The organism is Bradyrhizobium sp. ARR65, from assembly GCF_000472385.1.
In the GTDB taxonomy this organism is placed as follows: Bacteria; Pseudomonadota; Alphaproteobacteria; order Rhizobiales; family Xanthobacteraceae; genus Bradyrhizobium.
On the sequence record NZ_AWZU01000037.1, the window covers coordinates 1 to 57,038 of the forward strand.

The 57,038-nt window shown below is 63.1% G+C and carries 51 protein-coding genes and 1 pseudogene (1 of these 52 running past the window's edge); 15 read left to right on the forward strand and 37 right to left on the reverse strand.

Annotated features, from left to right (window positions below; genetic code table 11):
* From F758_RS0130540 to F758_RS0130555, 4 genes are all read right to left on the reverse strand, one after another.
* On the reverse strand, positions 1-275 hold a 275-nt coding region (locus F758_RS0130540; RefSeq protein WP_024511466.1), incomplete at its 3' end, for a TRAP transporter small permease.
* A gap of 126 nt (positions 276-401) precedes the next feature.
* The gene (locus tag F758_RS0130545; protein WP_157450212.1) at positions 402-1,403 is read right to left on the reverse strand and encodes a TRAP transporter substrate-binding protein; all 1,002 of its coding nucleotides are present in this window, start codon (positions 1,401-1,403) and stop codon (positions 402-404) included.
* Positions 1,404-1,502: 99 nt separating this feature from the next.
* On the reverse strand, positions 1,503-3,206 hold the full coding sequence (locus F758_RS0130550; protein WP_024511468.1) for an IlvD/Edd family dehydratase: 1,704 nt from the start codon (positions 3,204-3,206) through the stop codon (positions 1,503-1,505).
* A 150-nt stretch (positions 3,207-3,356) separates the two neighbouring features.
* Positions 3,357-4,169, reverse strand: coding sequence for an NAD-dependent epimerase/dehydratase family protein (locus F758_RS0130555; RefSeq protein ID WP_024511469.1), 813 nt, complete (start codon positions 4,167-4,169; stop codon positions 3,357-3,359).
* A 106-nt stretch (positions 4,170-4,275) separates the two neighbouring features.
* On the opposite strand from F758_RS0130555, the gene F758_RS0130560 reads away from it, so the two are divergent.
* Positions 4,276-5,262, forward strand: a complete 987-nt coding sequence (locus F758_RS0130560) for an SMP-30/gluconolactonase/LRE family protein (RefSeq protein WP_024511470.1) — start codon at positions 4,276-4,278, stop codon at positions 5,260-5,262.
* Between the two features lie 57 nt (positions 5,263-5,319).
* Here F758_RS0130560 and F758_RS0130565 read toward each other — a convergent pair whose 3' ends face one another.
* Entirely contained in the window at positions 5,320-6,750 is a 1,431-nt protein-coding gene (locus tag F758_RS0130565) for an aldehyde dehydrogenase family protein (RefSeq protein WP_024511471.1), read from the reverse strand.
* 323 nt (positions 6,751-7,073) lie between these two features.
* Positions 7,074-9,440 carry a thiamine pyrophosphate-binding protein gene (locus F758_RS0130570; RefSeq protein WP_024511472.1) on the reverse strand — a complete coding sequence of 789 codons (2,367 nt, stop codon included), beginning with the start codon at positions 9,438-9,440 and terminating at the stop codon, positions 7,074-7,076.
* A 137-nt stretch (positions 9,441-9,577) separates the two neighbouring features.
* On the opposite strand from F758_RS0130570, the gene F758_RS0130575 reads away from it, so the two are divergent.
* Positions 9,578-10,039: an Lrp/AsnC family transcriptional regulator gene (locus F758_RS0130575; protein ID WP_024511473.1), complete on the forward strand. Its 462-nt coding sequence runs from the start codon at positions 9,578-9,580 to the stop codon at positions 10,037-10,039.
* A 743-nt stretch (positions 10,040-10,782) separates the two neighbouring features.
* Here F758_RS0130575 and F758_RS0130580 read toward each other — a convergent pair.
* Both F758_RS0130580 and F758_RS0130585 read right to left on the reverse strand, forming a co-directional pair.
* Positions 10,783-11,955 (reverse strand): fumarylacetoacetate hydrolase family protein, encoded by a 1,173-nt coding sequence (locus F758_RS0130580; protein ID WP_024511474.1) that lies wholly within the window; start codon positions 11,953-11,955, stop codon positions 10,783-10,785.
* Between the two features lie 117 nt (positions 11,956-12,072).
* A complete protein-coding gene (locus F758_RS0130585) occupies positions 12,073-13,029 on the reverse strand; it encodes a DMT family transporter (protein ID WP_024511475.1) in 957 nt (318 codons plus the stop codon).
* 4 nt (positions 13,030-13,033) lie between these two features.
* Between F758_RS0130585 and F758_RS0130590 the strand changes: the two genes are divergently transcribed.
* Positions 13,034-13,306 (forward strand): hypothetical protein, encoded by a 273-nt coding sequence (locus tag F758_RS0130590; RefSeq protein WP_024511476.1) that lies wholly within the window; start codon positions 13,034-13,036, stop codon positions 13,304-13,306.
* A 55-nt stretch (positions 13,307-13,361) separates the two neighbouring features.
* Here the strand turns inward: F758_RS0130590 and F758_RS0130595 are convergent, their stop codons facing one another.
* From F758_RS0130595 to F758_RS0130620, 6 genes and pseudogenes are all read right to left on the reverse strand, one after another.
* Positions 13,362-14,201, reverse strand: a complete 840-nt coding sequence (locus F758_RS0130595; RefSeq protein ID WP_024511477.1) for an aldo/keto reductase — start codon at positions 14,199-14,201, stop codon at positions 13,362-13,364.
* 203 nt (positions 14,202-14,404) lie between these two features.
* Positions 14,405-15,303: pseudogene (locus F758_RS44760) on the reverse strand (SMP-30/gluconolactonase/LRE family protein).
* Between the two features lie 186 nt (positions 15,304-15,489).
* Entirely contained in the window at positions 15,490-18,195 is a 2,706-nt protein-coding gene (locus F758_RS0130605; protein ID WP_024511478.1) for a nitrate reductase, read from the reverse strand.
* Positions 18,196-18,208: 13 nt separating this feature from the next.
* A complete protein-coding gene (locus F758_RS0130610) occupies positions 18,209-19,426 on the reverse strand; it encodes an NAD(P)/FAD-dependent oxidoreductase (RefSeq protein ID WP_024511479.1) in 1,218 nt (405 codons plus the stop codon).
* A gap of 9 nt (positions 19,427-19,435) precedes the next feature.
* Complete coding sequence (locus F758_RS0130615; RefSeq protein ID WP_024511480.1) at positions 19,436-19,861, reverse strand: globin family protein; 426 nt, start codon at positions 19,859-19,861, stop codon at positions 19,436-19,438.
* 73 nt (positions 19,862-19,934) lie between these two features.
* A complete protein-coding gene (locus F758_RS0130620) occupies positions 19,935-21,317 on the reverse strand; it encodes an MFS transporter (RefSeq protein WP_024511481.1) in 1,383 nt (460 codons plus the stop codon).
* A gap of 189 nt (positions 21,318-21,506) precedes the next feature.
* On the opposite strand from F758_RS0130620, the gene F758_RS52110 reads away from it, so the two are divergent.
* Entirely contained in the window at positions 21,507-21,806 is a 300-nt protein-coding gene (locus F758_RS52110) for a type II toxin-antitoxin system VapC family toxin (protein ID WP_245286626.1), read from the forward strand.
* A gap of 105 nt (positions 21,807-21,911) precedes the next feature.
* Here F758_RS52110 and F758_RS0130630 read toward each other — a convergent pair whose 3' ends face one another.
* Positions 21,912-22,826: an intradiol ring-cleavage dioxygenase gene (locus tag F758_RS0130630; protein ID WP_024511482.1), complete on the reverse strand. Its 915-nt coding sequence runs from the start codon at positions 22,824-22,826 to the stop codon at positions 21,912-21,914.
* Positions 22,827-22,967: 141 nt separating this feature from the next.
* Between F758_RS0130630 and F758_RS0130635 the strand changes: the two genes are divergently transcribed.
* Positions 22,968-24,242, forward strand: a complete 1,275-nt coding sequence (locus tag F758_RS0130635; RefSeq protein ID WP_024511483.1) for a serine hydrolase domain-containing protein — start codon at positions 22,968-22,970, stop codon at positions 24,240-24,242.
* A gap of 140 nt (positions 24,243-24,382) precedes the next feature.
* Positions 24,383-25,891 (forward strand): sensor histidine kinase, encoded by a 1,509-nt coding sequence (locus F758_RS0130640; protein WP_024511484.1) that lies wholly within the window; start codon positions 24,383-24,385, stop codon positions 25,889-25,891.
* A 55-nt stretch (positions 25,892-25,946) separates the two neighbouring features.
* On the opposite strand, the gene F758_RS0130645 is transcribed toward F758_RS0130640, so the two are convergent.
* Both F758_RS0130645 and F758_RS0130650 read right to left on the reverse strand, forming a co-directional pair.
* Entirely contained in the window at positions 25,947-26,681 is a 735-nt protein-coding gene (locus F758_RS0130645; protein WP_024511485.1) for a cytochrome c biogenesis CcdA family protein, read from the reverse strand.
* 246 nt (positions 26,682-26,927) lie between these two features.
* Positions 26,928-27,206 (reverse strand): hypothetical protein, encoded by a 279-nt coding sequence (locus F758_RS0130650; protein WP_051387074.1) that lies wholly within the window; start codon positions 27,204-27,206, stop codon positions 26,928-26,930.
* Positions 27,207-27,860: 654 nt separating this feature from the next.
* On the opposite strand from F758_RS0130650, the gene F758_RS0130655 reads away from it, so the two are divergent.
* The 4 genes from F758_RS0130655 to F758_RS0130675 all read left to right on the forward strand — a co-directional run bounded on the left by F758_RS0130655 (position 27,861) and on the right by F758_RS0130675 (position 30,524).
* Positions 27,861-28,256 (forward strand): helix-turn-helix domain-containing protein, encoded by a 396-nt coding sequence (locus F758_RS0130655; RefSeq protein ID WP_024511487.1) that lies wholly within the window; start codon positions 27,861-27,863, stop codon positions 28,254-28,256.
* Positions 28,257-28,780: 524 nt separating this feature from the next.
* Complete coding sequence (locus F758_RS0130665) at positions 28,781-29,599, forward strand: enoyl-CoA hydratase (protein WP_024511488.1); 819 nt, start codon at positions 28,781-28,783, stop codon at positions 29,597-29,599.
* Positions 29,600-29,737: 138 nt separating this feature from the next.
* The gene (locus F758_RS48260; RefSeq protein ID WP_024511489.1) at positions 29,738-30,001 is read left to right on the forward strand and encodes a hypothetical protein; all 264 of its coding nucleotides are present in this window, start codon (positions 29,738-29,740) and stop codon (positions 29,999-30,001) included.
* Positions 30,002-30,137: 136 nt separating this feature from the next.
* Complete coding sequence (locus F758_RS0130675; protein ID WP_024511490.1) at positions 30,138-30,524, forward strand: hypothetical protein; 387 nt, start codon at positions 30,138-30,140, stop codon at positions 30,522-30,524.
* Between the two features lie 39 nt (positions 30,525-30,563).
* On the opposite strand, the gene F758_RS0130680 is transcribed toward F758_RS0130675, so the two are convergent.
* The 3 genes from F758_RS0130680 to F758_RS0130690 form a co-directional block, all read right to left on the reverse strand.
* The gene (locus F758_RS0130680) at positions 30,564-31,643 is read right to left on the reverse strand and encodes an isocitrate/isopropylmalate dehydrogenase family protein (RefSeq protein ID WP_024511491.1); all 1,080 of its coding nucleotides are present in this window, start codon (positions 31,641-31,643) and stop codon (positions 30,564-30,566) included.
* Positions 31,644-31,768: 125 nt separating this feature from the next.
* Positions 31,769-32,836 carry an alcohol dehydrogenase gene (locus F758_RS0130685; protein ID WP_024511492.1) on the reverse strand — a complete coding sequence of 356 codons (1,068 nt, stop codon included), beginning with the start codon at positions 32,834-32,836 and terminating at the stop codon, positions 31,769-31,771.
* A gap of 135 nt (positions 32,837-32,971) precedes the next feature.
* Positions 32,972-34,171 (reverse strand): CaiB/BaiF CoA transferase family protein, encoded by a 1,200-nt coding sequence (locus F758_RS0130690; protein ID WP_024511493.1) that lies wholly within the window; start codon positions 34,169-34,171, stop codon positions 32,972-32,974.
* Between the two features lie 206 nt (positions 34,172-34,377).
* Between F758_RS0130690 and glgA the strand changes: the two genes are divergently transcribed.
* Positions 34,378-35,793 carry a glycogen synthase GlgA gene (gene glgA, locus F758_RS0130695; protein WP_024511494.1) on the forward strand — a complete coding sequence of 472 codons (1,416 nt, stop codon included), beginning with the start codon at positions 34,378-34,380 and terminating at the stop codon, positions 35,791-35,793.
* 29 nt (positions 35,794-35,822) lie between these two features.
* Here the strand turns inward: glgA and F758_RS0130700 are convergent, their stop codons facing one another.
* The 13 genes from F758_RS0130700 to F758_RS0130760 form a co-directional block, all read right to left on the reverse strand.
* Positions 35,823-36,341 carry a DoxX family protein gene (locus F758_RS0130700; protein ID WP_024511495.1) on the reverse strand — a complete coding sequence of 173 codons (519 nt, stop codon included), beginning with the start codon at positions 36,339-36,341 and terminating at the stop codon, positions 35,823-35,825.
* Complete coding sequence (locus tag F758_RS0130705) at positions 36,331-37,128, reverse strand: HvfC/BufC N-terminal domain-containing protein (protein WP_024511496.1); 798 nt, start codon at positions 37,126-37,128, stop codon at positions 36,331-36,333. Before F758_RS0130705 ends, F758_RS0130700 begins: the two co-directional genes overlap by 11 nt.
* Positions 37,115-38,035: an MNIO family bufferin maturase gene (bufB, locus tag F758_RS0130710; RefSeq protein ID WP_024511497.1), complete on the reverse strand. Its 921-nt coding sequence runs from the start codon at positions 38,033-38,035 to the stop codon at positions 37,115-37,117. Before bufB ends, F758_RS0130705 begins: the two co-directional genes overlap by 14 nt.
* A 49-nt stretch (positions 38,036-38,084) precedes the next feature.
* Complete coding sequence (locus F758_RS0130715; protein ID WP_024511498.1) at positions 38,085-38,390, reverse strand: BufA1 family periplasmic bufferin-type metallophore; 306 nt, start codon at positions 38,388-38,390, stop codon at positions 38,085-38,087.
* Between the two features lie 404 nt (positions 38,391-38,794).
* Entirely contained in the window at positions 38,795-38,977 is a 183-nt protein-coding gene (ccoS, locus tag F758_RS0130720; protein ID WP_024511499.1) for a cbb3-type cytochrome oxidase assembly protein CcoS, read from the reverse strand.
* Entirely contained in the window at positions 38,977-41,226 is a 2,250-nt protein-coding gene (locus F758_RS0130725; protein WP_024511500.1) for a heavy metal translocating P-type ATPase, read from the reverse strand. Before F758_RS0130725 ends, ccoS begins: the two co-directional genes overlap by 1 nt.
* 14 nt (positions 41,227-41,240) lie before the next feature.
* A complete protein-coding gene (locus F758_RS0130730; RefSeq protein WP_084305749.1) occupies positions 41,241-41,738 on the reverse strand; it encodes a FixH family protein in 498 nt (165 codons plus the stop codon).
* A gap of 19 nt (positions 41,739-41,757) precedes the next feature.
* A complete protein-coding gene (gene ccoG / locus F758_RS0130735; RefSeq protein WP_024511502.1) occupies positions 41,758-43,221 on the reverse strand; it encodes a cytochrome c oxidase accessory protein CcoG in 1,464 nt (487 codons plus the stop codon).
* Positions 43,222-43,323: 102 nt separating this feature from the next.
* Positions 43,324-44,196, reverse strand: a complete 873-nt coding sequence (gene ccoP, locus F758_RS0130740) for a cytochrome-c oxidase, cbb3-type subunit III (protein ID WP_024511503.1) — start codon at positions 44,194-44,196, stop codon at positions 43,324-43,326.
* A gap of 4 nt (positions 44,197-44,200) precedes the next feature.
* Positions 44,201-44,365, reverse strand: coding sequence for a CcoQ/FixQ family Cbb3-type cytochrome c oxidase assembly chaperone (locus tag F758_RS0130745; protein WP_024511504.1), 165 nt, complete (start codon positions 44,363-44,365; stop codon positions 44,201-44,203).
* A gap of 13 nt (positions 44,366-44,378) precedes the next feature.
* A complete protein-coding gene (ccoO, locus tag F758_RS0130750) occupies positions 44,379-45,113 on the reverse strand; it encodes a cytochrome-c oxidase, cbb3-type subunit II (protein ID WP_024511505.1) in 735 nt (244 codons plus the stop codon).
* Between the two features lie 11 nt (positions 45,114-45,124).
* Entirely contained in the window at positions 45,125-46,774 is a 1,650-nt protein-coding gene (gene ccoN / locus F758_RS0130755) for a cytochrome-c oxidase, cbb3-type subunit I (RefSeq protein ID WP_024511506.1), read from the reverse strand.
* 146 nt (positions 46,775-46,920) lie between these two features.
* Positions 46,921-47,349, reverse strand: coding sequence for a CBS domain-containing protein (locus F758_RS0130760; protein ID WP_024511507.1), 429 nt, complete (start codon positions 47,347-47,349; stop codon positions 46,921-46,923).
* Positions 47,350-47,418: 69 nt separating this feature from the next.
* On the opposite strand from F758_RS0130760, the gene fixL reads away from it, so the two are divergent.
* The 4 genes from fixL (at position 47,419) to F758_RS0130780 (ending at position 51,194) form a co-directional block, all read left to right on the forward strand.
* Positions 47,419-49,257, forward strand: coding sequence for a sensor protein FixL (gene fixL / locus F758_RS0130765; RefSeq protein WP_502689192.1), 1,839 nt, complete (start codon positions 47,419-47,421; stop codon positions 49,255-49,257).
* A gap of 10 nt (positions 49,258-49,267) precedes the next feature.
* A complete protein-coding gene (fixJ, locus tag F758_RS0130770; RefSeq protein WP_024511509.1) occupies positions 49,268-49,885 on the forward strand; it encodes a response regulator FixJ in 618 nt (205 codons plus the stop codon).
* A 43-nt stretch (positions 49,886-49,928) separates the two neighbouring features.
* The gene (locus tag F758_RS0130775; RefSeq protein WP_024511510.1) at positions 49,929-50,354 is read left to right on the forward strand and encodes a response regulator transcription factor; all 426 of its coding nucleotides are present in this window, start codon (positions 49,929-49,931) and stop codon (positions 50,352-50,354) included.
* A gap of 141 nt (positions 50,355-50,495) precedes the next feature.
* On the forward strand, positions 50,496-51,194 hold the full coding sequence (locus tag F758_RS0130780; RefSeq protein WP_024511511.1) for a helix-turn-helix domain-containing protein: 699 nt from the start codon (positions 50,496-50,498) through the stop codon (positions 51,192-51,194).
* Positions 51,195-51,220: 26 nt separating this feature from the next.
* Here the strand turns inward: F758_RS0130780 and F758_RS0130785 are convergent, their stop codons facing one another.
* The 4 genes from F758_RS0130785 to F758_RS0130800 form a co-directional block, all read right to left on the reverse strand.
* Positions 51,221-52,435: an MFS transporter gene (locus tag F758_RS0130785; protein ID WP_245286629.1), complete on the reverse strand. Its 1,215-nt coding sequence runs from the start codon at positions 52,433-52,435 to the stop codon at positions 51,221-51,223.
* A 119-nt stretch (positions 52,436-52,554) separates the two neighbouring features.
* Positions 52,555-53,025: a PRC-barrel domain-containing protein gene (locus F758_RS0130790; RefSeq protein ID WP_024511513.1), complete on the reverse strand. Its 471-nt coding sequence runs from the start codon at positions 53,023-53,025 to the stop codon at positions 52,555-52,557.
* 30 nt (positions 53,026-53,055) lie between these two features.
* Positions 53,056-55,263, reverse strand: a complete 2,208-nt coding sequence (locus F758_RS0130795; protein WP_024511514.1) for an amylo-alpha-1,6-glucosidase — start codon at positions 55,261-55,263, stop codon at positions 53,056-53,058.
* A gap of 69 nt (positions 55,264-55,332) precedes the next feature.
* Positions 55,333-57,038, reverse strand: partial view of an ABC transporter ATP-binding protein gene (locus F758_RS0130800; protein ID WP_024511515.1) — the 3' portion only. The gene runs 58 nt beyond the window's last position; the window shows 1,706 of its 1,764 coding nt (coding positions 59-1,764); the start codon falls outside the window, past its right edge; the stop codon is at positions 55,333-55,335.

Genomic DNA, 57,038 nt, shown 5'->3' on the forward strand with positions numbered 1-57,038 from the left:
GCCTCGGAAATCGCGGTGAGGTAGAGATGATCGTTGCGTCGCGTGGCCACCGCGGCGCCGATGAAGATCGCGTAAATGAAAAGCGTCGAGGTGACTTCCTGCAGCCACAGCCAGGGATGGCCGCTCGTTCGCGTGATGATGTCGGCGGTGACCGACAGCGAAAAGCCGAAGCAGAGCACGCCGCACAGGATCATCAGCACCAGTTCGAGCCGGTCCAGCGCCCGCCATTTCAAATGACGCTGCCGCTGCAACACCAGTTTGTCGGCGATGGACATTCGCTAAGCGCTCCCCCACCGCATCCGCTTGCGTCATGGCCGGGCTTGTCCCGGCCNTCCACGCATTCGTGCTCGGGTGAAGTTACGTGGATGCCCGGGACAAGCCCGGGCATGATGACCTCCGTGTCAATTGATCGACCGGATCAGGTCCTTGATCTTCTCCGCATGCGGCCCGAGATCGTGCGCGAGCTTGTCGAGATAGGGATCGGCGATCTTCCGGAAGCCGCCCTTGTCGACGTCCTTGACGATCTTGACGCCCATCTTCTCGAGCTTGGCCCCTGCCGCATGTTCCAGCTCGAAGCCGCGCTTGGGCTCTTGCGTGCTGACATCGCGCGCCGCCGTCATCACCCATTGCTTCTGCTCGGCCGACAAGCTCTGCCAGAGTTTGTCGCTGATCCAGAGGATCGCATTATTGGCTTCGTGCTCGGTGAGCGACAGCACTGGCGCGACTTCATAATGTCGATTGATGAGATAGACATTCTCGCCGTTCTCGGCGAAATCCACGACGCCGGTCTGCAGCGAGGTGTAGACGCTGCCGAAAGGCATGTGCACCGTCTGCGCGCCATAGGCCGGGAACATAGTGTCCTCGGTGGCCGTCGCTTGCACGCGGACCTTGTAGCCCTTGAGATCCTGCACCTTGTGCACCTCCCTCCTGCCGTAGACGTAACGGAAGCCCTGGGTGCCTAGCCCGATCGCGTGAATGCCCTGCACGGTCTGGTCAATCATATCGCGGATCGCGGCAAACACTTTTTCGTCCCCGAGTGCCTTGACGATGTGGTCCTCGTCGCGAAACAGGAAGTGCAGCGACATCACGCCGGCCTGGGGCGAGATGGTTGAGGTGTTGGCGGAGGAGACGATTGCGAAATCAATGTCGCCGGACTTGACAAGCTGCAGGATCTGCGGCTCCTGCCCGAGCTGCGCGCCGGGATACTGGTCGACCAGCATGGCGCCCTTGCTCAACTCCTTGAGCTTTGCGGAGAAGATGTCGTAGGCGATGCTGTAGCCGGAATTGAGCTGCTGATCGTGGGCGAAGCGGTAATGCTTCACATCCTGCGCATTTGCACACGCAGCAAAGCACACCGCCGCGAGCGCGATCAGCCCACGGACGAATTTGGCCGCAATAGCCATCGTTCCCTCCCCGGTTTTGATTTTTCGGGATCATCCCATCGCGTTTGCCGGATTGTCAATTGACCATCCGGAATCCCCCGGAGAGGGAAGCGCCGCCAGCTATTTTCCGCTGCGCCGCATGAAATCGAAGTCACAGCCCTCGTCAGCCTGCAGGATCGTTTCATTGAACAGGTGCGCATAGCCGCGCCTGGCCCAGTCCGGCGTCGCCGGCGGCTTGAGCGCCGCTCGGCGCCGTTCCAACTCCGCAGGCTCGACCAACAGATCGATGCTGCGCCCCGCGACATCGAGCCGGATCATGTCGCCGGTCCTCACGAGCGCCAGCGGGCCGCCGACAGCAGCTTCCGGTGTAATATGCAGCACAATGGTGCCGAAGGCGGTGCCGCTCATGCGTGCATCCGAAATGCGCACCATATCCTTCACCCCACCGCGCGCGAGCTTTTTCGGGATCGGCAGATAGCCTGCTTCCGGCATGCCCGGCGCTCCCTTCGGCCCGGCATTGCGCAGCACCAGTATGTCATCGGCGCTCACGTCGAGATCGGGGTCGTCGACACGCAGCGTCATGTCCTCGACGGATTCAAACACCACCGCGCGCCCGGTATGCTGCAGCAGTTTCGGCGTCGCGGCGGCATGCTTGATCACCGCCCCGCGCGGCGCAAGATTGCCGTGCAGGACGGCGAGCCCGCCTTCCAGCTTGATCGGATCGTCACGTCCGCGAATCGCATCCTGCCCGGGGACCTCTTCCGCTGCGGCGACCACGTCGCGCAGCGTCCCGCCCGCGATCGTCTTCGCATCGAGGTCGATCAGGCTGCCGAGCTGCTTCATCAGCTTCGGCACGCCGCCGGCATGGTGGAAATGCTCCATGTAATGCTCGCCGGACGGCTTGAGATCGACCAGCACCGGCACCTCGCGGCCGATCCTGTCGAAGGCGTCGAGATCGATGCGATGCGGCGTGCGGTTGGCGATCGCGGTCAGATGGATGAGCCCGTTGGTCGAGCCGCCGATCGCCTGCAGCACGACTTGCGCATTGCGGAACGAGGCTTCGGTGAGGATTTCGCTCGGCCGCGGCCCTTTGGCCGCCGCCATCGCGGCTGCGACCTTGCCGCTGGCCTCGGCCAGACGAAAACGCTCGGCATGGGGTGCGGGGATGGTCGCGCTCATCGGCAGCGACAGGCCGAGCGCCTCGGTAATGCAGGCCATGGTGGAGGCCGTGCCCATCACCATGCAGGTACCGACGGACGGCGCGAGGCGCCCGTTCACCGCCTCGATCTCCTGGCCGTCGATCTCGCCGGCGCGGTATTTCGCCCACAACCTGCGGCAATCGGTGCAAGCGCCCAACACCTCGCCCTTGTGATGCCCGACCACCATGGGACCGACCGGGATCACCACGCTCGGCAGATCGGCAGAGACCGCGGCCATGATCTGCGCCGGCAGCGTCTTGTCGCAGCCGCCGATCACGATCACGGCATCCATCGGCTGCGCCCGGATCATCTCTTCGGTATCCATCGCCATCAGGTTGCGCAGATACATCGAGGTCGGATGCGCAAAGCTTTCCGCGATCGAGATGGTCGGGAACACGAAGGGCATGGCGCCCGAGAGCATCACCCCGCGCTTGGCGGCTTCGATGATGTCAGGCACATTGCCGTGACAGGGATTATAGTCGCTATATGTGTTGGTGATGCCGACGATCGGGCGATCCAGCGCGTCGTCGGAATAGCCCATGGCCTTGATGAAGGCCTTGCGCAGGAACAGCGAGAATCCGGCATCGCCATAGCTGGTCAGTCCCTTGCGCAATCCGTCGGTCATATTCGTCTTTCCTTGTTCACCGTCATTCCGGGGCGTTGGCGAATGCGAGCGAAACCCGGAATCTCGAGATTCCGGGTTCGCGCCTGTTGGCGCGCCCCGGAATGACAACCTGGGTTAGCGGTCCTGCAGCGACGTAAACAACTGATCATTTCAATCGAAGATCCGGCTCATGTCGCCGGAAAACTCCATGCCGCAGAACGCCCCGCCCTGATAAAAGTCGCCGACCGGGTCGGGCGGCAGTTTTGCCTGTTCGGCAAACGCGTGCGCGGCGAAATCCTCCGCGCGCCCCGTGGGTCGATAGCCGAGATCGTAGGCGCGGTGATTGTCCCACCAGGAGCGCTCGTTGTGCGAGGCGCCGTACAGGATCTCGAAGTGGATGTCGGCATGTTCGAGCCCAATCCGGCAGAGCTGCACCAGATCCTCGGGCTTGAGCCAGATCGACAGGCGCCGGTGGTCGATCGGCTTGTGGCCGAAATTGCCGATGCGGATGCAGGTCACCTTGATCCCGTGCTTGTCGGCATAGAGGGCGCCGACCGCCTCGCCGAAGGCCTTGCTTACCCCATAACGACTATCGGGCCGCGTGGTCACGTCAGTGCCGATGCGGTGATAACGCGGATAGAAGCCGACCGCGTGATTGGATGAGGCGAACACCACGCGCTTGACGCCCTTTTTGCGGGCGGCTTCGAAGAGGTTGTAGCAGCCGATGATGTTGGACTGCAGGATGGTGTCCCAGGGCCCCTCCACGGAATAGCCGCCGAAGTGCAGGATGCCGTCGATGCCTTCGCAGATCGCCTCGACTTGCGCGGGATCGGATAGCTCCGCCGCCTTGAATGTCTCGTTGGGAGAGAGATCCGCGGGCTTCTTGATGTCACTGAGCACAAGGTCTGGATAGATCGGCGGCAACAGCTTGCGCAGTGACGTGCCGATTCCCCCCGCCGCGCCGGTCATCAAAATACGTGGCATTTCTTCCCTCGCCTTCCCTCATTGTTGACGGCGACCGATTTGCGGTCGCCCGCCGACGATGATAGCAAACTCAACGATCGAGGAAACGCAACAATGAGAATTGCAAATGTCCGATGCAACGTCCCATGCCGAAGCTTCTCCTCATGGACAAGGCTGGCGGCCGGCAAGCTATTATCCCGACCCCGCCATCCATGCGCTCGACCCCCGGTTCGAAAAATACTGGCTGAAATTGTCGGCCGTCGAACGGCTGGCCACCGGCTTGCGCTGGGCCGAGGGCCCGGTCTGGTTCGGCGACGGCCGCTATCTGTTGTGCAGCGACATTCCCAACCAGCGCATCATCAAATGGGAGGAGGAGACCGGCGCCGTCAGCATTTTCCGCAAACCCTCCAACTTCGCCAACGGCAATACCCGAGACCGCCAGGGGCGGCTGATCACCTGCGAGCATGGCGGCCGCCGCGTCGTGCGTACCGAATATGACGGTTCCATCACCGTGCTGATGGACTCTTTTGATGGCAAGCGGCTGAACTCGCCGAATGACGTCGTGGTGAAGTCCGACGGCTCGATCTGGTTCACCGACCCCATCTTCGGCCTGCTCGGCAACTACGAGGGCTACAAGGCGGAGCAGGAGATCGATGCCAACGTCTACCGCATCGACGGGGAGACCGGCAAAGCCTCGATCGTCGCGGAAGGCGTGCTCGGACCCAACGGGCTCTGCTTCTCGCCTGATGAAAGAATCCTCTACGTCGTGGAATCCCGCGGCGTGCCGAACCGCAAGATTCTCTCTTACGACGTCTCGCCTTCCGGCGACAGGCTCAGCAACAAGCGCGTGCTGATCGATGCCGGCCCGGGCACGCCCGACGGCATGCGCTGCGATGTCGACGGCAATCTCTGGTGCGGCTGGGGCATGGGCACGGCGGAGCTCGACGGCGTCATGGTGTTCGCGCCCGACGGCGCGCCGATCGGCCGCATCGCACTCCCCGAACGCTGCGCCAATGTCTGTTTCGGCGGCTTGAAGCGCAACCGCCTGTTCATGGCCGCGAGCCAATCGATCTACGCGCTCTATGTGAACACGCAAGGCGCGCTTGGGGGATGATTTCGTCTTTCCGGGGCGCTCGCGTTAGCGAGCGAACCCGGAATGACTTCACTCCGCTTACACCGCGTTGTAACCCGCAACCGCCTTCACCTCGAGATATTCCTCGAGGCCGTACTTGCCCCATTCGCGGCCGTTGCCGGACTGCTTGTAGCCGCCGAAGGGCGCGGTGCGGTCGTTGGGTGAGCCCTGCAGGTTGACGTTGCCGGCGCGGATCTGCCGAGCGACCTTGCGAGCATGCTCGACCGTGCCGGCCGAGACGTAGCCGGCAAGGCCGTACGGCGTGTCGTTGGCGATGCGCACCGCGTCGGCTTCGTCCTTGGCGCCGATGATCGTGAGCACCGGCCCAAAGATCTCCTCACGCGCAATCGTCATCTCGTTGGTGACGTCGGCGAAGATGGTCGGCCGCACATAGAAGCCCTTGTTCACGCCCTCCGGCAGACCCGGACCGCCCGCGACCAGGGTTGCGCCCTCGTCGATGCCCTTCTTGATCAAGGCCTGGATCTTGTCCCACTGCGTGCGGTTCACCACCGGACCGATGGTGGTGCCTTCGCCGCGGGGATCGCCGGCCTTGGTCTTGTCCGCCACCGCCTTGGCGATCGCGGCCACTTCCTTCATCTTCGACAGCGGCACGATCATGCGCGACGGCGCGTTGCAGGACTGCCCGGAATTGTTGAACATGTGCGCGACGCCGCCGGTCACCGCCTTGGTGAAGTCGGCATCCTCCAGGATGATGTTCGGCGACTTCCCGCCGAGCTCCTGGCTGACGCGCTTCACGGTCGGCGCGGCGCGCTTGGCCACATCGATGCCGGCGCGGGTCGAGCCGGTGAACGAAATCATATCGATGTCAGGGTGTTCGCTCATGGCGGCGCCGACCTCGGGGCCGAGGCCGTTGACCAGGTTGAAGACGCCCTTCGGCACGCCGGCTTCATGCAGGATCTCGGCGAAGATCAACGCGCAGGTCGGCGTGAACTCGGAGGGCTTTAAGATCATGGTGCAGCCCGCGGCGAGCGCAGGGGCGACCTTGCAGGCGATCTGGTTCATCGGCCAGTTCCAGGGCGTGATCATGCCGACCACGCCGACCGGCTCGCGCAGCACCACGGCGGTGCCGACCGGCTCCTCGAAGTGATAGTTCTTCAGTACCTCGAGAGTGGAGACGAAATGGCCGAGCCCAGCGCCGGCCTGCAGCCGCTCCGCCATCGGCAATGGGGCGCCCATCTCGTCCGAAATGGCGGCGCCGATCTCTTTCGCGCGCCCCTTGTAGATTTCGATGATCTTGGAGAGCAGCGCGACGCGCTCTTCCTTGCTTGTCTGCGAATAGGTCTCGAACGCGCGTTTTGCCGCGGCCACCGCCTTGTCGACATCGGCCTTCGAGCCCAGCGCAACCTCATACATCGCCTCTTCGGTGGCCGGGCTGACGACGGGCGTGGACTTCTTGACGACCGGATCGACCCAGGCGCCATCGATATAGAATTGCAGACGGTTGACCATCGAAAACCTCGTGATTTCAGTGCGAACGGATGGGAAGCTAAAGCGTTCGGCAACTATCCTTGCACGAAAGCCAGACCAGTTGAACCCGCCATATGCGGACGCCTGCGATGCGGCAGGTGCTGGATATAAGAGCGGGAGCATGATGGTGGCAAGATCACCGTCGTCCCGGACAAGTGAGCGAAGCGCGAGCCGGGACCCATACCGCGAAATTTCTCCATATCATTCGGTATCATTCGCGGCCGATGCCGCATTCCAACAACTTCTCCCTGCGGTTATGGCCCCCGGCGTTCGCGGCGGCGACATTGATGTTCTTTCCACTCCCATCACACCGCCATTTTGCGGTGCATCACGGGCGCGCCGGCGGTGAGGCTTTCCGCCGCATCGATGATAGCGTTGGCATCGATGCCGTAGGCCCGGTAAAGCTCATCGATCGAGCCGGTCTGGCCGAAATGCTCCACGCCGAGCGCCTCGACACGGTGGCCGCGGACGCTGCCGAGCCAGCCGAGCGCGGCCGGATGGCCGTCGATCACGGTGACGATGCCGCAATCGCGCGGCAGCGGCGCGAGCAGCTTTTCGATATGGCTCAAATGCTGCACGCCGCGGCGGTCACGTCGCAAATTCCGCGCGGCGGCCCACCCCGAATGCAGACGGTCGACCGAGGTGATCGCGAGCAGCCCGACGTCGCGGCGGCTCTCGCCGATGAAGCCGGTCGCCTCGATCGCCTCAGGCGCGACCGCGCCGGTATAGGCGACCACGACCTCGGCGTTGGGACCGGGCTTGCGCAACCAATAAGCGCCCTCGGTGATGGCCTCCCGCAGTTCGGGAGCCAAGAGCCGCTGCGGCTGTTCGATCGTGCGCGTCGACAGCCGCAAGTAGACCGAGCCGCCCTCGCCGCCTTCGCGCTGCATATATTTGAACCCCCAGGCCATGATCGCGGCGAGCTCATCGACAAAGGCCGGCTCGAACGAGGCAAGCCCGTCCTGCGCCATGCCGATCAAGGGCGTTGCGATCGACTGATGCGCACCGCCTTCCGGCGCGAGCGTGATGCCCGACGGCGTCGCCGCCAGCAGGAAGCGCGCATCCTGGTAACAGGCATAGTTCAGCGCATCGAGGCCGCGCTCGATAAACGGATCATAGAGCGTGCCGACCGGCAGCAGCCGCTCGCCATTGATCTGGTGCGACAGCCCAAGCGCCGACAACAGGATGAACAGGTTCATCTCGGCAATGCCGAGCTCGATGTGCTGACCCTTTGGCGAGGCGTCCCAATTATAGGTCGACGGAATCTTTTCGCTGCGGAAGGTGTCGGCCTTCTCCGCGCGCGCGAACAGGCCACGACGGTTGACCCAGGCACCGAGATTGGTCGACACGGTCACGTCGGGTGAGGCCGTGACGATGCGCGCGGCGAGCGCACTGTCATCGCGCGCGATCTCGTTGAGCACGAGGCCGAAGCCCTGTTGGGTCGACATCTGCGCGGCAGGCTTGAACGCAAGCTCGCGCGGCACCTCGATCGCGGGCGCGCTGAGGCGACGCTGGCTGTCGCGGTTGAACGGCACATCTTGCAGGAATGCCTCCAGCACGGACGGATCCTGCGCCAGGCCCTCGAACCTGTCCCACTCATGGCCGGGCCGGATGTTCTGGCTGCTGCGCCATTTCTCCATCTGCGCTACCGTCATCAGGCCTGCGTGATTATCCTTGTGGCCCTGGAACGGCAGGCCGATGCCCTTGATGGTGTAGGCGATGAAGCAGACCGGGCGATCGTGATCGATCGCCTCGAATGCCTCGATCATGCTCGCCATGTCGTGGCCGCCGAGATTGGACATCAGCGCGAGCAGCTCATCATCGCTGCGGCGATCGATCAGCGCTGACACGACGCCCTGATCACCGATCTCATCTTGAAGATGCTTGCGGAAGGCGGCGCCGCCCTGGAAGCAGAGCGCGGAATAGAGCGCGTTCGGGCAATTGTCGATCCAGCGCTTGAGCGCCTCGCCGCCGGGCTCGGCAAAGGCCCTCCGCATAAGGTTGCCGTATTTGACGATCACCACGTCCCAACCGAAATTGCGGAACATGGTCTCGAACTTTTCCCACAAGCCCTCGCGCACCACGGCGTCTAAGCTCTGGCGGTTGTAGTCGACCACCCACCAGGTGTTGCGCAGGCCGTGCTTCCACCCCTCGAGCAGCGCCTCGAAGATGTTGCCTTCGTCCATCTCGGCATCACCGACCAGCGCGATCATGCGCCCTTCGCGGCGATCCTTCATCCAGCCATGCGCCTTGACGTAATCCTGCACCAGCGAAGCGAACAGCGTCTGCGCGACGCCGAGCCCCACCGAGCCGGTGGAGAAATCGACATCGTCGGTGTCCTTGGTGCGCGACGGATAGGACTGCGCGCCCTTGAAGCCGCGAAAATTCTCCAGCTTGTCGCGGGTCTGGCGTCCGAACAGATATTGAATGGCGTGAAAGATCGGACTCGCATGCGGCTTCACTGCGACACGGTCCTCAGGTCGCAGCACCGAGAAATAGAGCGCCGACATGATGGTGGCGAGCGAGGCGGACGAGGCCTGATGCCCGCCGACCTTTAAGCCATCCTTGTTGGGGCGGATGTGATTGGCGTGATGAATGGTCCAGGACGACAGCCACAGCACCTTGCGGGCCAGCGCCGACAATGTTTCCAGACGTGCGGGTTCGATGGCCATGGCGTCGCCTCCGGGACTCGAGTGATAGCGCCATGTTAGTCCTGGGACGGGCAGGAAAATTCTCAATTTTTCGCGCATGGGCCGGTCTAATTAGTATAACTTCCCAACCAGGCCCACATTTGATCGAGTTTATCCCAATGCCTGCCCTCGACGCCATCGACCGAAAAATCCTCTCGCTTCTGCAAACCGACGGCCGCATGACCATGCAGGAGCTGGCCGACAAGGTCGGGCTTTCCGTCTCGCCCTGTCACCGTCGAGTGAAGCTCTTGGAAGAGCGCGGCGTGATCACCCGCTACATCGCAACCGTCGACCAGAAATCGGTCGGCCTCCATGTCTCTGTCTTCATCTCCATCAAGCTTGCGCGCCAGAAGGAGGAGGATCTCTTGCGCTTCGAACGCGCGATCTCGAAATGGGATGAGATCCTCGAATGTTACCTGATGACCGGCAACCGCGACTATCTGTTGCGCGTGGTCGCCGCCGACCTGTCCTCCTACGAAGCGTTCCTGAAGAACAAGCTGACGCGTCTCGACGGCATCGCCTCGATCGAGTCGAGCTTTGCATTGAGCCAGGTGAAGTATTCCATCGCGCTGCCGGTGTGATGCTCACCGTCGTCCCCAGTTCGATTTTAGCCAGCTCCGCCGTCATCCGGGGCGCCTCGAGGAGGCGAACCCGGAATCTCGAGATTCTCAGGGTGCGCAATTGCGCACCATAGTTCGATGCTGCGCATCGCCCCGGAATGACGGTGCAAGACATGTCTCGCATTCTCGCGGCGCTGTTCGCACCCGAGCTTTGCATCTCTTTGACCCTCCGGGAGTACAGAGGGCGCAGGAAAGGCCGGGTGGCCGCTTGCACCCGGGGCCTCCGCGCAAAAGAATTTGCGCGAAGCGCGTTGACCACAGGTAAGGCGGAATCACACCGGCCTTCCCTGCGCGATGGTTTACGGCTTACTTCGTACTCTCCCCGGTGAACCAGCTTGTTGCCACCGTCGCCGGCGCGAGCATTAAGCATCGTCGCCAACTTGGCGCCTGCATGGGCGCGCCAGGACCACACGACTTCGCCGTCCGCNANAAGTGCTGCTCGTCCATCAACACCANCACGTCCACCGCACCCTGCCCCACGTTTCGTGACGATCGGCCGTAACGCCCCTCTTGCCGGGACACGATGCGCGAGACGATGGCGGTGATTTGCCCGACGGTGCAAGCCGACGGCCTGCGGCAGATTAACGCGACGGGCAAAATCACTCTGTTTGGTCGGGACGCCGGGTGCCCTCCAGATAAAGACCCGTCATGCGCGGGCTCGACCCGCCGTTCGCAGCCCCGCAGAACTCTGCCTGAGCCGGCTGTCAAAGAAGCTTTCGCTCCGCCAAATTCTTCATCAACGCCCCGACGCCAAACGTCCACGGCTCGCATTCGTCGCTGGGGCGCATGCGGTTGACGAGCTTGCCGAGCTGCGGCGCGGCGATGGTAACGATGTCGTCGCGCTTGTGGGTAAAGCCCTGCCCCGGTGCATCGCGGTCCTTCACAGGCGCGAACATCGTGCCGAGGAATAGCGCAAAGCCGTCGGGATATTGATGCACCGGCCCCACGGTCTGGGTCACGAGGTCGATGGGATCGCGGCTGATCTTGGCTATTGAGGAATGACCGTCGAGCACAAAGCCGTCCTGCCCGGTCACGGTCAGCCCCACGTCCATCCTGCGCACGTCGTCGAGCGAGAACGTCGCATCGAACAGACGCAAGAGAGGGCCGACGGCGCAGGAGGCGTTGTTGTCCTTGGCCTTGGACAGGAGCAGCGCAGAGCGGCCCTCGAAGTCGCGCAAATTGACGTCATTGCCGAGCGTCGCGCCGACGATCTGGCCGCGGCTCGAGACCGCGAGCACGACCTCCGGCTCCGGATTGTTCCAAGTCGATTTGGGATGCAGTCCGGCATCCATGCCGGTGCCGACGGAGGATAGCACGGGGGCCTTGGTGAAGACCTCCGCATCGGGACCGATGCCGACCTCCAGATACTGGCTCCAGGCGTTGTGCTCGATCAGCGCTTCCTTCAGCCGCATCGCTTCCGCAGATCCCGGCTTGAGCTTTGAAAGATCGTCGCCGACCAGCCGCACGACTTCCTTGCGGATAGCCTCGGCGGAGGCTGGGTTGCCGCGCGCCCGCTCCTCGATAACCCGTTCCAGCATCGAGATGGCAAAGGTCACGCCGGCGGCCTTCAAGACCTGCAGATCGACCGGCGCGAGCAGCCAGGGTTTTTGCCGGTCGCGGCGGTCGGGCGGCGTATTGGCCAGCAGCTCATGGAACTGCCCGATGCGCTCGCCCTTAACGCCGCGCAGCGCCTGCGCCGGATCTTCTTCATCGCACAGCGCGCTCACGGTCGGAAATCGCGCAGTGACGTCGAACACGCCCTCGTCGCGAACCGCCACCACGGCTGGACCGCCGACCCGCGGCAACCAAATGCGCCCGACGAGTGTACCGCGGGTGCCGTCCTCAGGCAGGACGTCTTTTTGTGTGAGTGTTATCATGGACCGATTTCCTCCAATGCTCTTGTTATAGCGGGAAGGATGGGTTGAACCAACCGGTCGCGAACGCGCGCCGATGACGGGCTCCGCGAAACCCATCGCGTGGGACATCGCTCTGGTTTACGCGTTCGGCGCCGGCTCGACCGCGGTCACCAGGACCTGCGAGCGCCGCACGCGCTCGCGATGGGCGGTGTAAAGGCCGCTGGCGACGATGCAGGCCGCGCCGGTGACGGTCCAGACATCGGGCACCTCGCCGAAGACGAGGAAGCCGAGAAAGCTCACCCACACCAACTGGGTGTAGGAAAACGGCGCCAGCACTGATGCATTGGCATAGCGAAAGGCCAGCACGACAATCCATTGGCCGGCTGTCGAGGCGACGCCAACGATGATGCCGAACAGAATGTCGTGCCAGCTCGGCGTAACCCAGACGAAGGGAACCAGCGCGGTGAGGATGACGAGGCCCGAAAGCGCCGAATAGGTCATGGTAGTGATGGCGTGCTCGCGGCCGCTCATCATGCGCGTCATGACCAGCGTGAGCGCCCAGCACAGCGCGGAGACGATCGGAAAAAACGCCGCCAGGTTGAAGGCGCTTGTTCCCGGCCGCAGAACGATCAGCACGCCGATCAGGCCGAATGCGGTCGCGAGCCAGCGGCGCAGCCCGACACGCTCGGACAGGAAAATGATCGACAGCGCCGTGACAAAGAGCGGCGACACGAAGCTGGTGGCGGAGGCGACCGCTATCGGCAGGTAGCGCAGGCCCGAGATGAAGAGCAACGACGAGCCGAGCAGAGCTGCGCCTCGCAGCAATTGCAGGTCAAGCCGCTCGGTCTTGAGCGCATAAAGCGGGGTACCCGGCAGCATCGACGGTGCCATGATCAGCACGAAGATGACAAAGCGGATCCAGGTGATCTCGACCGAGGGCAAAGTGGCCGACAGATATTTTGACGTGACATCGGAGGTGCCGAGAAAAATCGTCGACAGCAGGATCAGCGCGATGCCCTTGAAGGGATGATCCGTACGCGCCGGCGCGCGAGCCCGCGCGGCGGTTCCCCGTTTCGGCAAGGTCTTTTCCGGCAAGGCAATGGATGCACTGTCGCGCCTTGCGGCAGCGGCGGGCGGCGGCGTCACGGCGAAACTCGGCGAGGAAACAAACGAATCGAGAAGGCCCAAGAAACGCCAATCGGCGCGCGTCGGCAACACCCGAAAACAGGACGCCGATATGCGCCAGCCGTTGAAAGGTTTCGTTAAGAAACGTGTGTTGCGCCGCTACCGGATGCTTCGTTTCGTCATCGCCCGGCAGAAGCGCGTGTTCACATCAAGATGCCAGGCCGTCCAGTATTCCAGAGGCTCGTGAAGGAGAAGCGGCGGCATACTGGATTCCCCGCATTCGCGGGGAATGACCGAGCCCCTCACAACATCGGCAGGCTGCGCGGTTTCGGGCCGCGCGGAAAGGCCCGATCCAGCGCCGCAATCTCGCTTTCGCTCAAGGCGAGATCGACGGCAGCGGCATTTTCCGCCGCATGTTCCGCGCTCGAGGCCTTCGGAATCGCAAACACCGTAGGTTTACGGGTGAGGAACGCGAGCGCGACCTGGCGCGGCGTTGCACCGTGCGCCTGCGCAATCTGTCGCAGCACCTCGCCGCCCTTGCTCCCTGGCGTCGGAAAGTCATCGTGGCCGAACGGGGAATAGGCGACGACCGCCACCTGATGCTTTTCGCACCAGGGCACCACTGCATGCTCGATCGCACGTTCTTTCAAATGATAGAGCACCTGGTTGCAGGCGATCTTCCCCTCACCCGCGACGTCAAGCATCTCGTCGAGATCGCCTTCATCGAAATTGCTGACGCCCCAGCTTCGGATCTTTCCGGCACGCACGAGTTCCTCGAACGCCGCGACCGTCTCGGCAAGCGGGTAAGAGCCGCGCCAGTGCAGGAGATAGCAATCGAGATAATCTGTTCTCAGGCGCTTGAGTGAGCGCTCGCAGGCGGTGATGGTGCCCTTGCGCGAGGCGTTGCTTGGCAGCACTTTCGAGACCAGAAACAATCCGTCACGCTGGCCGGCAATGGCTTCCGCAATCACCAGTTCCGCATCGCCATACATTTCGGCGGTGTCGATATGGGTCATGCCAAGCTCGACGCCGCGGCGAAGCGCGGCCACCGCCGCCTTGCGGTCGCCGCTATCGATGTACCAGGTGCCTTGTCCGATTACGGACGCGCTTGCGCCAGTGCTGCCGAAGGGATGCGATCTCATGGTGACGTCGAGCTCCGTTCACCTCTCCCATCGGGAGAGATCGGATCGCATCCGCATGATACGATCCGGGTGAGGGGTAAAGTCTATCGTGCAGATGCGGTCCCTCACCCGGCGCTGCGCGCCGACCTCTCCCCGTCGGGGAGAGGTGGACTGAACCTGCGGTCGACCAGTTTCAGCACAAGCCATGCGGTAACGCGCCTCTCTCAATTCAGTTCATTGAGGTCCGCGACCAGCACCGTACCGCTCGCGGATTCCGTGATGAAGAGACGGTCACGGTTCGGCCCGCCGATCGCGACGTTGGTGCAGCTATGGCCGGCGCAGGATTTGATGCGCGCGACCAGCTCGCCATTCGCTGCGAACACGAAGACATGGCCGAGCGAGGCATGCGCGACGAACAGGCGGCCCGCCCTGTCCATGGTCATGCCGTCGGGGCCACTGGTGCCGAACAGCGAGCAGAAGCGGCCGACCTTGGAGACGCTGCCATCCTTCATGAGGGCAGCCGCCACACCGCGTTGTCCCGCGTCATCGCCACGAACAGCACCGTTTCGCTTGCGTCTAGCACCAGCCCGTTCGGGCTGATGCCGGTGTTGAGCAGGCAATCGAGCCGGCCGCTGGCTGCGAGGCGATAGACCCGCCCGCTCGGATCGTGCAAGCCGGTCTGGCCCTGATCGGTGAAATAGATGTCGCCATTGGAAGCGATGTGCAGATCATTGCAGCCGCGAAATGATTCCGAATTACGCGAGCGCAACAACGGCAGCATGCGCCCGGCTTTCGCATCGAGCTGCATCAGCCCGTGCCGGTAGTCGGCAACGAGAATGCGGCCGCCCGCGTCGATCTTCAGCCCGTTCGGCCAGCCGTCATACTCGACCACCAGCGTCCATGCGCCGCCGGGCGAGATTCTGAAAACACGGCCGAAGGGAATGTCGACGATGTAAAGGTTGCCTGCCGCATCGAAGGACGGGCCTTCGATGAAGCAGTCCGTCGCAAGGCCGGGACGATTGGCATCGGCCCATTCGGTCCCTTCTTTGCGGCGAAATTCCTGCGGCATCGCCGAGAACACGCGTGTCTCGATCAGCCGCGGCGGCGTTTCCAGATAGAGCATTTTTGTCGAGTACCTGCATTTCAAGCAGGCGTACCATAGAGGAGTTCGCTCAGCGCGTCGATTAGCGAGCTCTGCGCATCCCATCATTCCGGGGCGGCTCGAAGAGGCGATCCCGGAATCTGGAGGTTGGGGCGCGACATTCCGGGTTCAGTCGCTTCGGGACTGCCTCGGAATGACGGAGGCAAATCAGCCAGCCGCGCCCGCGACACGGGCCTTTTCCGAAACCGCCCCCGCCTGCGCAATCAGGCGTTTCAATTCGGGCACGCAGGAGCCGCAATTGGTGCCGGCTTTCAGCTTTGCGCCGATCTCTGCCGCAGTGGCCGCACCGCCTGCGATCGCATCGCAGATGGTGGCGCGGCCAACGCCGAAGCACGCACAGACGATCGGGCCCGTGCTGGCAAGCCCCTCGCTGGAATGGCCCGAGAGCAGCATGGCGCGCGCCGCATCATCGAGCGCAGCTTGCGCGAACATGGTCTTGACCACATCCCAATCGCCGGCGTCATGTGCAGGACCGGCGAACAGGCAGGTATCGATCCGCTCGCCGGCAAAGCATGCCGCGCGGTAGACGCCGCCTCCGAAGTCCCTGTACTCGGCAAGGTCATCGCCGGCGATGTTGCGCAGCCAGGCCGGCCAGCGGGCCAGATCGCCATTGTCGGCGAACAGATAGCCATAGCCGCCGGTCACCGCGACGCGCGCCCACCAGACATTGTCCGGCAGCGTGATCTCGTTGCACGACAGCACAAAGCCGCGAAAGACATATTCGTAGGGCGCAATCGAAACAGGTGTCGATTTCGATTCCGGCTGACCCGAATAAGGATCGGTGAAGGGCGCGACCAGCGCGCCGACCCGCGCCCCCGAGCTCGTCGCCGCGCTCCAATGGATCGGCGCAAACAGCATGCCGCGCTGCTGCCGCTCGCTGACGACAACTTTCAGAATGCACTGGCCATAGTCGGTGGTAACACGCGCAAAACTGTCATCGATGATGCCGAACCTGCTGGCGTCATCAGGATGAATCTCGACAAACGGCTCCGCTAGATGCGAACCCAAGCGCGGGCTCAGCCCGCTGCGGGTCATGGTGTGCCACTGGTCGCGAATGCGCCCGGTGTTGAGCCGCAATGGCCGCCCGGCATTGGTTTCGGTGCGCAGCGCCGGCACCTCCGGCGCGACGAATCGCGCCTTGTGGTCGGTCGCATAAAACCTGCCGTCGGCAAAAAACCGGCGCTGCGGCTCGAGCTCGCCCCGACGCAGCGGCCACTGCATGGGCGACATCGCATCGAACGCCTCGTCCGACAGCTCCTTCAGGCCGCCGATATCGAAATCGCGGCTGCCGTTGTTCTCGAAGGCGGAGAGCGCCGCATGCTCGCGGAAAATCTCGGCGGCGGATTTGAAGTCGAAAGCCGAGCCGAAACCGAGGCGCTTGGCGACTTCACACATGATCCACCAGTCAGGCCTCGCCTCGCCGGGCGCGGGCAGGAAGGCGCGCTGGCGCGAGATGCGCCGCTCGGAATTGGTGACCGTGCCAGATTTCTCGCCCCAGGCGAGCGCCGGCAGCAGTACCTGCACCCCGGCAGTGACAGTGTCATTCTCTCGAACATTTTCCGAGACGATGAAGAGCTCGAGCTTCTTTAAGGCTTCGCGCACGACATCGGCGTCGGGCAGCGAGACGGCGGGGTTGGTGCCCATCACCCACAGCGCCTTGATCTCGCCGCGCGCGATCGCCTCGAACATCTGCACCGCCTTCAGTCCCTCATGAGTGGCGATGCGCGGCGCCTTCCAGAACCGCCGCACGCGGTCGATGTCCGGCGGCGTGAAACCCATATGGGCGGCGAGCTGATTGGCGAGACCGCCGACCTCGCGCCCGCCCATCGCATTGGGCTGGCCGGTCAGCGAGAACGGCGAGGCGCCGACCTTGCCGATCCGCCCCGTCGCGAGATGGCAGTTGAGGATGGCGTTGACCTTGTCCGTGCCCTGTGCCGACTGGTTCACTCCTTGCGAATAGAGCGTGACCACGCGCTCGGTCCTCGCGAACATCTGGAAAAATGCCGCGACATCACCTTCCGGCAAGCCCGTCGCGAGCGCGGTCGCGGCGAGGCTGCCGGCGATGGCGCGCGCACGCACCAAGGTCTCGTCAAGGCCCACTGTGTGAGATTCGATGTAGCTCTTGTCGAGCGCGCCGTTGTCGGCAAGATGCACGAGCAGCCCGCAAAACAGCGCGGCGTCGGTGCCGGGCCTCAACCCTAAGAACAGGTCGGCCTCGCTTGCGCTGTCGGTGCGGCGCGGATCGATCACCACCACGCGCGCGCCGCGCTTCTGCTTGTTCGCGAGCATGCGCTGATAGAGGATCGGATGGCACCAGGCGGCGTTGGAGCCGACCAGCACCAAAAGATCAGCTTCGTCGAGGTCCTCGTAGCAGCCGGGCACGGTGTCGGCGCCGAAGGCACGGCGGTGGCCGGCTACGGACGATGCCATGCAGAGACGCGAATTGGTGTCGACATTGGCCGAGCCGATGAATCCCTTCATCAGCTTGTTGGCGACGTAATAGTCCTCCGTCAGGAGCTGGCCTGAGAGATAGAAGGCGACAGAATCGGCGCCATCGCGGGCGATGATGTGCTTGAGCCGATGGGCGACGTGATCGAGCGCATCGGGCCAGGCGACGCGCTCGAGCGAGCCCTTGCAGCGGATCATCGGATGGAGCAAGCGGCTGTCCAGCCCGATCGTCTCGCCGAGCGCCGAGCCTTTGGAGCAGAGCCGGCCGAAATTCGCGGGATGCTCGCCATCACCGGCGATGGTCGCGCCGCCCTTGCCGTCGGGCGTCGCCAGGACGCCGCAGCCGACGCCGCAATAGGGACAGGTGGTGCGCGTGGCGGATAACGCTGGATCGGTCGATGTCATCGCGGTCAGGACTTCATGCGGCTTTGGCGGCCAGCGCCAGCGCGCGGCCGAACATCATGGCTTTGCGGATCTGCGCGATCGGCTCGCGCGAGCGGATCAGTTCGAGATACCAGAGCGCATCGGTGACATCGCCGATCAGCACCGCGCCGGTCAGCCTGCCACCCGCGATGACGAGCTTCTTGTAGGTGCCGCGGCTTGCGTCGCTCAGGACAATGCTTTCGCTGCCCTCGGCCCCCAGAAAATCGCCCGCGGAGAACACGCTGACCCCTGATACTTTCAGGTTCGTCGCGACCACGCTGCCCTCATAGGCCGCCTTGCGGCCGGCAAGATGCCGCGCCAGCATGCGCGCCTGCTCGTAGGCCGGCTCGACCAGGCCGTAGCAGATGCCGCGATGCTCGGCGCATTCGCCGAGCGCGAAAATTCCGTCCGCGCTGGTCTGCAGACAATCATCGACCACGATACCGCGATTGACCGAGATGCCCGCCTCCTTCGCAAGCGTCACATTCGGCCTGATGCCGGCGGCGAAAATCACCGCATCCGCCTCGATCTGGCGGCCATCGGCCAGTTCGACGCCTTCGACGCAGGCTTCTCCGAGAATCCGCGCAGTGTTGGCGTTGAGTAGAATGTCGATGCCCTTGCGCTCGACCAGCGATTTCAAGAGGTGAGCTGCCGGCGCATCGAGCTGGCGCTCCATCAGGCGGTCCATCAGATGCACCAGCGTCACCGGCGCGCCCGCCTTGACGAGACCATAGGCCGCTTCCAGCCCCAGCAGGCCGCCCCCGATCACAACCACGCGCTTCTTGTTCGCGGCGAGCGTCAGCAGGAGATCGACATCGCGGCTGTCGCGGAAGGTGTTGACGCCGGGCAAATCGGCGCCGGGCACGTTGAGGCGGATGGCGGTCGAGCCGGTCGCCAGCACCAGTTTCGAGAACTCGACGCTCTCGTCGTTCTCGATCTTGAGCTCGCGCCGCCCGATATCGATCTCGGTGACGCGCGAGCCATATTTCAAGGTGACACCGCGCTCGCGCCACCAGGACGCCGGCTTGAGCTCGATGTCGTGGGAGGCGGTCTCGCCGGCGAGCACCGACGACAGCAGCACGCGGTTATAGGCAAGCCGCGGCTCCTCGCCGATGACGGCGATGGCGTAGCGGCCAAGCGCGGATTTGACGAGCTCGTCGACCAGACGCGCGGCCGCCATTCCGTTGCCGACGATGACCAGCGGTTCGCTCACGAGAGGCTCCTATTCGGCAGCTTCGCGCCGGCCATAGGCCTGTTCGATCATGAAGTCGGAGAGCGTGCCATAGGCCGCGCTCCAGGCCTCGGCGATATCGCTCGTCCAGGCTTCGCCGAGCCCCTTCTCCAGCGTCCACAGCAGCGCGGAGCCGACCACCGGATAATGCTCGGGCTTGGCACCATAGGCGACATGGCGCTTGGCCAAGGCACCGGCCGCCGGGAGGACCGTTTCCAGGTTTGACAGGCCGTTCACGACCACGGCCAATGTCGCCATCAGCTTCTTGCGCTGCTCCGTCATGTCGTCGGGAAACATCGCCCTCACCTGCGGCGCGACCTCGAAGAGCCGTTCATAAAAGACCACCGCGGCCTGATCGGCGATCGGAGCCACCTTGGAAAAGCTCTGCTGCACCAGTGTGACCTGCTCCGGTGTCATCTTGTTCTCCTGCTTGGCTGGTCTCCCTCGCCCGACCAGCCGGGCGAGGGCCGCGATCGGAAGATGACGCGCTTTACACGCGCGCCTCGGCAAGGCTGGTTGCGCCGGCGGCCGCAGGCGAGCGGCGCAGGTAGTACCACCAGGTCAGCGCGAGGCAGGCCGCGTAGAAGGCGAGATAGATGACGAGCGCGAGCTGCGGGCCGCCGGTCAGCGCGATCGACTTGCCGAAGCCGCTCGGGATCAGATAGCCGCCGCAGGCGCCGATCGCGCCGATGAAGCCGAGCGCGGCGCCGCTTTCGATGCCTGCTGTCTTCAGCGCAACCGCGCGCGCCGCATCGCCCTGTCCCTTCACCTTCTGCAGGTTCTGCTCGCGGAAGATCGAGGGGATCATGCGGTAGGTCGAGCCGTTGCCGATGCCTGTCGTCACGAACAGGATGAGGAACATCACGAGAAAGCCCGCAAACTCCTTGTTGCCGACGAAGTAGAGGACGCCGATCGTCGCCGCCGCCATCGCAATGAAATTCCAGAAGGTGATGATCGCGCCGCCGACCTTGTCGGCGAGCAAGCCGCCGAGCGGCCGCGCCAGTGAACCCACCAGTGGCCCAAGAAACGCGATGCCGATGGTAACAGCCGGGAATTGCGTCTTGAGCAGCAGCGGAAATGCGGCGGAGTAGCCGATGAAGGAGCCGAACGTGCCGACATAGATGAAGGACATGATCCAGGTGTGCTTGCGCTTGACGATCGCAAGCTGGTTCTTGATCGAGGCCTTCGCCGTGGTCAGATTGTTCATGAAGAAGATGGCGCCGAACACCGCGATCGCGATCGGCAGCACCCACATCAGGCCGGCATTCTGCAGGTACACGCCGCCGACCGGTGTGGCCTGATAGAGATTGATGATGCCGAGCCCCATCAGGATGGGCGTCAAGAGCTGCACGCTGGAGACGCCGATATTGCCGCCGGCAGCATTCAAGCCGAGCGCCCAGCCCTTCATCCTGTCCGGATAGAAGAAGGAGATATTGGTCATGCTGGAGGCGAAATTGCCGCCGCCGAGCCCGGCGGTGGAGGCGACCACCAGCATCAGCCAGAACGGCGTTTCCGGATGGCTCACGAAGTAAGCGAGCGCGAGCGTCGGAATGAAGAGAACGGACGCGCTGAAGATCGTCCAGTTGCGGCCGCCGAACGTGGTGACCGCAAAGGTATAGGGAAAGCGCATCAAGGAGCCGATGAGGCCCGGCAGCGCCACCAATTGAAACAGCTCGTCGGTGGAATAATGGAAGCCGGCCTGCGGCAGCTTGGTCGCGACGATGCTCCAGATCAGCCACACCGAAAACCCGATATGCTCGGCAACGATCGACCAGATGAGATTGCGGCGGGCGACGAACTTGCCCTTCGAGTTCCAGAACGTTTCGTCTTCGGGATTCCAGTCCGATATCCAGGTCGGGTTCTGATCGCTCATAAAAATCTTCCTTTCATCGTGCGGCAGTGCACGACCGCGCGCCCTGGGGAGGCCCCAGTCGTGGCGGTGTCACAATTCGGATGAGGGTTTTGCGAAGGACGGCGTCGGTGGCGTCAGAAGCTCTATTTCAAGCTTCGTGCCAAATGACCGCAGTGAGAATTATCTTGTCAGGACAAAGATTTAGACGAATTGCCCGATTCTTTTGCAAGCGCGATTTCGCACCAAAAATTAGCGGCGCGCTTATTCCTTGAATGCCGGTTCGCTCATTTCTTGTGCGACGCACAAGAAATGAGCAGATGCATAGAGCTTGAACCCAAAGCGCCCGGGGCCCGGCGTCGCTACGGCAAAGTCGATCATGCTGCCGCCCTGAATTATGGCGACTGCTTTTCTTACGCGTTGGCAGTGACTCGTGGTGAGCCGCTACTGTTCAAGGGCGAGGACTTTGCAAAGACCGACGTCAATCGACGAGGTGAAACGGCGGTCGGATAGCGCGACGCAGTGACCGCGGCCGAAGCCACCACCTAGAAGCGGTGCGGAGCGCTATTGCGAGGCATGAGTTCATAAGGGTCCTTCGGCGACCCTAAAGCGCTCAAGTCATGCAGGTTCTGTGACCTTTGCCCCCAGCGGTTTGGGCGCGAGGCCCTCGCCCGGCTTCAGATGGAAGTCGTAAGTCATCAGGTGCCACGGCCCGGTCGCCTTCGTGCCATCCGGCATCGTGGCGTCGCTGCGGGTCTCAACCTGAGCCACCAGCTCATCCTTCACGCCGAACACCACGTCGGAATCGAGATATTTGTCGCCGCCGATGAAGACGTGGGTGATCAACGGCTCGTAGCCGGGCGCGTTGACCAGGAAATGGACATGGGCAGGCCGCATTGGGTGGCGGCGGGTCTGCATGATCATCTCGCCGACAGGGCCATCGGTCGGGATCGGATAGCTGCACGGCAGGATGGTGCGGAAGAAGAAGCGGCCATCGGCGTCGGTGATGAAGCGCGCCCGCGACGAGGCCCCTTCCGTGGCGAAGGAGGGTTTTTGCGAGTCGTAAAAGCCATCGCCATCGGCATGCCAGACGTCGACAGGAACGTTCGCGAGCGGCCTGCCGGCGAGATCCGTGACCCGGCTTTGCACGAACATCCGCTCGCCCTCGAGCTTGGCCGAGATGTCGGTGCCGTGCGGCGTCACCTTGTGCTCGCCGACATAGAACGGCCCGAGCACCGTGGTCTCGGTCGCGCCGTCGCGGTCGCGGTGATTGACGGCATCGACCAGCATGGACACGCCCAGCACGTCGGACAACAGGATGAACTCCTGGCGAATGTCGGAGCATTTCTGTCCAGTGCGGGTCAGGAAATCGATGGCATATTCCCATTCCGCGAAGGTCAGGTCGGTCCTGCGGACATAGTCATGCAGCGACTTCACCAATTCCTGCAGGAGGAATTTCGTGCGCGGATTCGGCGTCTGCTCGAAGCTCTTCACGACGGCGGCGGTCAGTTCGGTTTCGTTGAATTGCGCCATTTTGATTTCCTACCCGGGATTTTTTTAGGTACGTCGTCGCACAACCTACACCAGTTGCGCAGCTTCGTAAGCAGCCGGTTGGACTGAGAGCCGGTTTCGGCTATCAAATCCATGTATCCAGCTTCCGCGACAAGAGGTCCAATGCTAGCCCCGCCCCTCGTCTCGCCCGAATCCGCCGGCATGTCCGGCGCCGCCCTCGCCCGCCTCGAGGCGCATCTGAAGCAGCGCTATATCGACTCCGGCCGTTTTCCGGGAACCCAGCTCCTGGTCTATCGTCGGGGCAAGTTGGTGCACTCGACCGTACAAGGCTATGCCGACATCGAGCGCAAGGTGCCGGTCAAGGACGACACGATCTTCCGCATCTATTCCATGACCAAGCCGATCACCTCGGTCGCCTTCATGATGCTGTTCGAGGAAGGCCGCGTCGCGCTGGACGAGCCAGTCGTCAAATACATTCCGGAATGGAAGGACCTCGGCGTGTTCGTGGCCGGCACAGCCCCCGCTTTCCTGACCCGCCCGCCGTCGCGACCGATGTTGATCGTGGACCTTTTGCGGCATACCTCCGGGCTTACTTACGGATTTCAGCAGCGCTCCAACATCGACGCGGCCTATCGCGCCGCCAAGATCGGCGAGATCGAAAAGGCCGGAACGCTGCAATCGATGATCGAGGCGCTGGCCAGTATTCCGCTGGAGTTCTCGCCGGGCGAGGCCTGGAATTATTCCGTCTCCACCGACGTGGTGGGCTATCTCATTGAAAAGATCGCCGATCGGCCCTTCGAGCAATTCCTGAAGGAGCGGATTTTCGATCCGCTCGGCATGAACGACACCGATTTCTACGTACCGGCCGAGAAGGCGCATCGGCTCGCGGCCTGCTATTCGGCCGATCCCCAAGGCGGCATGACCTTCCACGCCGGCCAACGCCGAAGCGGGCTAACGCTGCAAGACGATCCGGCCACCAGCTCTTTCCTGCAGCCTCCTTCCCTGATCTCCGGCGGCGGCGGATTGTGCTCCACGGCTTCCGACTATCTGATTTTCTGCCGCGCCCTGCTGAACGGCGGTGAGCTCGGCGGGGTGAGGCTGATCGGGCCGAAGACGCTGGCCCTGATGACATCAAATCATCTGCCGAATGGGCTCGATTTGCCGGGCATGTCGCGCTCGCTGTTTTCGGAGGCGACCTATAACGGCATCGGATTTGGGCTCGGTTTTTCGGTGACGCTCGACCCGGCCAAGACGCTGATCCCCGGCAGCCGCGGCGAATATTCCTGGGGCGGCGCGGCGACGACCTCGTTCTGGATCGATCCGGCGGAGGAGTTGATTACAATTTTCATGACCCAGGTGTTGCCCTCGAGCGCCTATCCGCTGAGACGGGAGCTGCGCACCATGGTCTATGCGGCCATTACCGAGAGCAATCTCTAGGGCGGAACTCCACAAGCCCAGTTGCGTCGCGCCGACTAACCGCGCGGACAAGCCAGGCCCGCCTGTTGCGCAAAATGTTTGGCCGAGTCGGCGCGGTTCTCTTATGCTACCAGTGGTTGGGCGGCCAATCTGGGGCGCTTGTGTCAAAGCTCTCACTGCCAGTGCGTCTTGTGCTTCTGGTCGCGGGCACCACGCTGCCGCTGATCCTGTTTGCGGTCGGCATTGTCTATCACGATTACGAGAAGGACCGCAGAGAAGCGACCCAGCGCGTGCTGGAAACGGTGCGCAGCATCCGCATCACGCTCGACGCCGAGATGCGTCGCATGACGGGCGGATTGCAGGTGCTGGCATTGACCAACGCGCTGCGAAGCGGCGATTTCGCCAATTTCGGCGCGATGGCCTCGGGCTTTCTCGACCAATACGCCAAAGACGGCGTCATCCTGGTCGCGGACCGCAACGGTCAGCTCGTGTTCTCGTCGCGCAAGCTCGACACGCCCAGCTTGCCGGTGCGCAACAACCGCGAGATGGTCGATCAGGTGTTTGCGAGCAGGCAGCCGCAATATTCAAACCTGTTCGAAGGCGTGGTGAAAAAGCGGACGGTATTGACCGTCGAGGTGCCGGTGTTTCGCGACGGCACGGTGGTTTACGACATTTCGTTCAGCCCTCCGCTCGAGGTATTCCAGAGCATCATCGAGAAGCAGCGCCCGAGCGCCGACTGGACCGTCACTATGCTCGACCGCGAAGGCAAGGTCTTCGCGCGGATCCCGAACCCGGCGGCAACTTTCGGAAAGCGCGCAACATCGTCGCTCTATGACCAGATGTTCCAGACGGACGAAGCCACGCTGACGAGCACCTCGCTGGAGGGCGTGCCGCTCATCACCGCCTACTCCCGCTCTCCGCTCACGGGTTGGACGGTCGCGGCCGGCGTTTCCGAGGGCTCCCTGGTCGCCCCGCTCTGGCGCGACCTTGCGATCACGAGCCTCACCGGCGGCCTGCTGCTTCTCGTCGGCCTCGCCTTTGCGGTGCGGATGGCCACCACAATCGCGCGTGGTGAAATGCTGCACAACCTTCTGATCGAGGAGCTCAACCACCGTGTCAAGAACACGCTGGCGATCCTGCAGGCGATCGCGGTGCAGACCTTCCGCGGCGCCACCAAGACCGAGCGCGAGAAATTCGAGGGTAGGCTCGGCGCTCTGGCCGAAGCGCATAACCTGCTCTCGAGCGAGAAATGGCAGGGCTCGGAGCTCAAGGACGTGCTCGACCGCGTGCTGCAGCCCTATCTGATCAACAGTCCCGACCGGATCAGGATGCTTGGCCCGCGTGTGCCGCTGCCGCCGCGGGTCGCGGTCGTGCTGTCGATGATCGTACACGAGATCGCGACCAATGCCGCCAAATATGGCGCGCTGTCCAATGACACCGGCACGGTTGCGGTCGAATGGGAGATCTTAAGCGAGAACAACAATCCCCAGCTCAGGCTGATCTGGAGGGAGAGCGGCGGACCTCCGGTCACCGCACCGGTGCAGCGCGGCTTCGGCTCGCGGCTGATCGAGCGCAGCGCCCGCGATCAACTCGGCGGCGAGGCCACCGTGGATTTTCTGCCGCGCGGCGTGGTCTGTACGATCACCTGCGCGCTGGCGGACATGCAGTAGAATGAAGGAGGTTCGTTCGAGTCCGCGGAAAGTGGCTCTACCTCACGTCACAGCTTCAGCCGATGTTCTGCAGCATCGGGAAGGTTTCCAGAAGCCAGATGCTGACGCTCGATACCGCGCCGGTCAGAAAGCCGATGCCGGTGATGATCATCAGGACTCCCATCGCGCGCTCTACGGTGACGAGGTGCTTCTTCATGCGCGCAAACAGCGCCGAGAATTGCTCGACCATCAGGGCGGCGATCAGGAAGGGAATGCCGAGACCGGCAGAATAGACCGCCAGCAAGCCGGCGCCCTTGGTCACCGTGGCTTCGGCCGCTGCAATCGACAGGATCGCCGCGAGGATCGGACCGATGCAGGGCGTCCAGCCGAAGGCAAAGGCGAGCCCCATCACATAAGCGCCCCACAGCCCGACCGGCCTTGGGATAGGCAGACGGCCTTCCCGCATCAAGAGCCCGATCCGAGTCAGCCCCAGGAAATGCAGCCCCATAAGGATGATGACGATGCCGGCCAGGATCGAAAGTTGCGCCGACCAGGCGCGGATCAGTTCGCCGATCAGGGAGGCGCTGGCACCAAGCAGGATGAAGATGGTGGAGAAGCCGAGCACGAACAGGGCGGCGGACAACATCACCGCGCGCCGTGAGCCCGATACCGGCTCATCGCTTTCGATATGCTCGATGGTGGCGCCGGTGAGATAGACCAGGTAGGGCGGCACCAGCGGCAGCACGCAGGGCGAAAGGAAGCTGACCAGGCCCGCGATCAGCGCCGCCGGGATCGTGACATTCTGGATCATGCGCTTGTCGATGTCTCCTGCCCGATTCCTGAAGGCTCTTGCCGGGAAGGTTCAAGCCTTGAGGTGGAGCAATTCGGCTTCATGTAACGGATAAAGATAGTTGCGCAACGAACACCGTTGTCGGCTACTCGGAAGTAGCTACCGAAGCGACGGGGCGAGCTCCAGCGGCTGGGGACCTCACATTCCGGATGTCGGGATCACAAATGCGGCATCGCGCCCGCGCGCCGCGCTGAACAGGAATTTCAACTACTTCACGACGCGCAGCAGCGGCCGCCCATGCAACCCTTGAGCTTGCTCCGCCTCGCGCGATCCCCCTTCCGTGTTCGCCGCCATCTCTTCGCACAACGCCCTCAGCTCGGCGTCGCCGATGTGGTAAAGCCGCATCCGAAGGTCGAGAATAGCGACAGAGACCAGGTTGGCCGTATCGCGCTTCCCGCCCGCGGCGAGCATACCCCGGCATTCCTCGAGCTTCGCGAGAGCCGCAAGCAATTGTTCGTCTGAATTAGCCACCGTCTTTGTTTCCATTCCCGGGCTTGCGAGATGTGGTCGAAGCCTCCGCAACGATAACATGAACGACAGGAGGATTCGAATACCATTTCGCTGCGACGCAGCCTGCGCGCCTGATCATTTCGACCAAGGCCTTTCTGAGGGTGCTAACGCCGGACGCGGAATAACGACGCACCCCCACGTCCACGAATCCACCGTAAAATCATGGCGATAACTTCCCAGAACTGACCGTAAGACTACGGATAGGCGATGAAATGGTGACGCCAGAGACCCGTTCAGGTTGTGATTTGCGCAGTATTCTGCCAATTTAGCAGTTCGAGAGGATTGAGCGGGTTGCTGATGGAACGAGGCGGATCGCAACGGAAACACACGCTCACGCCGGCGGGTGACACTGACCGGCACGCCACCATCAACGCCGCCCTGTACAGGAGAATAATACCACTGAGGCGCAAGCCGAGTTGGTCCGACACTTGGCCCTGCTACCATTGCACAAATACGCACAGCCCGATGCTGCGCTACATTGTTGGATGGGCAAGTAGAGCCTTCGATCCCGCGAAGACCCGTGATTTGGAAACAAATTCATACATTCACGGGAACTCAAAGCGGTATATATGGGTGCACCCCTGACCCATTGATCCAGGGGCTTTTCGACCGAAGGACGGTAACACCAGAATGAACAAATCAGCGGCGAAGAAGATGAAGCAGCGCAGTGCCGGCAAACCCGACATTGAGCTTGGTAAGCGCATCCGGTTGCGGCGCGTCGAACAGAAGATCTCGCAAGCGGAGCTGGGTGAAAAGCTCGGCGTCAGCTTCCAGCAGGTGCAGAAGTACGAGAAGGGCGTTAATCGCGTCGGCGCCGCTCGCCTTCAGCAGATCGCAGCCGCGCTCGATGTGCCCGTCACGTTCTTCTATGACGGCGACAACAAGTCGCGGGAAGTCGAGAGCCTGCTGTTTCTCGACAGCGCATTCAGCCTGAGGCTGCTCCGGGCCTACAGCAAGATCAAGGATCAGACGGTTCAGCGCCAGCTCGTGTCCTTGATGGAATCGATCGCGGCCAACGAAGAGTAAGCCTCGCAGCGAGCGGCCGATGGGTCCGGGTGCGAACATGATCCTTTGCGCCATGATCGCGATTGACCAAGGCTGCCCGATCAGCCAGCAAACGATCGCATCGCCAGGCCATATATCCGCCCGGCGGCGCCCTCAGTGGCCTGCCGCGAGCGAGCGTGACGGCTTCGAGCTGTCCAACGAATAGAACTTTTCAGCGCTAGCCGCTCTCGCGCGCCGCAGCGTTACGCGCGGCCGCATATTCGTTATCACGCAACAAGTGTGAGCGAGCCCGGCCATCATCGGCGCACTCGGTGCTGCAGGATTCGGGACGCTATGCCTGGCCCGCGTGCTCAACGCGGCCATCCTCGCAAAGCATCTTTCAGTCGTTCGCTGACCGCGCATATGGCGCGGTAGATGCAAGATCCCTCGCCGAAGGGCCGCAGCTCAGCGGTGCATATAAATCATCCCCGGCCCGGCGGCCGATGAGCTAAGCTTCGACCGGCCTTCACTGAAGGCCGGTCCTTCCTTTAGCGAAAGCCGCTTTCATGCTGGATACGCCCAACAAGTCCAAGTCCTACGCCGACGGCAAGATCCTGCAGGAGATCACGGGCGGCATCGGCGTCATCACCTTCAACAATCCCGAGAAGCGCAATGCGATGTCGCTTGCGATGTGGGAGGGGCTCGGCCTCGCATTGACCGAATTGCGCGATGATCCGGATGTGCGCGTCGTGATCCTCACCGGCGCCGGCGACAAGGCCTTTGTCTCCGGCGCCGATATCAGCCAGTTCGAGAAGGAACGGCACAACGCGCAAGCCTCGGAGGAATATTCCAGGCGCAGCGCTGCACAAAGGACCCTGCTCGCCGACTATCCGAAGCCGACGATCGCGTGCATCCGCGGGTTTTGCCTCGGCGGCGGCATGCTGGTGGCGATGCTCGCCGACATCCGCATCGCCGCAGAAAATGGTCAGTTCGGCATTCCCGCGGCCAAGCTCGGCATCGCCTATGGCTATGACGGCCTCAAGCATCTGGTGTCGCTGGTAGGGCCGTCCTGGGCGCGGCTTCTGATGTACACGGGCATGCGGATCGATGCTTCGGAGGCGCTGCGCATCGGCCTGGTCGAGCGCGTGCTCCCCGACGGCGAGCTGTGGAATGCGACCATGGAGATCGCGCGCGCTATCTCCGGCAATGCGCCGCTGGCGATCAAGGCCGCGAAGATCACCATCGCGCAAGTGCTGAAGGACTCCGGCGATCGCGACATGGCAGCGATCAAGGACATCGGCATCGCCTGCATGGACAGCGAGGATTTTCGCGAGGGCCGCCGCGCTTTCATGGAAAAGCGCAAGCCGCAATTCAAGGGACGGTAGAGGCGCGATCCGCTCGCAAGCGTGAACCGCGCTTGGCTGAACCGACGTTCAGGTAGATTAAATCGCGGACAGCATCCCGACAGCACCGCAACTAACTGATCTTACAGGAGTTCTGGAGTCTCGAAGGAGGAGACATCCATGAAAGTGAAATCTGCTCTCATTGCTTTGGCCGCACTTGGCGGCGTCGCATTCAGTGCAGGTTCGGCTTTCGCAATGCCGAATGGCATTCCGCAAGCCGGCCAGATCATCGGCCAGGCCGCAAACATCCAAGAGGCCCGCTGGGTCTGCAATCCTTGGGGACGCTGCTTCTGGCGTCCGAACTGGTATGGCGCCTACGGCTACTACGGTCCGCGCCCGTACTGGCGCTGGCACCGCTGGCATCGTTGGCACCACTGGTACTAGAACGTGAGGGGGCGCAAGCCCCCTTTCTTTTTGTGCAAGCGGACGAGAGTGCCGCGAGCAGCGATTTCGCGACGCCGGCGCTGCAACCAAAGGATGCTTTAGCGGTTCTTGGAGTCTCCAACAAGGGAGACAGCCCATGAAACTGAAAGCTGCTGTTGTTGGCTTGGCCGCGCTCGGCGGCGTTGCGCTCACCGCCGGTCCGGCGGCCGCCGCGATGCCAAACGGCCTTCCTCAGGCCAAGCAGATCACCGGCCAGGCCGCAAATGTCGAGCAGGTCCGCTTGGTCTGCGATCGGTTTGGTCGCTGCTGGCGACGTCCCGGTCCGCGCGTTGCATGGGGTCCGCGCCGCGTGTGGCGTCCCGGCTGGCGCCGCACCTATGCTTGGGGTCCGGGCTGGCGCCGCTCCTATGCCTTCGCTCCGGGCCCGGCGTGGGGCCCACGCCCAGTCTGGGGCCCCCGGCCAGTCTGGGGCCCCCGGCCAGGTTGGGGCTGGGGCGGCGGCTGGAATAGTTGGGGCTGGTGATCAGATCGGGCGCCAAGCCCCTATCGATCGCCGCTCAGGCTACAGCGCTGCCAGCACCGCTTCGGCAATATCGGCCGTTCCGTTGCTGCCGCCAAATTCAATGGGCTTGATGCCATCGGCATAGGCCTTGTCGACCGCGCGCTCGATACGTTCGCCCGCATCGGCTGCGCTCGCAAGGCCATGCTTGTCTGCAAGCCAGTCCAGCATCATCGCGGTGGAGAGAATCATCGCGGTCGGATTGGCCTTGCCCTGCCCCATGATGTCGGGCGCGGTGCCGTGACACGGCTGGAACACCGCATGGCGATCGCCAATGTCGGCTGACGGCGCCATGCCCATGCCGCCGATCAGGCCGGCGGTGAGATCGGAGAGGATGTCGCCGAACATGTTCTCCGTCACCATGACATCGAAATCCCAGGGCCGCTTGACCAGCATGGCCGAGCAAGCATCGACATAGAGGTGTTCGGCTTTCACCTCCGGATGACGTTGAGCTGCCTCATCGAACATCTCGCGAAAGAAGGCGAAGGCCTTGAACACATTGGCCTTGTCGACGCAGGTCAAGGTCCCGCTACGCCCCCGCGCGCGCCGCCGTTGGGCGAGCTTGAAGGAAAACTCGAACAGCCGCTCCGAGGTCTTACGCGTGATGACAAGCGTCTCGCGTGCCTCATCATGCGTGACCACGCCCTTGCCCATCGACGCGAACAGTCCTTCCGTGGACTCGCGGATCAGCACCAGGTCGATGCCGCGTGCATCCGCACCGAGGATCGGGCTGGGTACGCCCGGAATGAGCCGCGCCGGGCGCACGCCGGCATAGAGATCGAAATGAAAGCGCAATTCGATCTGCGGCGCGATCTCGGTATTGTCGGGATAGCGCACCGACGGCAGCCCGCAGGCGCCGAGCAGGATCGCGTCCGCCTCCTCGCACAGCTTGATGGTGGAATCCGGCATCGACTTGCCGGTTTCGCGATAATGGTTGGCCCCGGCCGGCGCCTCGGTGAAGCGGAATTTCAGATCCGATTTCGCCGCCACCTTGCGCAAGACTTCCAGCGCCGGCGCCATCACTTCAGGCCCGATGCCGTCGCCAGGAAGCACGGCGATATGAAGCGCACTGTTTGCGGACATGGGGTTTCCTTATTTGTAGAGACGTCATTCCGGGGCGCTCGCAATGCGAGCGAACCTGGAATCCAGAGGTTGCGGCGCGAGATTCCGGCTTCGATGCTTCGCATCGCCCCGGAATGACGGGAGCGTTACGGCACCAGCACCGCCCGGCCGACCAGCCGGCCCTTCTGCAAGTCGACCAGCGCGTCGTTGGCCTTGGCGAGCGGCAGCGTCGTCACCGGGATCGGCGGGATCTTCTTGGCGCGGACGAGATCGAGCAATTCCTGGGTCTCGCGCAGGTTTCCGACATAGCTGCCCTGGATGGTGATCGCCTTGATAGGAATCAGCGGCAGCGCCCACGGCGCGCCGCCGCCGAACAGGCCGACGATCACGAGCTTGCCGCCCTTGGTCAGGCAATCAAAGCCGAGCTGGGTGGTGGCGGCATTGCCGACGAGATCGATCACCGCGCGGATGGGTTCGCCCGCCTTTTTCGTCAATTGCTCCAGCGCATCCGGTGCGCTGCCGTCGACGGTCGCGAGCGCGCCCGCCTTCTCCGCCGCGTCGCGCTTCCTGGCGTCGATATCGACGACGATGGCGCCCTTGCCTCCCATCGCCTTCAACAGCGACAGCGCCATCAAGCCGAGCCCGCCGGCGCCGAAGATCACGATCGGCGTATCGAAGTCTTTCTCGACCTTCTTCAGCGCGCTGTAGGTGGTCACGCCCGAGCAGGCGTAGGGCGCAGTGGTGACGGGATCGAGGCCCTTCAGGTTCAACAGATACTTTGGATGGCGCACCGTCATGTGATCGGCATAGCCGCCGTCGCAATAGACGCCGAGCGATTGCGGCCTCAGGCACATGTTTTCATCGCCGGCAACACAGGTCGTGCATTGGCCGCAGCCGAGCCAGGGATAGACCAGCGCGACATCGCCGACCTTCAGATCGCCTTTGTCGGCCTCCTTCACATCAGGCCCGAAGGCGACGATCTCGCCGACCGTCTCATGGCCCATGGTACGCGGCAGCGACACGCCGCGATCCTTCAAGGACAACGGCTTGCGGCCATGACCGAGATCGTAGCCGCCTTCCCAGATGTGCAGATCGCTATGGCAGACGCCGGCCGCCTTGACTTTGATCAGCACCTGCGTCCCCGAGGGCTGCGGCGTCGGCTGCTCCACCTCTTTCAAAGGCGCATGGAAATCGGCAACCTGGAAACTCCTCATGATTCCTCTCCCGTTTTCTTGCTCTTTTGCTTCAAGCCGCTGCCCCGACGGCGCTGACCGCGCGAACCTGCTTATTGGGATCAAAGCCCCATGGCAAGGCAAGGGCCGTATTGCCTCCCATGCGGCCCGACGCCGCTATTCGGCCGCAGCCTGCTTGCCTGAAAGGGCCGCACTCTTCTGTTCGGAAAGACCGGCCTCCTGGAGCAGCAGGCTCGTGTGCTCGCCGAGCGCGGCGATCCGCCGGCCGGCCGCGACCCTCGCACCCGACATCCGGAACGGCAGGTTGAGTACCTTGAATGGACCGCCGCCATCCTCCACCTCCGCCAGCGCGCCGCGATGGGCAAGCTGCGGATCGGCCAAGGCTTGCGCGACGGTGCGGTAGGCAGATGAGGGGACGCCCTCCTTGTTCAGCTCGGCCAGGCATTGTTCTGTCGTCACGGTGCGCGACCAGGCCTCCACGCCGTCCATCAAATCGGCCCAGTTGTTGCGGCGATCGGCATAGAGCGCAAATCGGGGATCGCTGACCCATTCGGGGTGGCCGATCACCTTCACGAGGCTCTGAAAGGTCCTCTCGCTGGCGACCGCGACCATGACATAGCCGTCCGCCGTTTCGATCGGCCCGAACAATGGACGCGACGTCTGCTTCACCGGGAATTGCGACCACTGCACCTCGTTGAGCGTCAGGCTCAGCATCGATTCCAGCATCGACACGTCGATATGCTGGCCGCGCCCGGTCTGGCTGCGCTGGTACAGCGCCGCCGAAATCGCCCCGAAGGCGTAGACGCCGGTCAAGACATCGGCATGGTAGATGCCGCAGTAGTCCGGCCGCTCGCGGCCGGGCTGATAGGCCAGATGCGCCATGTCATAGCCGGAGGCGGCGTGGATGACCGGCGCATAGGCCGGCAGTTCGGCCGATGGCCCATTCTGGCCATAGCCGGAGATCGAACAATAGATCAGCCGCTCGTTGAGCGGACGTAGCGCTTCATGATCCAGCCTGAGCCGCCGCATCACGCCCGGCCGGAAATTCTCGACCAGGATATCGGCGCTTGCGACCAGCCGCCGCACCGCCTCGATGCCTTCGGGCGACTTCAGGTCCAGCACCACGCTCTTCTTACCCACATTGAGCTGGCCGAACGCGGTCGAGTATCCGTTGCGCAGGGGAGGACGGGTGCGCATGGTCTCGCCTTCGACCGCTTCGATCTTGATCACCTCGGCGCCCATGTCGGCAAGCATGCGCGCGCAATGCGGGCCCGCGATCGTGGTCGAAAAATCGAGAACGCGAAGGCCGGCAAGGCAACCTGTCAAATGGCCCTCATCGTTTTTCGTTATGGTCATTTCTCAAGTCTCCCTAGACGCGAAACGCTTGCCTTCGAGGCGCGCGGCGCAAGCGACCCTAAAGGTTGAAATCCTGTTGGGGAAGCTTTCCGCCGCACGGGCTTTCGGTGCGCGCGGCTTTGAATTGAGAGAAACTGGACCTTTTCTTGCATGGCAGCATCTGACAGCGCGACCCTCGGCAACGGGGCACTCGTACGGGGCATTGTTTGAAGGTCCTTTTTGTCACGACGGAGATGGACGATTTCGTCCGCGTAGGCGGACTGGCCGCCGTTTCCGCCGCTCTTCCCCGGGCGCTGCGCCCGTGGAGCGACGTCCGCATCCTCCTTCCTGGATACCGGGACGTCGTCGAACAATTCACGCATATTCAGATCGTTGGCCAATGCGCGCCGTTCGCGGAGATGCCGGCCTGCACGCTCGGCCGTTCGTCGACCAAGGACGGCCTGCCGATCTACCTGCTGCTTTGCCCGGAGCTCTACGATCGGCCGGGCAATCCTTATGGCGACGAACAAGGGCGCGACTGGCCGGACAACGATATCCGTTTCGGTCGCCTCGCCTCCGCCGCTGCCGAACTTGCGATGGGCAAGCTGGACAGGAATTGGGCAGCCGACCTCGTCCACGCCAATGATTGGCAGGCTGCCCTCGTGCCGGCCTATCTCGCCTGGCGCAGCGCCGGGATCCCCACAATCCTGACCATTCATAACCTCGCCTATCAGGGTCTCTTCCCGAAGGAATCGTTGCGCCGGATCGGCGCGCCCGACAACGTCTTCCATATCGACGGGCTCGAGTTCTACGACAAGCTGTCCTTCCTCAAGGGCGGTCTCGTCTATGCCTCGCATTTGACGACGGTCAGCGCGACCTACGCGAAGGAGATCACGACCGCCGAGTTTGGCTGCGGATTGGAAGGCCTGTTGCGCATCCGCTCGGAGGCCGCGCAGCTAACCGGTATTCTCAACGGCATCGACGAAAGCTGGGACCCGCGCTTCTGCGCGCAATTGGCCCAACCCTTCGGCGCCGGCGACTGGGACGGCAAGCAGGCCAATGCCGACTATGTGCGCAAGCAGTTCGGGCTCGCCGTCTCGCGCGGCCCGATGTTCGGCCTGGTCGCGCGGCTGGTGCACCAGAAGGGCATCGACCTCGTGCTCTCGGCCGCCGACGAAATCGTTGAGGCCGGCGGCCAGATCGTGGTGACAGGCTCCGGCGAGATGCAATTCGAGCAGGCGCTGGTGGATGCGCATCGGCGCAGGCCGGATGCGATCGCGGTCGTCATCGGCTTCAACGATGCGCAGGCCCGACGCATCTTTGCCGGCAGCGATTTCACGCTGATGCCGTCGCGCTTCGAACCTTGCGGACTGAGCCAGATGTATGCGCAGCGTTTCGGCTCGCTGCCGATCGGCCGCCAGACCGGCGGGCTCGCCGAAACCATCACCGACGGCGAAACCGGATTCTTGTTCGAACAGCCGTCGACCGAGGCATTTCTCGGCGGCATCCGCCGGGCGTTTGCCGCCTTCACCGCCAAGGACCGCCTCGACTCCATGCGTCGCAGCGCCATGGCACGCAGTTTCAGTTGGAGCCTGTCGGCCGCCTGCTACAGTGCGCTGTATCGCAAGCTGGTGATGCCGTAAGGCGCGCGCACCTCCCTTTCGCGGCGCGCCTAATGGCCATCCTCCGATAGCTGCAGGAACCGGCGCAACAGATAGTCGATTGAGATCCGGCCCGGTCCCCACGCCATGATGCCGAGCGCCATCGCCGCCCACGTGAGATGGATCGGCCACCCATCCGGCACCGTGAGTTCGACGATCGCGGTCATGAACAGCAATCCGAGCCCGGCAAAGCGGTTAGCAAGCCCAAGCACCAGTAGAACCGGAAACACGATCTCCCCCGATCCGGAGAGGAAGGCCACCACGGTCGGCGCTGGAAAATGGTAGGGGCCGCCCGGCAGGTGCAGCATGAACTCGTCGGTAAACAGCGTCACGGCAGTGTCGCTCAACCGCAAAAAACCGTCCCATTTGAGGACGCCGGAGCGCCAGAACGGCACCGCCAGCGCCACGCGCATCACGAGCTGAACCAGGGAAGGCAATGCCACCGCCTGCACCAGGCGGCTCGCTCTGTCGGCCAGTCCTGCCAGCAACTGCAACGGCTCGACAGCGGCAGCTCGTTGATCACTGAGCATCATGCGTCTCCAGGAGTGCCATGGTGAATGCGCCGGCCTCGATCATCCCGCCGATGGCAGAGGCGATATCGAACGACGGCGACACCTGCAGCGCCGACGCAGCCGCTTCGCCCAGCGATCGTCCTGAGATCAGATCCAACAGGAATACGGCCCCGCCCGGCGGCAGGCGCCTGACGACGACATCGATATCGGGTCTTGTAATCAGGGCATCTTCCGGCGAGGAGGCATCGATCGCGCCCACAGGACCGTCGCTGCGGTTGGCGGCGAAAATCGTCACGGCCGAAAAATGTGAACGAACGATCCGGGTTGCGGGGTGAACGGTAAAGACGACATCAGCCATCTTATTGGACGGGAGCGCGGCCAATGCAGCCGGCGGCAGCGGCTCCGCGTCGGCGGCATGATAGGCGTCGAGCCACGCGCGTTCGATCCGCGCGGTATCGGCAAGCCATGGCATCGCGTTGGCATATTCGTAATCGTCGATAAACGCCGGGAAATCGCGCCCATATTCGAACAGCAGCGGCGAGGTCGGGGGATTGCTGCGGATATGGAGGCGCGCCATGGCGCGGAAGAAATCGATGCCGGTGATACGCTGGACCGCAGGGTAGATCGCGGCGAGTGCGTCGATGAGGCTGACCGTGACGTTGTTGCGATAGACGTCATAACGCCTGGCTGCAGCCTTGCCAGCTGGACCGGTAACGGCGAGCGGCGTTGGCTGGCCGGGATCGAGGAGCCCTAGCGTAAAGGCGCTCGCGTAGCTCAGCTCGCGAGCGTCTTCAAGCGGCCGCATGACGATCCTCCCGCGCGATGGCTGCGTAACAGTCAAGAATTGCCTGAGCTGCAGCGGCCTCGGCCTTCAGAATCGGCCAAGCTGGGATGTTGCTGTCCCACTCGATCAATGTCGGAATGAGTCCACATCGTCCGACGACGATTTCGAACAGCTTCCACACAGCATCCACAACAGGACAATCATGGCTGTCGATCAGCAGCATGTCGCCTTCGTCGTCGCTCTGCTCGGCATGACCGGCCAGGTGAATCTCGCCAACGAACGCGAGCGGAAAGTCGGACAGATAGTCGAGCGGGGAGAAACCGTGATTGGTCGCGGAGACGAAGACGTTGTTCACATCGAGCAGCAGCCCGCAGCCGGTGCGCTGGGCGATGCGGCGGATGAATTCGGTCTCGCCCATCGTCGATTCGCGGAAGGCGACATAGGTCGAGGGGTTTTCAAGCAGCAAGGGCCTGCGGATCGCCTCCTGCACCTCGTCGATGTGGTCGCAGACCAAACTTAGCGTGGCCTCGGTGTACGGCAAAGGCAGGAGATCGTTGAAATAGGTGGTTTCGTGCGTCGACCACGCCAGATGCTCGGAGACCAGAATCGGCTCATAGCGCTCGACGAGCATGCCGAAGCGCGCCAGATGCGTCTTGTCGAGCGGTTGCGGTCCGCCGATCGACATGCAGACGCCGTGCACCGAAACCGGATGCTCGCGACGCACGGCTTCCAGCGCCCGATGAGGAGCTCCGCCCTCACCCATATAATTTTCGGCGTGAACCTCGAAGAAGCCACGCTGTTTGCCGTCGGCGAGGATTGCGGAGAGGTGCTGGGGCTTGAAGCTCGTCCCCGCAAGGCCATCGACTGAAAACGCCGGAAAACGGAGAGGAGTGGGCGCAGACGCCGAAGGATTGACCGTTAAGCTCATATCCGTCTCCGCTTTCCAGCAATCGTCGCTTCTAACTCAGTCTGCGCGATCAGATCGGCTTGAGAGAGCCGTGCTTGCCGTTCGGCAGCTCGATGCTGGCGCAGGTGCCGCCCTGAACGAACTTCCACGCGTTGCCCTGGAAGTCGACCGTCGAGGTGCCTTGACACGTGGTGCCCGGACCCGCCGCGCAATCGTTCTGACCTTTCAGCGCGACGCCGAAGCACTTCTCCTTGTGGGCGGCGACGGCTGCGTCCGCTTCGGCCTTGGTCAGCGGAGCAGCCGCGGCCATGGTCGCGAGCGCCGTGCTGACGGCACCGGCGAGAACGAGCGAACTGACGGTATTTTTCACAGACATGGTTTCTCTCCAGACGTTGGCATCGCCGTCTTCGGCGAAGGTGCAATGTCTCCTTCGTCGCCTTCACAGCCGTCATTACGCGCCTGCCGCTCACGAATCCGTGAAAGCGCTTCGGATGATTTTGGGAAGAGAGATGGCCGCGGTTGCAGGTCGCACATCGCAAGGTGCCGAAAGGCGATTCGCCCCAGGGGCGCTGAGCTCAATTCTGCCGCTGCTTCAGCATCATCGCGTCGCGCGCGGAAAGGTGCAAAGTTCGGGCCCGATGCGCGGCGAGGAGATCAGTTCACGTCCGCGGTGGTCATGCCCGCGCAAGCGGTATCCAGTAAGGCGCGAACTCCCGGCTTAAGCACCGCCGTCTCGAAGCCCTCGCTTTCCGCCAGGGCGGCGGATGGAAACGCTGCCCTTCACGCCCGCCCTGCCGCTTTTTCGGACGGCGTTGGCTCCGGCGGATCGTCGTCGGCGATGGCGCGCCAGGCGGCGCCGTCGAGATCTTCATATTGGCCGCTCTTCAGCGACCACAGGAAGGCGAGCAGGCCCGCAAGCCCGAGACAAAGCGCAAGCGGCACGAGAATGACCATCACCTCCATCAGGAATCCCCGTAGCTCAAGGCGCGCGCTTGCGCAAAACTGCGGATAGCGCGTGCCGACCGCACTCGATCGTCTGCGCTGCGCGCACGCAGCGCATTCAGCATCACCAGAATCGACGAGCCGGACATCGCGGCGGCCGCGATCAAGGGCGTCACGAATCCGAGAATGGCGACCGGCACCGCGAGCACATTGTAGCCGATGGCGAGATAGAGGTTCTCCCGCATCAGATGCAGCGCCTTGCGCGCATGGTCGATCGCCGAAACGACAGGCGCAAGCGGCTTGCCGAGAAAGACGAGATCGGCGGTCGACTGGCTCAAATGCGCGGCGCTGATCGGCGACATCGAGACGTGGGCGGAGGCGAGCGAGGGCGCGTCGTTGATGCCGTCGCCCACCATCATGACTTTGAAACCGCGCCGCTCCAGCGCTTCGACCCGTGCGATCTTGTCGGCCGGCGTCACGCCCGCGCGCCAGGCATTGACGCCGAGCGCATCGGCCGCGGCCCGCACCGCCGCCTCACGGTCGCCAGACAGGATTTCGACCGTAATGCCGCGCTCCTGCAACGCCGTGATCACGGCCTTGGCGTCGGGACGCAGGCCTTGGCGGACCGAAAACAGATATTTTTCCTCGCCGTGGCTGAACGCCACGATCGAGGCTTCCGGATCGGTGACCGCGCTGTTTTCCACCAATTGCTCCGCACCGCAGAAGGATGGCTTACCGAGCCTGATCTCGACGCCGTCGATTTTTCCACATACGCCCTGCCCCGGCTCCTCGACCGCGCCGACCAGGGGCGCTTTTGCTCCAGCCGCCTGCGCCACCGCGGCAGCGACCGGATGATGGCTCGACAAGGCAAGCTGACCGGCGAGCGCGAAGACGTCAGGCGGGGTCTCGGCTGCATTCGTCACCTCGAGCTCCGGTAGCGTGAGCGTGCCGGTCTTGTCGAAAATCACATGATCGACTTCGGCAAGCCGCTCGATGGCATCGCCCGCATTGAGCAGCACGCCCGCCTTGAACAGCGCGCCGGATGCGACCGTCTGCACGGTCGGGATTGCCAGTCCCAGTGCGCAGGGGCAGGTGATGATGAGCACCGCGACACCGGTGACGATGGCGTCATGCCAGCTCGCGCCAAGCAAGGCCCAGCCGAGAACCGTCACCAGCGCGGTGGCGTGCACGACCGGCGCATAGAGTCGCGACGCGCGATCGGCGAGCCGCATGTAACGCGAGCGCGTCTGTAGCGCATTGTCGAGCAGTCTTGTGATCTCCGCAAGCAGCGTGCCTTCGGACGCCGCGGACACCCGCACCCGCAGCGTTCCGTCGATGTTGAGCGAGCCGGCGTAGATCGGGCTGCCCGCGGCGACCGCGGCGTAAAGCGTCTCGCCGGTGATCAGGCTCTGGTCGACCTGGGATTGTCCCTCGATGACGGTGCCGTCGACCGCGCTGCGCTCGCCGGGCCTGAGCAGGACAATGTCGCCAGACGAAATCGCCGCGACCGGCACGTCGCGAACTTCGCCCGCGCCGACGAATCTGGTCGCGGTTTCCGCCTTCAGCGCGGCGAGATTGGCGGCAACGGCGCGGGTTTTGCGCCGCATGCTCTGATCGAGGTAGCGGCCGACCAGAAGAAAGGTGAGCAGCATGATCGCCGCATCGAAATAGGCGTGTTCGGCGTGGTTGATGGTCTCGATCATGCTCATGCCGAGCGCCAGGATCACGCCGATCGAGATCGGCACATCCATATTGACCCCGCCGGCCTTCAGCGCACGAAGCGCGGAGCGGAGGAATGGCTGGCCGGCATAGGCCGCGGCCGGCAAGGCGATCAGCGCCGACAGCCAATGGAAGAAATCGCGCTGCTCGGGCAGCATGTCGCTGACATTGCCGGACCAGACCGGGATCGACAGCATCATCACGTTCATGGTGGCGAACGCCGCGACGCCGAGGCAGCGCAGAAGGAAACGCGTCTGCTCGGCTTCGGCGTTCTCGGCGCTGGCCTTCTCGAAAGGATAGGCCCTGTAGCCAAGCTCGGCGAGACGATCGATGAGGCGAGCGGGATCGAGCGTGCCTTCCTTCCATTCCACCGCGACGCGGCGGTCAGTCAGGTTGACGCGTGCCAGCGTGACGTCGGACAGCGCGGAAAGCCCGCGCTCGATCTTGGCCATGCAACCGGCGCAGTTCACGCCTTCGACCGCAAGGTCGATATGCGCAAGGCCCGGACCTGCGTGCCTGACGTAATGCGAGAAGTCGCGCGTCGCCTGCATGATGCGCCCCCTCTTCAGTTGAGGACCACGCGGTTCTTCGACAGGAACATGCGCCGTCCCTTCGCGTCACCTTCGAGCACGAGGTCCCATTGTCCCGGTGCGATCGCTTCGATCTGGCCGCGATAAATGCCGATGCCGACCTCCTCGAGCGTCACGGCGAGATCCGCGCGCTTGTCGGTCGGCCGTTCGAAACGGCCCTCGAACTTCAGTCCCGTGACCGGCCGGCCCGCATTGTCGCGCGCCTCCACCTGCAACACGGCCGCACCATCTGCGAGGCGCTCGATATGAGCGCCGACCTCCCACTTCCGTCCGTCCTGGTCGCGGGCGGCGGCGATCTCCTTCTCATAGCCGAGGCTCGCGCTGTAGGCGCTGTCGACCTCGGTCCCCGGCAGGGTCGCGATCGCAAGCTTCATCATGGTGACGTTGACGGCGATCACGATGCCGAAGAACGCCACCAGCATGAGAAGCACGTGAACTCCAGTGAGCTGCCTGGACGGGACGCGTGTCGACATGAACGAAACTCCGAAAATGCTAAGGCGCCACGAAGTTGTCGGTGGCGGAGGCCACCACGCCAAGCCCGATATCGGTGACGTGGAAGTTGACCGGGATCGACTTCTCCGGGTTGGTCTCTTCCGGCGCGGTGACGAGCAAGCGCAGCTCGGTCGTCGTATCGCGCGGGATCACGATCTCCGGCCGATCAGGCGTCACTGAATCGGCACCGACCACGTGCACGGCGGCATTGACCGGGCCGTCGATATCGAACGCGATGACACGGTCAAAGCCGCTCTTGTTGAGCAGGCGAACCGTATAGGCATTGCGGATCGAGCCGTCGCTGAGCTTGATCGCAACCGGGTTGCGGTCGTGCAGCACGTTGATGTCGAGCAGCGAGCGCGTTGCCAGCGCGTACAGCATGATGCCGCCAACCAACGCGATCACGGCGCTGTAGACCATGGTGCGTGGCCGGACGATCCGGTAGATCGGCGCGTTGCCTTCCTGGCGGAGGTGGATGTTGATGTCGTTGTCGTAGCCGATCAGTCCGGTGGGGCGGCCGATCTTCTTCATCACGGTGTCGCAGGCATCGATGCAGAGGCCGCATTGGATGCATTCGAGCTGCGGGCCGTTGCGGATATCGATGCCGGTGGGGCAGACGGCGACGCATTGATTGCAATCGACGCAGTCGCCGGCATGTTCCCCGAGCGCGCGCAATTCGGCCGCCTTCTTCACCGAGCAGCGCTTCTCGCCACGATCGTAGCGGTAGGTGACGTTGAGCGCCCATTCGTCGGTCAGCGACGCCTGGATACGCGGCCACGGACACATATAGACGCAGACCTGCTCGCGCATGTAGCCGGCCAGCAGATAGGTCGTCGTGGTCAGGATGCCGATCCAGACATAGGCGAGCAGCGGCGCCTGAAACGTGGGGAGGTCCTTCACCAGCGTCGGCGCATCGCTGAAATACAAGACCCAGGCGCCGCCGGTCCACCAGGCGATCATGAGCCAGATCGAGTGCTTCAGCACGACCTCACAGATGCGCTTGGCCGTCCATTTATGCGCCGCGGCATCCTTCTTCATGCGCTCGCGGCGGTCGCCTTCGACCAGGCGCTCGACGGCGTAGAACAGATCGGTCCAGACCGTTTGCGGACAGAGATAGCCGCACCAAATGCGGCCGCCGATCGAGTTCATCAGGAACAGGATGACGGCGGCGAGAATCAGAAGGCCCGTGAAGTAATAGACCTCCTGCGGCCACAGCTCGATGAAGAAGAAATAGAAGCGCCGATTGGGGAAGTCGATCAGCACCGCCTGGTCGGGTGCGCCAAGACCCCTATTCCAGCGCACGAAAGGCAGGAGGTAATAGACGCCGAGGCAGACCGCCATCAGCGCCCATTTGATGCGGCGGAAGGTCCCGGAAACGCTCTGCGGATAGACCTTCTTACGGGCCGCATAAAGCGGCCCGTAATTGTCGTATTGCAGCTCTTCGGGGGTCACGGGCTTGTTCATGGCTGGTCGCCGTCTCGCTTCTGCAGTTTAAACCTAGTGCAGGCACCAGGGCCGCAGTTGATCCAGCTCAAACTCCGTCCAGCTTTCGCCCGCCTCCCCCGGCTATTTTCCTCCACCCAGCGAATGGACGTAGACTGCCATCGCCTTCAGCGTCACCGGATCGAGGCGTCCCTCCCAGGCGGGCATGACGCCGGCCCGGCCGTTGGTGATGGTCTCGATGATGGTCGCCTCGTCGGAGCCATAGAGCCAGATCCTGTCGGTGAGATTGGGCGCACCGAGCTCCGGATTGCCCTTGGCATTCTCGCCGTGGCAGGCGACGCAGTTCTCCGCGAAGATCTTTGCGCCCGCGGCTGCATCATATCCGGCACGCGTGGGCAAGCCCGACAGCGAGCGGACATAGTTCGCGACCGTGACGATCTCGTCCGGCTTCAGCGTGCCGTCCTTGCCGAAGGCGAGCATCTGGCCCTGGTGGCCGTTGTCATTGCCCGAGCGCGCGCCGTAGCGAATCGTCTGCTCGATCTGGTCGAGGGTGCCGCCCCACAGCCAGTCGTCGTCGTTGAGGTTGGGGAAGCCTTTCGAGCCGGCGGCACCCGAGCCGTGACACGGTGCGCAATTGTCGCCGAATACGGTCCTGCCGCGGGCGCGTGCCAGCGCGAGCAGGGCCGGATCCTTTTCGATGTCGGCGAGCGATGCCGCCCCGAGCGCCGCCATCCTGTCACCGCGGATCTTGTCGAGATTGGCAAGCTCGACGGCAACGTTGGCCCGCGAGGAGTAACCCAGCAGGCCCCGCGTATTGCTCGTGATCAGCGGCCAGGCCGGATAGAGGACCCAGTAGCCGATCGCCCAGACGATGGTGAGATAGAAGGTATAGACCCACCATCGCGGCAGCGGCGTGTTCAATTCCCTGATGCCGTCCCACTCATGCCCGGTCGTCGCGGTGCCGGAGACGCTGTCGATTTCGCTATGATCGGTCATGATTTCAATCCTCTCGCAGGGGCATGCGCGCCGCTTCGTCGAAAGCGGCCTTGTTGCGAGGCCAGAGAGCGTAAGTCACGATCCCGACAAAGATCGCAACGAAGAGCGGCGTCCAGAGAGTCGTCACCAGATCGGATGCGATGTTCTGGATGGTGATAATCGCTTTCATGGTCAAAGCCTTCTCAACGCAGGTTGGCTTTTTCGTTGTAGAGCTTGAAATCGACCAGCGTGCCGAGCATCTGCAGATACGCGATCAGGGCATCCATTTCGGTGGGCGCACCGCCGTTGCCATCGAAATTGCGCACCGCCGCCTTCGGATAGCGTTTGGCGAAGGCATCCGCGTCCGCGCCGTCCGGATCGTCCTGGGTCTTCAGGTCCGCAACCGCATTGACGATCTGCTCGTCGGTGTAGGGCACGCCCACGTCGCGCAGCGTACGCATGTTGTCGGCGATCATCGCAGGATCGAGTTCGGTCTTGGCGAGGAACGAATAGGCCGGCATCACCGATTGCGGCACGATGGAGCGCGGATCGGTCAGATGCCGCACATGCCAGTCGTCGGAATATTTGCCGCCGACCCGGGCAAGATCAGGCCCGGTCCGCTTCGATCCCCACTGGAAGGGATGGTCGTACATGCTTTCGGCTGCGAGCGAGAAGTGGCCGTAACGCTCGACCTCGTCGCGCAGCGGGCGGATCATCTGCGAGTGGCAGAGATAGCAGCCTTCGCGGACATAGATGTTGCGGCCCATGAGCTCGAGCGGCGTGTACGGCCTGACGCCGTCGACCGCCTCGATGGTGCTCTTCAAGTAGAACAGCGGAGTGATCTCGACCAGACCTCCGATCGCAATCACGACGAGGATGCCGACGATCAGGATGATCGAGTTCTTTTCGAAGACTTGGTGGCGTGTCCAGAATGACATTGAAGAGCTCCTCACTCCGCCGGCTGAAGAGCGATGGGCGCCTGCACTTCGGCCTCACCGACGCGTACGGTCATCCAGAGATTGTACGCCATGATCAGCGAGCCGATCAGGAACAGCGCTCCTCCCGCGGCACGGATGATGTAGAAGGGATGCATCGCCTCGACGGTCTCGATGAAGGAGTATTCGAGGAAGCCGAGCGAGGTGTAGGACCGCCACATCAGGCCCTGCAGGATTCCGGACACCCACATCGCGGAGATGTAGAGCACGATGCCGAGGGTGGCGGTCCAGAAATGCCAGTTGACGAGCTTGAGACTGTAGAGACCCTTGCGGTTCCACAGCCAGGGCACGAGGCAGTACAGCGCGCCGAAGGAGACGAAGCCGACCCAGCCCAACGCGCCGGAGTGGACGTGACCGATGGTCCAGTCGGTGTAGTGACTGAGCGAGTTCACCACCTTCACCGACATCATCGGCCCCTCGAAGGTCGACATCCCATAGAAGGCGACCGATACGACCAGCATGCGCAGCACCGGATCGGTCCGCAGCTTGTCCCAGGCGCCCGAGAGCGTCATTAGGCCGTTGATCATGCCGCCCCACGAAGGCATCCAGAGCATGACTGAGAATGTCATGCCGAGCGTCTGCGCCCAGTCGGGCAGCGCCGTGTAGTGCAGGTGATGCGGGCCGGCCCAGATATAAAGGAAGATCAACGCCCAGAAATGCACGATGGAGAGCCGGTAGGAATAGACCGGCCGCTCGGCGCGCTTCGGCACGAAATAATACATGAGGGCCAGGAAGCCGGCGGTCAGGAAGAAGCCGACCGCGTTGTGGCCGTACCACCACTGGAACATCGCGTCCTGCACGCCGCCCCAGACGATGTACGACTTGGAGCCGAACACCGACACCGGCAACGCGGGGTTATTGCCGAGATGCAGCACCGCGATGGTGATGATGAAGGCGAGATAGAACCAGTTGGCGACATAGATGTGCGGCTCCTTGCGCTTCATGATCGTCGCCAGGAAGACGAGGAGATAGGTTACCCAGACGATGGTCAGCCACAGGTCGGAGTACCATTCCGGCTCCGCATATTCCTTGCTCTGGGTGACGCCGAGCAGGTAGCCCGTGCCGGCAATGACGATGAAGAAGTTGTAGCCGAGCACGACGAACCAGGGCGCGAGATCGCCAGCGAGCCGGGTGCGGCAGGTTTTCTGCACCACATAAAAGGAGCTGGCGATCAACACATTGCCGCCGAAGGCGAAGATCACGGCGGATGTGTGCAGCGGCCGCATCCGACCGAAACTCGTCCACGGCAGGTCGAAATTCAGCGCCGGCCAGGCCAACTGAGATGCGATGAGCAAGCCGACCGTGAACCCGGCGATACCCCAGAACATCGCCATCACGGAGGCGAACTTGATCGGGCCCAGATTGTAGTTGGGCCGGCCGTTGATCTCCTGGGGCGGCAGTTCGGCGGGACGATCGAAGTAGCGGTTGAGGATGGCGAATACCGCCGCGACGCTGGCCGCAGCGGCGAGAGAGGCATGGAAGGCGAAGGGCGCATCGACGGCTTTGGCCGCGCCGACCATGCAGAGAAAGGCGGTCGCGGCAAAGATGAGCGCCAAGCCGCTCTCACCGATGGTCATGGACTTTGAAATTGATGGCTGGCTCATGCGAATTCTCGCTGGAGGGAGACGCGCTCACCAACCACATTCCGCCACAATGTGAATTGATCTCGATCAAGGTTGACCACTTCCGGGGCGCAGCCAGTACGTGCGATGATGATGCCAGAAGATTCTTTGCGCGGGCGGCGAGGCCGCTAGCGATCGAGCGCCGCGACCGCAAGCGCCTTGAGCACATCCTCGCGCGAAATGATGCCCGCGAGATGCTGGTCGAAATCGATCACCGGAATACTACGGATGCGGTGCTGCACCATGAGCTGCAGCACCCGCGTCAATTTGGTGTCGGGGCGCACGTAGATGAATTCCGTGGTCATTATGTCGCCGACGGTCCTCGTCATCAGCTCGGCGTAGCGCGGCACCATCTGGTTCGGCGTGAAGGCAAAGCATTTCAACAGGTCAAACTTGGTGATGATGCCGACCGCCTGCCCGTCCTCCTCAACCGGATAGGTGTTGAAGTCATCACGCGCGAACATGCCGTTGACCTCATCGATCGTGAGGTCACGCGTTACCGTCTTGACCTCGCGCGTCATGTAGGTCCCGGCGGTCTCCTCGAGAAATTTGTACATGGGATCCGTCCCACTATTTTCGGGCGCGCGTCAGCGCGACAGCACGCAGCGCATGGACTGGGTCAGCAGATGTTGCGTCATTCCGCCCGCCCTTCTAGGCGCGGCGAGGAGCGGCAGGATGAGTTAGATCAAACCAAGTTTAAACTCCGGAACATCCCTGAGGTCCGGCCGGCAGGGAGATCGGCCCAAATATCGGGGGCGGCGAGCCGCCCGGAGCTTGCACCGGGATCGCCCATAGGCGAAATTGCGGCGCGGCAGCACGATAGGAGGCAGGTGGGCCACGACGGAGCTCTGTATGGCAGGGATCTGTTATCCAGGGGCCTGGTCTGGCGTCTTGTTGTATTGATCGTATTGAGCCTGGCTGCGAGTGAGCCTGGAATTGAAGATTTGGACGTGACCAGCCTGATGCGCCCTTCCAAAGATGAAGCACTCCGGGATGAGCGTTACCGCCTGCGGATCGAAGGATTCGGCGTCGGCACCTGGGATCTGGATGTTACTACGCGCGAATTGGAATGGTCCGAGACCGCGCGCAGCCTGTTCGGCGTCCCGCGCGACCAGCCGGTGACCTACGAGCTGTTCCTTTCTCTGCTCGAACCGCCTGACCGCGACCGCATCGATGCGGCCATCAAGCGAGTTGCGGAGGGGCAAGGCAAACTCGATGTCTCCTTCAAAATCCCCCTCGCCGCCGGACGCATGCAATGGATTCGCGCCCGCGGCGGCCTGATCGCGGACGATGCCGGCGTTGCCAGTCACATCAGCGGGATCTTTCTCGACATCGGCGAGATGAAGCTGCTCGAGGAAGCGCTGCGTACGCGGGAAAGTCACCTCCGCTCGATTCTCGACACCATCCCCGATGCCATGATCGTGATCAACGGCCGCGGCATCATGCAATTCTTCAGCAGCGCTGCGGAGCGGCTGTTCGGCTATACCGAGCGTGAGGCGATCGGGCAGAACGTCAGTATATTGATGCCCGAGCCGGATCGGTCGCGCCACGACGGCTACATCGCGCGTTACCGTTCGAGCCGAGAGCCGCACATTATCGGCATCGGCCGGATCGTCACCGGAAAACGCAGGGACGGAACGACGTTCCCGATGCATCTTTCGGTCGGCGAGATGCAGTCGGCCGGAGAGCCCTATTTCACCGGCTTTGTGCGCGACCTCACCGAGCATCAGCAGACCCAGGCACGATTGCAACAGCTCCAGTCCGAACTGGTCCACATTTCGCGCTTGAGCGCGATGGGCGAGATGGCATCTGCGCTTGCGCATGAACTCAATCAGCCGCTCGCCGCTATCAGCAATTACATGAAAGGCTCGCGCCGCCTGCTCGAAGGCAGCACCGATGCCAATGCGGCCAAGATCGGGAATGCCATGGAGCGCGCCGCCGAGCAGGCGTTGCGCGCGGGCCAGATCATCCGCCGCCTGCGCGACTTTGTCTCGCGCGGCGAGTCGGAAAAGCGCGTCGAAAGCCTGTCCAAGCTGATCGAGGAAGCGGGCGCGCTGGGCCTCGCCGGTGCGCGCGAGCAGAACGTGCAACTTCGCTTCAATCTGAACCCGGACGCCGACCTGGTGCTGGCGGATCGCGTGCAAATTCAGCAGGTTGTGGTCAATTTGTTTCGCAATGCGCTGGAGGCGATGGCGCAATCGGAGCGACGAGAATTGGTGGCGGTCAATCGCAAGGTGGCGGACGACATGATCGAAATCGAAGTCTCCGACACCGGCACGGGTTTTCCGGACGACGTGTTGCCAAACCTGTTCCAAACCTTTTTCACGACCAAGGAGACGGGCATGGGGGTTGGCCTCTCCATCAGCCGTTCGATCATCGAGGCCCATGGCGGCCGGATGTGGGCCGAAAACAATGCAGCCGGCGGCGCGACCTTCCGTTTCACTCTGCCGGCAGCGACGAATTGAGAGTTGACAGATGTCTGCAAAAGGAAAGGTCTACGTCATCGACGACGACGAGGCGATGCGGGAATCGCTCGATTTTCTGCTGAATTCCGCAGGCTACGACGTTTCGTTGTTCGAAACCGGGATAAACTTCCTCGAAGCGCTGCCGCAGCTTGAATTCGGCTGCGTCATTTCCGACGTGCGGATGCCTGGGCTCGACGGAATCGAGTTGTTGAAGCGCGTGAAAGCCGATCACAACTCTTTTCCGGTTCTGATCATGACAGGTCACGGTGACGTGCCGCTCGCGGTCGAAGCCATGAAGCTCGGCGCCGTCGATTTTCTCGAGAAGCCGTTTGAGGACGATCGCCTGATCGCGATGATCGATACGGCGCTTCGACAGGCGGAGCCCGCGGCCAGGAACGAGGCGCTCACGCAGGAAATCGTTGCGCGGATTGCCACCTTGAGCCCAAGGGAACGCCAGGTCATGGAGGGGCTGGCCGCCGGGCTCTCCAACAAGCTGATCGCCAGGGAATATGACATCAGTCCCCGCACAATCGAGGTCTACCGAGCCAACGTGATGACAAAGATGCAGGCAAACAGCCTGTCGGAACTGGTGCGGCTGGCCATGCGCGCCGGCCTGCTCAACGATTGAGCTACGTCAACGCCGCCCTTGTCGTCCCTGTTACATAAAGGCCATGATTCAGATCGGCTCACAAACCGCACCGGCTGTGACCGCGACTGCCGCCAAACCAACGATCTATGTGGTTGACGACGATGTCGGCGTGCTCGGCTCGCTGCGCTTTCTCCTGGAGACGGACGGCTTTTCCGTTCGGACGTTCCGGAGTGGCGGCGCGCTGCTGAGCGCGCCCGCGCGGGGCGAGGTCGACTGCTTCGTGATCGACTATAAGATGCCCGACATCAACGGCATCGACCTGGTAGCCGAACTGCGAAAACGCGGCGCGGATGCGCCCGTCGTTCTGATTACCGGCTACCCCGACAAGAACATCGCCGCACGAGCCGCCGCCGCCGGCGTGAAGCACGTCATGCGCAAGCCGCTGCTGGAAGACAGTCTGATCAAGCAGATCCGAGGCGCAATCGACGAGCACCGGCCGAGGACGTGACGGCAGCTCTTCGAGCCGTCGTCGAATCCGTCCTGACCTCCGGGAATCTACGTAGGTAAAGGCCCTTAAGATACCGCACGAAATTTTCAGCCGAGCGGTTAACTCGTAAGAAGTCGCCATCCGCCGCACAGGAGATGGCCCATGCTGAACGCCTCGCTCACTCCCCTCAACACCGTCGTTATCGGCAATAAGGCGCCGCCCGTTGGTCCCGCCTCGACAGATCCGTTCGCGGCCGTTACCGGGCATGCGGGGCTGGTGGCGAGCGAGTTCACCTACCGGAAGGACGAGGAAATCTACGGCGAGGACGAACCGGCGGAATACGTCTACCAGCTCGTTTCCGGTGCAGTACGCACCTACAAACTGCTATCCGATGGACGCCGCCAGATCGGCGCCTTCCACCTCCCCGGCGACGTGTTCGGCCTCGAGTCGGGCCCCTCGCATCGGCTGGCGGCGGAGGCCATCATCGATACCACCGTACGCCTGGTGAAGCGCAAGAGCCTCGAACACGCCGCAGGCGTTGATGTCCAGGTCGCGCGCAAACTCTGGGCGATGACCGCCGGCGAGCTTCGTCATGCCGAAGACCACATGCTGCTGCTCGGACGCAAAACCGCGATGGAACGGGTCGCCACCTTCCTGTTGGAAATGGATCGCCGCCTTGCCGTCGCCGGCATGATGGCGCTACCGATGTGCCGCCGCGATATCGGCGATTATCTGGGTCTCACGCTTGAGACGGTCTCCCGCGCGCTGTCGCAGCTTCATGCGGAGGGAATCCTCGGCTTCTCCGGCGCCCGCCAAATCGTTCTGCGCAATCGCCAGCGCCTGCGTAACATGGATGCCTGATAGGCCTCGCTTGCTTTCGGTCGCCCTCAATATGCGCTGCGCCGTGTCTCCGGCATGATCAGAGCGATCAGGGCGAGGCCGAGCGCGGCAATGCAAGCCAGGCTCATGAAGGCAACGGAGCTTCCGAACTTGTCGCTGATATAGCCGGCAAGCACGGTCGAGAGCGAGGCCCCGATACCGGTTGCGGTGCCCACTATCCCCTGCGCCAGATTGAAATGGCCGGTTCCGAACGCAACATCGGCCACGATCAACGGCACCATCACGCTGAAGACCGCCGCGGTGACGCCGTCGAAGATCTGCACCGCGACCAGCAGATATGGATCATGGACGACGGCGAACAGCACTCCGCGCACGGTCAGCGCTGCAAGGCCCAAGAGCAGGATCGGCCGGCGTCCCCAAGCCTGCGCCTTGGCGCCGACCGAAGGCGATACCAGCGCCACAATCGCCTGCGGCACGATGATGCAGGCGGCGATCAAGACCGGCGCCCACTGACTTGACCGCGTCGTGACCACGCCCGCCATCAGCGGAAGCATTGCCGCATTGGCGAGTTGGAGCAACAGCACGCTGCCCGCAAAGATCAGCAGCGGACGCTGGCGCATCAGACTGAAAACGCTGGTTGCCTTTGCCTCCGGCGCCTCGCGCGGAACGCTGCCATGGCAACGCGAAGCATCAACCTCCTCTTCCCGGATGCGCGCGAGCGCCAACAAAGCCGGAATCGCCAGCGCGAAGGTCACGAGGAAGACCGAGCGGCTGGAGATCAGATAGCCGGCAGTACCCATCACTGCCGCGGCGACGCCGTTACCGAGCGACGCAAAGCGGGCGTTGCGGCCGAGCCGTTCGCCCATGGCCACCGGCCCGACCAGGCCCAAGGTGATGGCCGCGATCGCCGGCCCCAGCACGCAGCTTGCGGCCGCATGCAACACCGCAGCCGTGATCACCACAGGGAAAATGGGCCACGCCGCATAGCAAAGCGCGGCGAAGGCGATAGTCGTGACCGCGAGCGCAGCAACCAGCCGTTCGGAACGAGCCGCGTCCACGATCGCGCCGCCCGGCATTTGCCCGATCAGGCCGACCACGCCGCCGATCGACAGCACCAGGCCAATCTGCGCTTGAGTCCATTTCTGCGTGGTCAGATAGACTGCAATGAACGGGCCGAACCCGGTCTGGACGTCGGCCAGGAAGAAGATGAACCAGTCCAATCCGCGCAAGCTTTGGCGCGAAGGCATAGGCATCATCATCATGGCCGTGCCCCGTGCGCGTGGCGCGGAATCGCGGCCACCGAATGCCCCTTCGCGACGGTTCTTGTCGGTACGATCGAGCGAATGCGACAACAGCATCACCGCACGATTCCCTGCCTCGCTCAGTGATCTTCCAGCGGCTGCAAATTGCCGGCCGCCCCCAAAACCACGATCGGCTTGTCCTCCTTGTATTCGGGTGCCGCGGCGACCTGCGCTTTGGTCAATTCGAGCGTTATGGCGTCGGCATTATTGCCGAGGCGCCCGAAATGCAGCGCGTTCCAATCGACCACGATCTTCCGGCTGCCGACGCCGAGGAAACCGCCGAAATCGATCACCGCGGCGCGCACGGTTCCGGTACGATCGACGATGACATCCACGATACGACCCATGTCCTCATTCGTGGGACTGCGAACATCCTTGCCGAGCACGCCATGCGCGTCCTTTGGGCCAATGATGGTGACGGAAGGCGGCGGCGCGTGCTCATCCGTCGCGGCGGGCGGCTTGGCTTGCGGTTCGTCCGCCGCGTAGGACCGCGCGCCGTTAAACGACGCGAGCGCGGCCGCAAGCAGGATCACCGATGCTCTGCAACGCATACGTCCTCCTTACGTATCGAAGGCCGCGCGTCAATGCGCCAAAACGATCGATACCTGAATTTGCCCGCGCCGGCGCAGCACCTCCATCGACACGTCCTCGCCATGACGGCGCATGTGCAGGTCGACGCTCGACGGGCCCAATCGCAGTTCGCGCAAGATGACCTCGTTGAGGAAAGTCGGGAGCCGCGGATTGCGCAGCCGTATCTCGTTACGATCGACGTCAAACTCGATACCGAGCGCCGCTTCCAGCAAGGTGAATGGTGTCGCGCTGGCCCAGGCCTGCGGCGCGCAAGCGACCGGATAGAGCGTCGGCCCGCGACTCCTTTCGCGGCGGAAGCCACAGAATAGTTCAGGCAGCCTGCGCAGGTCCATATAGGTCGCCGCGTCGAACAGGCCCTTGAAGACCTGCTCGACCGAATGCTTCAAGCCGTAGCGCGCCAGCCCCAAGGCGATCAGCGCATTGTCATGCGGCCAGATCGAACCGTTGTGATATGACATCGGATTGTAGCGCGACTCGCCGAGCGCGATTGTGCGGATGCCCCAGCCGGTAAAGAAGTACGGCCGCATCAGGTCGGCCGCGACCCTGCGCGCCCGATCATCGCGCACCATTCCGCTGAACAGAAGCTGCCCCGCATTGGAACTGCGCACCTTGCAGGGACGCTTGTTCCCGTCCAGCGCCAGCGCATACGTACCGAGATCCTCGCACCAGAAGGCCTCCTCAAATCGCTCGGCGAGCCGCAGCGCTTCGAGCTCCAGTTTTTGCGCGACTTCTCGCCGGCCGAGCCGCAGCGCGCAACGGGCCGCCATCCGTTTGGCGGCGAACACATAACCCTGCACCTCGGCGAGCGCGATATGACCTTCGGCTAACTTACCATCGGCATGGAAGATCGCGTCGTAAGAATCCTTCCAACCCTGGTTGGCAAGGCCCTGCTCGGAGGCACGCAAATATTCGACAAAGCCGTCGCCATCGGGATCACCGGCGCCGTCGATCCAGCGCAGCGCCAGTTCGATCGCCGGCCACAATTCGGTCAATGTTTCCTCGTCGCCGGTGCGCTCGACATAGAGCCCTGCCAAAAGCACGAAAAGCGGCGTCGCATCGACACTGCCGTAATATTGCGCAAACGGCACCTCGCGCAGCGCGGCCATCTCGCCACCCCGCATTTCATGCAAGACCTTTCCGGGTTCCGCGTCGGCGAGGGGATCGGTCGCGTGCGCCTGATAATGAGCGAGCCGTCGCAGCACGCCGCGCGCGACCCGCGGGTCGATCCACAACATCTGCAACGCGGTGATGATGCCGTCGCGACCGAAGGTCGTGGAATACCAGGGTATCCCGGCATAGGGATATCGTCCCTGCGGCGTCTCGGTCATGAGCATGTTGAGGTCGGCCATCGCCTGACACAACACCTCATTGAAAATGTCGTTGGAGGTTTCGATGCTCGCGGCGCTCGCGGTCGAGCAGCGCATCTCCCGGCGATGCGCCAGCAGCGCCGGGAAGAACCGCGCCGGCCGGAAGCTCATGGGCTTGTTGCAGGATGCCGCGACGAACAGCGAACTCGTTTGCTGCGGGCCGAGCTCGAAATGATACGTCGCAGAGTTGACCGCAAGCCGCGTGGGCCGCGGATCAAAATGCAGCGCAGTGCAGCGGCCGGCTCCGTCGAGGCCCCTGTATTCGAAAATCACATCGGAGGGACTCAGCAATTTCGCCGAGCCCACGCCACGCCGCGCACGCTTCTCGCCACGCACCTCGAACAGATCGGCGAAATCGTTATCGAACAAGAACGTCAGATCGAAGCTTGCCGGATAATCGCCATGGTTCTGCAGGCCGACGCGTTGATAGGCGGTGCCGTGCCAGAGGAAGATCGTGCGCACGATGTGCAGCACGTCCTTTGGCAGGACGATGCGGCCCTGCCGATAAACGTCGGGATTGGTCAGATCGACGGTGAGGGCCGAGTTGTCGTCGCGCAGATTGGAGCCCAGCAGCAGCGGCTGCACGTCATCGAGCACAAGCTCCAATCGCGCCAAATACCGGGTGTCGTGATTGAACAAGCCGTCTGGTCCGCCGGCGGAAGCACCGATGTCACCATGGCTGTCGAGCACGATGAAAGTATCGTCATGCTTGAGCGAGCGCCGCGGCCGCGCCGCGGGGCCCGTCATCGGGATGTAAAAGGCCTGTTCCGCAACGAAGGTTTCGGACGTGCGGGAGGTTGCAACGACCTGGGTGACGATTTCGGCTGCCATGTTGACCTCGTGCGAATCCGCTCACGCCCGCCCCACGATACGCAACCGGACCTGTACGCCAATGGGCTATTATGCCGCGAATCTTGCCAGTCGCATCATTTCTTGTGTGACCAGCTCGCGATAAGGGCCCTGCCCCTGCATCAGGCGATCCGGCGAACCATCTTCGATGATCTTGCCGGCTTTCAGCACCACGACGCGATCGAAATTGCGCAAGGTGGCAAGGCGGTGGGCAATCGCAATCACGGTGCGCCCGCGCATCAAGCGGCCGAGCGCTTCGCGGATAGCTTCCTCGGATTCACTGTCAAGGGCCGCAGTGGCCTCGTCGAGCAGCAGGATCGGCGCGTCCTTGAGAAACGCGCGCGCAATGGCGATGCGCTGCCGCTGCCCGCCAGAGAGCTTGACGCCGCGGTCGCCCACCATCGTATCGAGCCCGGCGGGCAAGGTCTCGACGAAGTCGCAACGCGCCGCGATCGCCGCGCGCAGCACCTCGTCGTCAGTGGCGTTCGGCCGCCCGTAGCGGATATTCTCCAGGATCGAGCGGTGGAATAGCGAGATGTCCTGCGGGACGACCGAGATCGCCTCGCGCAGGCTCTGCTGGGTGACCCGCGAAATATCCTGGCCGTCAATGGTGATGCTGCCTTCCTGGACGTCGTAGAAACGCTGCAACAGTACGAACAGCGTGGACTTGCCGCCGCCGGACTGGCCGACCAGGCCGACGCGCTGCCCCGGCTGCAGCCGCAGGCTGAAGCGCTCGAACACCTTGTGCCCGCCGGGATATTGGAAGTTGATGTTGTTGAAGGCGATCGCGGCACCGCTCCTGACCAGCGGCTCCGCCTCCGGATGATCGCGCATTTCATGCGGCATCAGCAGCGTCGCTATCGCTTCCGTCAGTCGCGCGACATGTTGCGTAACGTCGACGAGCGCCACAGCCAGATCGCGCGTAGCGCTCAGGATGGAGATGCCCAACGTACAGACCAGAACGACGTCACCGGTGGTCGCGTTTCCATTTTGCCACAGCATGATCACCCATGCGAGCAACGCGATCGTCAGCAGAAGCGTGACCGCGGCATGGATCAGCCGCAGCTTTTCCAGATAACGGAGGCTGCGGCCGCGCGCCACCAATTCGCGGTCGACGGTGGCATCAAACCGCTGGTGTTCATGGGCCAAGCCGCAGAATGCCCGAACCAACGGCATGTTGCTGATGACGTCGACCATCTCGCCGTCGACGACAGCCGCCTTATCGGCAAAGTCGTCGTGCAGGGGCTTGCCGGCGGCTGCCAGGCGAAACATCGCGACGACCATCGTTCCGGCAATCACGATCATCGCGGCCGACATCGTCAGGCTGACCGTTCCGATCAAGGCAATCGCCGCAACCGTGGCGATGCAAGGCGGCAGCACATTCCAGACGAACATGTTCTCGACCGTGAACACCGCGTTCGACGTCGCCGTGATGCGACTTGTCAGCATGCCGGGCAGCCGGTCGGAGAAGTAGCTTGGCGCATGACCGGTCAGATGGCGGAACATGTCGCGCCGCAAATCGCCGGTCACGCCGACAAAGGTGAAGCTCGCGATCCAGCTTGCGATCCGCCACAAAAAGTTATCGGCGGCGATCAACGACATGAGAAATGCGAATGCCAGCCATACGCCGCCCGCGCGAGCGGGCCCTCCGGCAAGACAGTCAACCAGAAATTTCACGCCGTATTGGGTGCCTACCGAACAGGCAACGGCAGCGATGACCGCCATCAAAATGGCGAGATGTGAAGCCGGTCGCTGAC

Bases quoted from the DNA above. Each gene is read 5' to 3' on its own strand.
- F758_RS0130545 (WP_157450212.1), bottom strand. From the start codon at position 1,403: ATGGCTATTGCGGCCAAATTCGTCCGTGGGCTGATCGCGCTCGCGGCG.
- F758_RS0130550 (WP_024511468.1), bottom strand. From the start codon at position 3,206: ATGACCGACGGATTGCGCAAGGGACTGACCAGCTATGGCGATGCCGGA.
- F758_RS0130555 (WP_024511469.1), bottom strand. From the start codon at position 4,169: ATGCCACGTATTTTGATGACCGGCGCGGCGGGGGGAATCGGCACGTCA.
- F758_RS0130560 (WP_024511470.1), top strand. From the start codon at position 4,276: ATGTCCGATGCAACGTCCCATGCCGAAGCTTCTCCTCATGGACAAGGC.
- F758_RS0130565 (WP_024511471.1), bottom strand. From the start codon at position 6,750: ATGGTCAACCGTCTGCAATTCTATATCGATGGCGCCTGGGTCGATCCG.
- F758_RS0130570 (WP_024511472.1), bottom strand. From the start codon at position 9,440: ATGGCCATCGAACCCGCACGTCTGGAAACATTGTCGGCGCTGGCCCGC.
- F758_RS0130575 (WP_024511473.1), top strand. From the start codon at position 9,578: ATGCCTGCCCTCGACGCCATCGACCGAAAAATCCTCTCGCTTCTGCAA.
- F758_RS0130580 (WP_024511474.1), bottom strand. From the start codon at position 11,955: ATGATAACACTCACACAAAAAGACGTCCTGCCTGAGGACGGCACCCGC.
- F758_RS0130590 (WP_024511476.1), top strand. From the start codon at position 13,034: ATGGATGCACTGTCGCGCCTTGCGGCAGCGGCGGGCGGCGGCGTCACG.
- F758_RS0130595 (WP_024511477.1), bottom strand. From the start codon at position 14,201: ATGAGATCGCATCCCTTCGGCAGCACTGGCGCAAGCGCGTCCGTAATC.
- F758_RS0130605 (WP_024511478.1), bottom strand. From the start codon at position 18,195: ATGACATCGACCGATCCAGCGTTATCCGCCACGCGCACCACCTGTCCC.
- F758_RS0130615 (WP_024511480.1), bottom strand. From the start codon at position 19,861: ATGACACCGGAGCAGGTCACACTGGTGCAGCAGAGCTTTTCCAAGGTG.
- F758_RS0130620 (WP_024511481.1), bottom strand. From the start codon at position 21,317: ATGAGCGATCAGAACCCGACCTGGATATCGGACTGGAATCCCGAAGAC.
- F758_RS0130630 (WP_024511482.1), bottom strand. From the start codon at position 22,826: ATGGCGCAATTCAACGAAACCGAACTGACCGCCGCCGTCGTGAAGAGC.
- F758_RS0130635 (WP_024511483.1), top strand. From the start codon at position 22,968: ATGCTAGCCCCGCCCCTCGTCTCGCCCGAATCCGCCGGCATGTCCGGC.
- F758_RS0130645 (WP_024511485.1), bottom strand. From the start codon at position 26,681: ATGATCCAGAATGTCACGATCCCGGCGGCGCTGATCGCGGGCCTGGTC.
- F758_RS0130650 (WP_051387074.1), bottom strand. From the start codon at position 27,206: ATGGAAACAAAGACGGTGGCTAATTCAGACGAACAATTGCTTGCGGCT.
- F758_RS0130655 (WP_024511487.1), top strand. From the start codon at position 27,861: ATGAACAAATCAGCGGCGAAGAAGATGAAGCAGCGCAGTGCCGGCAAA.
- F758_RS0130665 (WP_024511488.1), top strand. From the start codon at position 28,781: ATGCTGGATACGCCCAACAAGTCCAAGTCCTACGCCGACGGCAAGATC.
- F758_RS48260 (WP_024511489.1), top strand. From the start codon at position 29,738: ATGAAAGTGAAATCTGCTCTCATTGCTTTGGCCGCACTTGGCGGCGTC.
- F758_RS0130675 (WP_024511490.1), top strand. From the start codon at position 30,138: ATGAAACTGAAAGCTGCTGTTGTTGGCTTGGCCGCGCTCGGCGGCGTT.
- F758_RS0130680 (WP_024511491.1), bottom strand. From the start codon at position 31,643: ATGTCCGCAAACAGTGCGCTTCATATCGCCGTGCTTCCTGGCGACGGC.
- F758_RS0130685 (WP_024511492.1), bottom strand. From the start codon at position 32,836: ATGAGGAGTTTCCAGGTTGCCGATTTCCATGCGCCTTTGAAAGAGGTG.
- F758_RS0130690 (WP_024511493.1), bottom strand. From the start codon at position 34,171: ATGACCATAACGAAAAACGATGAGGGCCATTTGACAGGTTGCCTTGCC.
- F758_RS0130700 (WP_024511495.1), bottom strand. From the start codon at position 36,341: ATGCTCAGTGATCAACGAGCTGCCGCTGTCGAGCCGTTGCAGTTGCTG.
- F758_RS0130705 (WP_024511496.1), bottom strand. From the start codon at position 37,128: ATGCGGCCGCTTGAAGACGCTCGCGAGCTGAGCTACGCGAGCGCCTTT.
- bufB (WP_024511497.1), bottom strand. From the start codon at position 38,035: ATGAGCTTAACGGTCAATCCTTCGGCGTCTGCGCCCACTCCTCTCCGT.
- F758_RS0130715 (WP_024511498.1), bottom strand. From the start codon at position 38,390: ATGTCTGTGAAAAATACCGTCAGTTCGCTCGTTCTCGCCGGTGCCGTC.
- ccoS (WP_024511499.1), bottom strand. From the start codon at position 38,977: ATGGAGGTGATGGTCATTCTCGTGCCGCTTGCGCTTTGTCTCGGGCTT.
- F758_RS0130725 (WP_024511500.1), bottom strand. From the start codon at position 41,226: ATGCAGGCGACGCGCGACTTCTCGCATTACGTCAGGCACGCAGGTCCG.
- F758_RS0130730 (WP_084305749.1), bottom strand. From the start codon at position 41,738: ATGTCGACACGCGTCCCGTCCAGGCAGCTCACTGGAGTTCACGTGCTT.
- ccoG (WP_024511502.1), bottom strand. From the start codon at position 43,221: ATGAACAAGCCCGTGACCCCCGAAGAGCTGCAATACGACAATTACGGG.
- ccoP (WP_024511503.1), bottom strand. From the start codon at position 44,196: ATGACCGATCATAGCGAAATCGACAGCGTCTCCGGCACCGCGACGACC.
- F758_RS0130745 (WP_024511504.1), bottom strand. From the start codon at position 44,365: ATGAAAGCGATTATCACCATCCAGAACATCGCATCCGATCTGGTGACG.
- ccoO (WP_024511505.1), bottom strand. From the start codon at position 45,113: ATGTCATTCTGGACACGCCACCAAGTCTTCGAAAAGAACTCGATCATC.
- ccoN (WP_024511506.1), bottom strand. From the start codon at position 46,774: ATGAGCCAGCCATCAATTTCAAAGTCCATGACCATCGGTGAGAGCGGC.
- F758_RS0130760 (WP_024511507.1), bottom strand. From the start codon at position 47,349: ATGTACAAATTTCTCGAGGAGACCGCCGGGACCTACATGACGCGCGAG.
- fixL (WP_502689192.1), top strand. From the start codon at position 47,419: ATGTTGCGTCATTCCGCCCGCCCTTCTAGGCGCGGCGAGGAGCGGCAG.
- fixJ (WP_024511509.1), top strand. From the start codon at position 49,268: ATGTCTGCAAAAGGAAAGGTCTACGTCATCGACGACGACGAGGCGATG.
- F758_RS0130775 (WP_024511510.1), top strand. From the start codon at position 49,929: ATGATTCAGATCGGCTCACAAACCGCACCGGCTGTGACCGCGACTGCC.
- F758_RS0130780 (WP_024511511.1), top strand. From the start codon at position 50,496: ATGCTGAACGCCTCGCTCACTCCCCTCAACACCGTCGTTATCGGCAAT.
- F758_RS0130785 (WP_245286629.1), bottom strand. From the start codon at position 52,435: ATGATGATGATGCCTATGCCTTCGCGCCAAAGCTTGCGCGGATTGGAC.
- F758_RS0130790 (WP_024511513.1), bottom strand. From the start codon at position 53,025: ATGCGTTGCAGAGCATCGGTGATCCTGCTTGCGGCCGCGCTCGCGTCG.
- F758_RS0130795 (WP_024511514.1), bottom strand. From the start codon at position 55,263: ATGGCAGCCGAAATCGTCACCCAGGTCGTTGCAACCTCCCGCACGTCC.